Consider the following 56,136-nt stretch of genomic DNA (forward strand, 5'->3'; position numbering starts at 1 on the left):
GTCGACGACGATGCTGTGCACGATATGCAGACCGAGGCCGCTGGCGCCGTCGTGCCGGCGCGTGGTGAAGAATGGGTCGAAGGCCCGCCGTTCCACATCGGGAGCCATGCCGCAGCCGTCATCAGCAAACAGCAGCTCAACGTGGTCATCATCGACCGCACGGAGCGAGACGTTGATCGTCCCGGTCTCACCATCGGAGAACGCGTGCGTCATCGCATTGACTGCGAGATTGGTGAGCACTTGGCCGAAAGGCCCGGGATAGCTGTCCATGGCGAGATTCGTTTCGCAGTGGAGGCTGAACGCGATGTCGCGCACCCGCCACTGCCGCTCGAACTGCGACAGAACCTGCCCGGTCAGCTCGCCTGCGTCAAAGCCGCGCCGAAGTGACTCGGTCTGGTCAGCCGCCACTTGCTTGAAGGATTGCACCCGCTCGGCGGCGCGACCGAGGTTCGTGACCAGCTGCGCGGACGCATCGCTGACCAGTTCCAGAAACCCTGTCAGTGTCGAGCGCTTGAGATTACCCCGCGCGACCTCCGCCGCGAACTGCTCCGCCTTGCGCTGGAGCGTCGATGCCACCGTCAGACTGCTGCCGAGCGGCGTGTTGATCTCGTGCGCGACACCGGCAACCATGCGCCCGAGCGCCGCAAGCTTTTCTGCCTCGATCAGGGTGTCCTGGATATCGCGCAGATGGCGAAGCGCGGTCTCAGCGGCGTCCCTGGCGCTGCGAATCTCCCGCTCGGCGCGCTTGCGTTCGGTGATCTCCTCCGCCGCCACGTTGACCGCGACAATCTCGCCATCCGGCATTCGCAGCGGGTGCCAATAGGTAACCCAGGAACGCTCCTCGACCCGATCGGCCCGCTGCCCCGCCACCTCGATACCGATCACGGGCTCGCCCGTCGCGACGATCGAGCGCACAATCTGCTCGACGGAATCCGCCAGGGCCGGCACGCAGTCCCTGACCGTATGTCCAAGATGGCCTTCGATGGATATGCCGCAGATCTCGGTCAGACGCTGGTTGATCAGCAAATAGCGGCAGTCCGGCGACAGACAGGCCAACCCGATCGGGGCGGTGTCGTAGATCAGCTGCAACGCCGGCAAAGTCGAGACCAGCATCACCTCCGAAGCCGGCGATGACCTCACTGTACTCGTCACTCGGGTTCCCCGTGGTCCCTTGCGTCGACCACATGAGATTAGCACAGAATTGGCGATCGGTTGATCTAGATCAAGAAGACGCGCCGGCGCCTATCGTTCCGAGGCTCTGGAGTGAATCGCCTCGTTCAAAACAGAACAAAGGCGCCGATCAATAAACCTGCAGCAAAGGAGCCTAGCCCGAGGGTGCAGGCGGAAACGATGCGCAAGAGGATGCGAAGCCGGCCCTCAAATTCATCGTCTGTCATCTCGTGGATATGAGCCGCCACTGGTGCTGCCCTGCCCGTGCCCTGCTCGGCCCCCCCGGATCTAGCCCCCAAATCATGGTCATCGCGAGGCATCGGTTCCGGTCGCGATGCCATGATCGAAATTGACGAAAATTGTAGTCGCCTGGCGGGGCGGCGCCAGAGCCTCCCCCGCGACGTGATTTTGCGCTTACCGCCGCTGATTATACACGTCGATGCAGACCGCCCCGAGCAGCACCAGGCCCTTGATGACCTGCTGATAGTCGATGCCGATGCCGAGGATGGACATGCCGTTGTTCATGACGCCCATGATCATGGCGCCGACCACGGCGCCGCCGACGCGCCCGACGCCGCCATAGGCCGAGGCGCCGCCGATGAAGCAGGCGGCGATGACGTCGAGCTCGAAGCCGAGACCGGCCTTGGGCGTTGCGGTGTTGAGACGCGCGGCAAAGACGAGGCCGGCCAGGGCTGCGAGCACGCCCATGTTGACGAAGGTGAGGAAGGTCAGCCGCTCGGTCTTGATGCCCGACAGGCTTGCCGCCTTGGCGTTGCCGCCGACCGCATAGATCTGCCGGCCGATTACGGTGCGGCGGGTGACGAAGCCGTAGAGCGCGATCAAGGCGCTCATGATCACCAGCACGTTCGGCAAGCCGCGATAGGTCGCGATCAGGTAGGTAAAGTAGAGCACGGCGCAGGCCAGCACCACGCTCTTGCCAAGGAAGAACGCATAAGGCTCGACCTCGATGCCATGCGACTGCTCGCGCGCGCGGCTCTTGGCGCTGGCGTAAACCAGCCCCAGCGCCAGCACGGCGCCGATCAGCATCGAGGTCGGATGCAGCGTGCCGGCTTCGGGCAGGAACTCCGGAATGAAGCCCGACGACAATTTCTGGAAGGTCGGCGGAAACGGCCCGAGCGACTGCCCCTGCAACACCGCGAGCGCAAGTCCCTTGAACACGAGCATGCCGGCCAGGGTCACGATGAAAGACGGTATCTTGAAATAGGCGACCCAATAGCCCTGCGCCGCGCCGATCGCAGCGCCGACCACGAGGCAGGCGATGAAGGCGAGCGTATAGTCGACCTTGTAGGTCACCATCAGCAGGGCGGCGACCGCGCCGACGAAGCCCGCGACCGAACCGACCGAGAGGTCGATATGGCCGGTGACGATCACGAGCAGCATGCCGAGCGCCATGATGACGATGTAGCTGTTCTGCAGCACCAGGTTGGTCAGGTTGAGCGGCTGCAGCAGCGTGCCGCCGGTCATGACCTGGAAGAACAGCATGATCGCGATCAGCGACATCAGCATGCCGTAATTGCGCAAATTGTTCTTGATGAAGCTGCCGTGCCGACGCTCCTCGGGCAGCGATACCGTCTTGTCGGTCATGGCTGCGATCCTCCCATCTCCGCGGCCTCAGGCACGCCGTTTCCATTGCTTCGTTCGTTGCGCATGATGGCGCGCATGATCTTCTCCTGCGTCGCCTCTGCGCCCTTGAATTCCCCGACGAAGGCGCCGTCGTTCATGACGCAGATGCGGTCGCAGATGCCGAGCAGCTCGGGCATCTCCGAGGAGATGACCACGACGCCGCGCCCGGCCTCCGCAAGCTCGTTGATGATACAGTAAATCTCGTATTTGGCACCCACGTCGATGCCCCGGGTCGGCTCGTCCAGGATCAGGACCTTGGGATCGGTCATCAGCCATTTCGACAGCACCACTTTCTGCTGGTTGCCGCCGGAGAGCTGGCCGGTCTCCTGGTACACGTCGGAGCAGCGGATGCGCATGCGGCTCCGGTAGTCGCTGGCGACCTTCAGCTCGGCGATGTCGTCGATCACCCGGCCGGGTGCGACCTGGTCGAGGCTGGCGAGCGTGATGTTCTTGCGGACGTCATCGGCCAGGATCAAGCCGAGCTGCTTCCGGTCCTCGGTGACATAGGCAAGGCCGGCGTCGATCGCGGCCGCAACGCTCGGCAGCACGATCTCCCTGCCCTCTAGCCGGATCCGGCCGCTGATAGTGGTACCCCAGGAGCGGCCGAACAGGCTCATGGCAAACTCGGTGCGGCCGGCGCCCATCAGCCCGGCAATGCCGACGACCTCGCCGCGCTTCACGCCGAAATTGACGTTCTTGATCACCTGCCGCTCGGGATGAATGGGGTGATAGACCGACCAGTTCTCGACGGTCAGGACGGGCTCGCCGATCTTGGCGCTGCGCTCGGGAAAGCGATGGGCGAGATCGCGGTTGACCATGCTGCGGATGATGCGGTCTTCCTGGATCGGCTCGGCACGGCAGTCGATGCCGTCGACGGTGCGGCCGTCGCGCAGCACGGTGATGTGGTCGGCGACCTTGGCGACCTCGTTGAGCTTGTGCGAGATCAGGATCGAGCCGATGCCCTGCTCGCGGAAGGCCATCAGGCGTTCGAGCAGCGCGGCGCTGTCGGCCTCGTTGAGGCTCGCGGTCGGCTCGTCCAGGATCAGCATCCGCACCCGCTTGGACAACGCCTTGGCAATCTCGACCAGCTGCTGCTTGCCGACGCCGAGGTCGGTGATCAGCGTATCCGGCGATTCCTTCAGGCCGACTTGCGCCAGCAGCTCGCGGGTGCGCCGGTAGACCTGATCGCGATCGATCACACCGAATTTTGACGGCGGATGCGACAGGAAGATGTTCTCCGCGATCGACATCAGCGGGATCAGCGCCAGCTCCTGGTGGATGATGATGATGCCGAGCGCCTCGGAATCGTTGATGTCACGGAAGCGGCGCTCCTCGCCCTCGAAGACGATGGTGCCCTCGTAGCTGCCGGCCGGGTAGACGCCACTGAGCACTTTCATCAGTGTGGATTTGCCGGCACCGTTCTCGCCCACGAGCGCGTGGATCTGCCCGGCGTGAACCGAGAAGTTGACGTCACGCAGAGCCTGCACGCCTGAAAAGCTCTTGCTGACGTTGCGCATCTCCAGCATGGCGGTCATCGTCGTTATCCCTAGTCCTTTGCTTCACCTCGCCCCGCCTGCGGAGAGAGGTCGATCGCGATGGAGAGTCTCCGCAAGGGCAACTGCCCGTGTGGAGAGAGCTCCTCACCCCAACCCTCTCCCCGCAAGAACGGGGAGAGGAAGAAGAGAGAGTCTTACTGGAACTGCGACTTCTTGTAGTAGCCGCTGTCGACCAGAACCTTCTCCCAATTGTCCTTGTAGACCACGACCGGCTTCAAGAGATAAGACGGCACCGTCTTGGCGCCGTTCTCGTAGGTCTTGGTGTCGTTGACGGTGACCTGCTTGCCGGCGAGCGCCGCGTCGACCATGTCGGCGGTCACCTTGGCGAGGTCGCGGGTGTCCTTGAAGATGGTCGAGTACTGATCACCGCGCAGCATCGCCTTGATCGAGGGCACCTCGGCATCCTGGCCCGAGATAACAGGCATCGGCTGGCCGGCGCTGCCATAACCGACGCCCTTCAGCGACGAGATGATGCCGATCGAGAGGCCGTCATACGGCGACAGCACCGCGTTGACCTTCTTGTTGCCGTAGTAGGCGCTGAGCAGGTTGTCCATGCGGGCCTGGGCGGTGGCGCCGTCCCAGCGGAGCGTCGCGACCTTGTCCATGCCCATCTGGCCGGAGACGACGACGAGCTTGCCGCTGTCGATGTACGGCTTCAGCACGCTCATCGCGCCGTTGTAGAAGAAGTAGGCGTTGTTGTCGTCGGGCGAGCCGCCGAATAGCTCGATGTTGAACGGGCCCTTGCCGTCCTTGAGGCCGAGCCCCTGCACGAGCGATTCCGCCTGCAGCACGCCGACCTGGAAATTGTCGAAGGTCGCGTAATAGTCGACGTTCGGCGTGCCGCGGATCAGGCGGTCATAGGCGATCACGGTGATGCCTTTTGCTTTCGCCTGCTTGAGCACGTCGGACAGCGTGGTGCCGTCGATCGCGGCGATCACCAGCGCCTTCGCGCCCTTGGTCACCATGTTCTCGACTTGCGAGAGCTGGTTCGGGATGTCGTCCTCGGCATATTGCAGGTCGGTGTTGTAGCCGCGCTCCTTCAGCACCTTGACCATGTTGTTGCCGTCGTCGATCCAGCGCGCCGACGATTTGGTCGGCATGGCGATGCCAACCGTCGCCTTGTCCTGGGCGGAGGCGGTGATGCCTGAGGCCATCGTCGCTGCGCCGGCCAGCGCCAGCGCGAGGAATGTCGTCTTCAGTTTCAGCATGTTTTACTCCCTTGGGTGTCAGACTGTTTCTTCGTTTCGTCGAGAACGTTGGTCGTGTGCGGCTTCGAGCCTCCTATGCGAGCTTGACGTCAGGCTCCGCGCGGCCACGCGCGGATGCCTGCAACAGGAAAGTGCAGCCGGCTTGCGGATCGGCGGCGCGCGCCGCCGCGTCCATATCCTGCCAGGCCGACGTGACGAGAAGGCGCGACAGATCTGGGCCGACGAAAGCCGGGCAGCTCGACTGCTTTGCCGGCACGCGCAGCGAGCGCAGGCGCTCGCCTTGCGGAGAGTAGACATCGATCCGGCCCGCACCCCAGCAGGCGTTCCAGATCTGCCCGTCGGCGTCGCACACCGAGCCGTCGAGCCCCCCGATGCCGGTGTGGCGCAACAGGACTTCCGGCTCGCCCCGCGGCAAGCCGGTGGCCGGATCAAGCGGAACGGCGCAGAGCACGGCGCGCGCGGTGTCGGCGAAGTAGCCGGTCGCACCATCAGGTGAAAAACAGATCGAATTGGGAATGGTGATGCGCGGGAACAGCATCGAGATCTTGCCGCGATGGAACGCGTAGATCGCTCCTGCTCCCGCCTCCGCATTGCGGCCCATGGTGCCGATCCAGAACGTGCCGGACTGATGCACACGGGCATCGTTGGAGCGCGTCGCGGGATTGTCGGCTTCAAGCGGGCAGACCAGCGTCATCGCGCCGTCGGCGAGCTTGCGGACGTAGAGGCCGTCTTCGGCGACAATCAACTGGCGCTCGGCGTCGATACGCCCGAGACCGCTCGCCATCCGGCCGAGCGCGTGGACGCGAATGCCGCCGCTGCCGAGATGCGCCTCGAACAGCCGCCCCTCGCGGATATCGAACCACCAGGCCGTGTCGGTGGCCAAATCATAGGTCGGCCCCTCGCCGAGATGGCATGGTTCGTCCGAGAGAACCGAGGTAGGCACCTCTTCCATCATAGCGTCCTCACTCCAAAGCGATAGACCGTGTGATGGCGGTAGACCTCGCCGGGATTGAGGCGCGGGCTCGGAAAATCCGGCCGGTTCGGCGCATCCGGCCAGATATGCGGCTCGAGACACATCGCATCCGACTGCCGGATGAGCTTGCCGCCCTTGCCCGAGATCGTGCCGTCGAGATAGTTGCCGGAATAGACCTGAAGGCCGGGCTGATCGGTCAGGAGCTCCATGATGCGCCCTGAACGCGGCGCCTCCAGCCGGGCCGCGAAAGCAAGCTTGCCGTCACGCCCGAGACAGTAGGTATGGTCGTAGCCCCTGCCGTTCCGCAATTGCTGATCGCTCTCGCGGATGCGCGCGCCGACGGCCTCGCCGTCGCGGAAGTCGAACGGCGTTCCGGTCACCGCGCGCGGCGGCTCAGGCAACGGAATGGCGGTGGGATCGATGGCGAGGAAACGCTCGGCGGCGACCGTCAGCTTGTGGTCGAGAATGGGCGTGCCTGAGGTCGCGCCTTCCAGATTGAAGAAGCTGTGATTGGTCAGGTTGACGATGGTCGGCCGGTCGGTTCGCGCCTCCATCGTCAGCGACAGCTCCGCCGGGCCGGTGACGCGATAGGTCAGGCGCACGTCGAGCCGGCCGGGGTAATTCTCTTCGCCATGCGGACTCGAATAGGTGAGCGTGACGCCCGGCTCCGCACCGTCGTCGATGCCGGCGATCTCCCAGAGCTTGCGATCGAACCCGTCGAGGCCGCCATGCAGCGCATTCGGACCGTTGTTGACCGGAAGCTGCACCGTTTCGCCGTCCAGCGAAAACCGTCCGTTGGCAATGCGGTTGGCATAGCGGCCGACGGTGGCACCGAAGAATTTTCGTTCGGCCAGATAGCCGGCGAACGCGTCATGGCCGAGCATGACGTCGTCGTAACCGCCTTTGGCGTCCGGCGCGATAAGCGCCTGGATCACTGCGCCATGGGTGATGATGCGGGCTTCGAACCCGCCCTCCCCGCGCAGCACGATGCGCTCGACGTTGCGGCCATCCGGTAGCGTTCCGAAGATGTCTTTTGTTATTTTTGCGCCAGCCATGTTCAGTCCACAAACGGTTCGACGATGTTGCGCCTGCCGAGCAGGAAGGCATCGGCAACGAGACGCAGCGGCGCCAGGTCGACGTCGCGCGCGCCGGTCGCGGTGAGCTTGACGAAGCGCCCGTACAGCTCGCGATATTCCTGATCGGGCGCCTCGGCAACGGTCTCGCCGTCGATTGCCATGCGCCGGCCGCCGCCCGACAACGTCATTCGGCCCTCCTCCGTTTCGACGACGATATCCCAACTCTGCGGTCCGGTCTGGCGGAAATCGAACTCAGCGGTCACAGGCAGGCCGCCAATGTCGGTCAGCGTCAGGTTCGCGGCGATCGGGGCCTGGCAATTGGCTGGAAAGGCCAGCTCGGCCGCGGTGACGAACACCGGCCGGGGCAGAATACGGGTCAGGATCGAGAGGGCGTTGATGCCGGGGTCGAACACGCCGAGCCCGCCCGGCTCCCAGATCCAGCCCTGCCCGGGATGCCAGACGCGAACGTCTTCCTTCCAGTTGATGTGCACGGACTTGATCCGCCGGGTGAGAAGCCACGCGCGCGCCGGCTCGACCGCGGGCGCATGGCGCGAATGCCAGGTCGCAAACAGCGTTCGCTTGGCCTCTTCCGCCATCGCGATCAGCGGGTCGAGCTCGGCAACACCGGTGCCGGGCGGCTTCTCCAGCATCACGTGCTTGCCGGCAGCGAGCGCCGCGGCAGCCTGGGCACGCCGCACCTGCGGCGGCGTGCAGAGCGAGACGGCATCGATCGGCGGTCCCTTTTCCAGCAGTTCCTCGATGGTCGCAAAATGCGGCACGCCCGGCAGCGATGCGTTGCGGCTCGCGACGGCCGCGAGCGTCGCGCCCGCCGTTGCGGCAATCGCACCGACATGCTGGTCGCGCGCGATCTTGCCGAAGCCGACGATGGCGATGCGAAGGTCTGTCACGCTTATTCTCCAGTATCTGCCGACGGCAGCGGCTCGGCCGGGGCTGTTACGATCACCGTGCCCTCGTGGCGGCGCATGCCGTTGTGAATGACATAGACCATGGCCTCGGACGCGGCGTCCGCGTCGCCCGCGGCGATGGCATCGACGATCTTCTGGTGCCAGAGCAGCACAGTGTCACGGTCCTCCGTCTCGACCGGAGCGCTGAGCAGGAACGAGGCGCGCAAGGCTGCCTCGATGACGTGCCCGATCGAGCGCATGAACAGATTGCCGGAGGCACGCGCCACGCCAACGTGAAGCGCAAGATCGGCATCGGCAAAGCCGACCGAGTCGGAGGCTTCACGCCGCATGCGATCCATGCTGCGGCGGAGCTCGGCGACGTCCTCCTCGGACCGCTGCACTGCGGCAAGCATGGCCGCGCGCGGCTCGACCGCGAGACGAATCTCGGCGAGGTCGTTGAGGAAGCGCTTGTCGATGCCGGCGTCCAGATGCCAAGCCAGCACGTCGGCGTCGAACATGTTCCAGGCAGCGCGCTCGCGCACGACCGTGCCGACCCGCGCCTTGGTGGTGAGCAGGCCCTTGGCCACCAGGGTCTTCACGCTCTCGCGCAGCACCGGCCGCGACACGCCGAACATCGCAATCATCTCGGCATCACCAGGCAGGCGCGTTCCCTCGGCGTAGCGGCCGGCGATGATGTCGACGCCGATCGAGCGGGCCACTTCCGCATGGTTGGAGTGAGCCCGGCGCGTCGGGATGACGACGATGCGCGACGTCATGTGGCTGCTCCTGCGCGCTTTGCCGCCGGCCGCCGCGCGAGCGCGACCAGTCCTTGCTGCAAGGCGATGAAGGCGAACAGTAGCACGCCGGTCGCGATCTTGGTCCACCAGCTCGACAGCGTTCCGTCGAAATTGATGTAGGTCTGGATCAGGCCCTGGATCAGCACGCCGAGGAAGGTGCCGATCACCGAGCCCTGCCCGCCCGTGAGCAGCGTGCCGCCGATCACGACGGCCGCGATGGTGTCGAGCTCGACGCCGACTGCGGAGAGCGAATAGCCGGCGCTGGTGTAGAACGAGAAGACGATGCCGGCGATGCCCGCGAGCAGGCTCGACAGCATGTAGATCTTCACCGTCATCTTGCCGACGGCAACGCCCATCAGGCTCGCGGTCGCCCGGCTGCCGCCGAGCGCATAGACATTGGCGCCGAACCGGGTGAGATGCAGCAGCAGCGCGCCGCCGATCACGATCACGAGCATGATGATCGCGATCGCCGTCAATCGCCCTCCGCCGGGCATCCGCAGCGCGAAGTCCGACACGGTGGAATAGACCGGCGCGGTGATCGGCACCGATTCCGTCGAGAGCAAGAAGCTCGCGCCGCGGGCCAGGAACATCCCCGCCAGCGTCACGATGAACGGCGGCAGGTCGAAGACATGGATCACCGCGCCCATCGCCGCTCCAAAGGCCGCCGAGAGCGCGAGGATCGCGACGAAGGCAAGCAGCGGCGGCACGCCCCAGCGCTCGATCGCAAGCGCGACGAACACCGTGGTGAAACCGATCACCGAGCCGACCGAGAGGTCGATGCCGCCTGAGATGATGACGAAGGTCATGCCGGTCGCGACGATGCCGAGAAAGGCGTTGTCGGTGAGGAGATTGCCGACCACGCGGGTCGAGGCGATGTTGGGGAATTGCACGGCGCACAGCGCAAAGCCGGCAACGAGCACGATGGCGGTGATGAGGACGGGCGGCAGGCCTTTCATGCTTTGGACCTCCGCAGCCGCGCGGCGATCCCGGCAATCCCCGAAAATTTCGGCGATTGCAGCAGCAGTACCGTCATCACCACCACCGCTTTGACCAGCAAATTGAACTCCGGTGGATAGCCCGACAGCAGAATGCCGGTGTTCATGGTCTGGATGATCAACGCACCGAGCACGGCCAGCACGAGGCTGAAGCGGCCGCCGAACAGGGAGGTGCCGCCGATCACCACCGCGAGGATGGCGTCGAGCTCGAGCCAGAGGCCGGCATTGTTGGCGTCCGCGCCCATGATGTCGGCCGCCGCGATCACGCCGGCGAGCGCGGCGCAGATGCCGCACCAGACGTAGACCGCCAGGATCATCGCGCGCGTGCCGACGCCGGCAAGCTCGCTCGCCCGCGCGTTGCCGCCGGTCGCCTCGATCAGCAGTCCGAGCGCCGAGCCGCGCACCACCGCGCCGGTGAGAATCAGCATGCCCAAGGCGATCGCGACCGGCATCGGCACGCCGAGCACCGCGCCATTGCCAAGCCAGACCAGATCCGGCGAGGAGAAGGTCACGATACGCCCCTCGGTAATGAGCTGCGCGATGCCGCGTCCCGCCACCATCAGGATCAGCGTCGCCACGATCGGCTGCATGCCGAGCACCGCGACGAGAAATCCGTTCCACAATCCGCAGATCAGGCCAGCGCCGAGCGCGGCCGCGAGGACAACGGCCAGACTGTGCGTGTCGGCAAGGCTCGCCGCGATCGCACCCGAGATGGCCATGACCGCACCGACCGACAGATCGATGCCACGCGTCGCGATCACCAGCACCATGCCGAGCGACAGCAGCGCCACCGGTGTGCCGCGGTTGAGCACGTCGATCAGGCTGCCGAACAGACGGCCGTCCTGGAGGCGCAGATCGAAGAATTGCGGTGACACGATGCGATCGACCGCCAGGATGACGATCAGCGCGAGGATCTGGGCAAGGCCGCGGCGCGGCAACAGCGCTGTCATGTGTGGGCCTCGAGCGCAACAGCGACGCTATCGGCGGCAATGGCGGCGAGAATGTTGCCGACGTCGATCGCCTCGCCCGCGAGCTCCTCGACATGGGCGCGGTCGCGCAACACGACCACGCGGTCGGAATAGGTCACGATCTCATCCAGCTCGGAGGAGATCACGAGCAGCGCCAGCCCGTCGTCGCAGAGCTCGCGGATCAGGCGGATGATCTCGGCATGCGCGCCGACGTCGATGCCGCGGGTCGGCTCGTCCAGCACCAGGAGGCGCGGCGAGGTCGCGAGCCAGCGTGCCAGCAGAACCTTTTGCTGATTGCCGCCGGACAGCAGCCCCACGGCGCGCTCCGGATCGGGCGGGCGAATGTCGAGCATCCTGACGTAGCGGCTTGCGATCTCGTCCTGCTCGCGGCGCGACAGCGGCCGGTGCAGGCCGCGCTTGGCCTGGAGCGCGAGCACGATGTTCTCGCGCACGGTGAGCTCGGCGACGATGCCGTCGGTCTTGCGCTCCTCCGGGCAATAGCCAAAACCGTGGCGCACGCCGTCGCGCGGCGACTGCAGCCGCACGGGCGCCCCCTCCACCGTCGCCTGCCCGCCATCGGCGCGCTCGGCGCCGAACACCAGCCGCGCCGTTTCGGTCCTGCCCGAGCCGAGCAGGCCGGCGAGACCTACGACCTCGCCATGGCGCAGCTCGAGATTGAACGGCGCGACATAGCCGGCTTTGCCGTAGTTCTCGAAACTCGCGCAGACCTCGCGCGCCCGATGCTCTCCCGCCGATGCGCGGGCGCTGGTGGTCTCGGCCAGCTCGCGGCCGAGCATCATCCGGATTAGCTCGAGCCGCGGCAGCGAGGCGGTCTCACGCTCGCCGACCAGGCGGCCGTTGCGCAACACCGTGATGCGGTCGGAGATCTCGTAGACCTGATCGAGGAAGTGGCTGACGAACACGATGCCGATGCCGCGCTTGGCGAGCTGGCGCATGATGCCGAACAGGATCTCGACCTCGTGGCAGTCGAGGCTCGCCGTGGGCTCGTCCAGGATCAGCACGCGCGCGGAGAGATCGACGGCCCGCGCAATCGCGGTGACGTGCTGGATGGCGACGGAATAGCTACCGAGTGCTGCTGCGACGTCGATATCGAGGCCGAAGTCCGTGAGCAGCGCCTTGGCGCGACGCCGCATCTCGCCTTCACGCACGATGCCGAAGCGCATCGGCTGTCGGTCGAGGAACAGGTTCTGCGCGACCGAGAGATTCGGCAGCAGATTGACCTCCTGGTAGACGGTGGCGATGCCGGCCTGGAGCGCGGCCTTGGCCGAGCGCGGCGCGACCTCTTCACCGCCCAGCCTGACGATACCTGCATCGCGCGGGAATACGCCGGTGATCACCTTGATCAGCGTAGACTTGCCGGCGCCGTTCTCGCCGAGCAGCGCATGAATCTCGCCCGCACGAAGCGTGAAGTCGACCTCCTGCAACGCACGCACAGCACCGAAGCTTTTGCTGATCCCGCGCACCTCCAGCAGGGAAGGAGCAGGATCGGGGCTGTTCTCCATAACGACGTCACTCCCACCGGCGCCCGCTTGTGATGCGGGCACCCAGCCTATTCGTTCGCGCAGCGGATTCGAAGGGGGCTTGCACCGCCGGGCCACAGCGAGCGGTCCGGCGGTGCGGCACGCCTCAGTAACCGAGGCCCTTCTTGCTGTCGTAGACCTTCTGCGGATCGTCGGCCGCGGTATAGAGCTTGGAGTCGGTCTGGATCCACTTGGGCGGAACGGTGCCCTTGGCCTTGAAGGCCGCGATGGCATCGAGCGCGGGGCCGGCCATGTTCGGCGTCAGCTCGACGGTGGCATTGGCTTCGCCGGCGGCCATCGCCTTGAAGATGTCGGGGACCGCGTCGATCGAGACGGTGAGGATCTCCTTGCCGGGCTTGAGGCCGGCTTCCTTCATCGCCTGGATCGCGCCGACCATCATGTCGTCATTGTGCGCATAGACGGCGCAGATCGACTTGCCGCCGCCTTCGGCCTTGATGAAGCTCTCCATCACCTCCTTGCCCTTGGCGCGGGTGAAGTCGCCGGTCTGGCTGCGCACCACCTTGAGGTTCGCATGCTTGGCGATGGCGGTGTCAAAGCCCTTCTTGCGGTTGGCGGCGACGCTGGCGCCGACGGTGCCCTGCAATTCGACGACGTTGCAGGCCTTAGCCCCGACGGTCTTGGCCAGCCAGTCGCCGGCAACCTCGCCTTCATGCACGCTGTCGGAGGTCACGGCGGTGAGATAGAGCTCCTTGCCGGAGGGATCGATGTCGCGGTCGAGCAGCACGACCGGGATCTTGGCCTCCTTGGCTTCCTTCAGCACCGAGTCCCAACCGGTCGAGACCACGGGTGCAAGGAAGATCGCATCGACGTTCTGCGCGATGAAGGAGCGGATCGCCTTGATCTGGTTCTCCTGCTTCTGCTGGGCGTCGGCGATCTTGAGATTGACCTTGCGCTTGGCGGCCTCCTGCTTGGAGACCGATGTCTCGGCCGCGCGCCAACCGGATTCCGATCCGATCTGCGAGAAGCCGATGGTGAGCTCGGCGGCGCTGGCCGGCAGCGCGAGCAGCAACGCGGCCGTGGCGCTGGCCGCAAAGAGGGCTTTGAGGGTCATCAGGCGTGTCTCCCAAGAAGTCATCTTGTGTTATCTCGGGCGCCGATCGGTAGCATGGCACCCGCAGGCCGGCCCTTGAGGCGGCGGGAGGGACTATTTCACGGAAGATGAGTTCCGACTAGTCATATTATTTGACTATTTGCGCGAAATTTCGATTTGGCGCGATGGACGGTTCAATGACACGCCCAGCGCGATTTTGTTCCGTGGATGCAACGGGGAGATGAAGGAGCATATGCGGCTCGCGACCTCTCCTCCACGTCATTGCGAGCGCAGCGAAGCAATCCAGAATCTGTCCGGGGTGGGACTCTGGATTGCTTCGCTGCGCTCGCAATGACGCTGTGGATGGAGTTCGGCGTAGGTCGACCAAATCGACTCGCGGAGAGTCCGCCTCACCCGGACTGCATCTTCGATGCAATCCGGCTTCTCCCCGCGTGCGGGGAGAGGCGAAGGGCAGCGGAGCTAGATCAGCTTCCGTTGCGCGAGGTTCTTCATCAGCGCGCCGATTCCAAACGTCCAGGGCTCGCACTCGTCGCTGGTGCGCATGCGGTTGACGAGCTTGCCGAGCTGGGGCGCTGCGATCGTGACGATGTCGTCGCGCTTGTGGGTGAAGCCCTGCCCCGGCGCATCGCGATCCTTGACGGGGGCGAACATCGTGCCGAGAAACAGCACGAAGCCATCGGGATATTGATGCACCTTGCCGATCGTCTGCTCGACGAGATCAGTGGGATCCCGGCTGATCATGCTGATCGAGGAATGGCCGTCGAGAACAAAGCCGTCCGCCCCCTTCACGTTCAGGCTGATATCGAGCTTGCGCGCGTCGTCGAGTGTGAAGCTGTCATCAAACAGGCGCAGCAACGGACCGATCGCGCAGGAGGCATTGTTGTCCTTGGCCTTCGACAACAGCAGCGCCGAACGCCCCTCGAAGTCGCGCAGATTGACGTCGTTGCCGAGTGCGCCGCCGACGATCTTGCCGCGGCTCGAGACGAACAGCACCAGCTCGGGCTCGGGATTGTTCCAGGTCGATTTCGGATGCAGGCCGGCATCCATGCCGGTGCCGACTGACGACAGCGTCGGCGCCTTGGTGAAGACCTCGGCATCCGGACCGATGCCGACTTCGAGATATTGGCTCCAGGCGTTCTGATCGATCAGCACCTGCTTCAAATGCATCGCCTGGTCGGAGCCCGGCTTGAGCTTCGACAGATCGTCACCGATCAGCCGCGTCACTTCTTTCCGGATCGCTTCGGCCGAGGCCGGATTGCCCTTGGCCCGCTCTTCGATGACGCGCTCCAGCATCGAGATGGCGAAGGTGACGCCGGCGGCCTTCAGGGTCTGGAGATCGAGGGGCGCGAGCAGCCACGGCTTTTTCGGATCGCGCCCATCTGGCGCCGTGTTGGCCACGATCGCTTCGAGATCGCCGATGCGCTCGCCCTTGACCGCGGCGAGCGCCTTGGCCGGATTGTCCTCCTCGCAGAGCGCGCTGACAGTCGGAAAGCTGGCGGTGACGTCGAAGACGCCGTCTCCACGGACGGCGACGACGGCCGGGCCGTTCGCCTGCGGCAGCCAGACGCGGCCGACCAGCGTCCCCTTCGTTCCATCCTCGGGGAGAAGATCTTTTACAGACAGTGTCGTCATGGCCGCGTCCTCGCTCTTTCTCGGATCGGCCACGCTGAAATAGCAGCCGATCCCATTGGCGAAGACCAATAAACGTCTGGCAGGGGAAGTCCAGACCGGCAGCGAAGAGCCGCTATGTCCCTGCCCGGGCCTTTATGCGCCCGCTCGCGCTTTGCGCGCCGCGATCTGCTGGAGCGCCCAGCGCGCGTTCTTGCGAACGTCAGGGTCGGCATCGTCGGCGATGACGGCCAGGAAGGCCTCGCCGTCGGGATGGGCGATCTCGCCGAGCGCGGCGGCCGCCTCCTTCCGCAAATTGGCCTGGTCGTGGTTGATGCAATTGCCGATCGGGCGTACCGCGCGCTCGATCTTCATCTTGCCGAGGCTGCGGATCGCCTTCAGCCGCACCTGCCAGAATTCGTCGGCGAGCGAGGCGACAAGCTGATCGGCCGCGAGCGAACCGTTGACGTTGAGGCCCAGCGTCTCCGCGGCCATCTCGCGCACCATCCAGTCCGAATCCTTCAGCCCGCGTGTGATCGTCTCGGCCGCGGGTTTCATCTGCGAGAACGCCAGCGCGCTCACCGCGGCGCGGCGCACATGGGCGTCGGGATCGTTGATCAGCGCGGTCAGCGCGGGGATGGATTCCTCCAGCTTGAGGAAGCCGATCACGCCGATCGCCTGCACGCGAACGGCCGCATCTTGATCCAGCAGCGCTTCCAGCGCCGGCTTCAGCGTGTCCTTGCAGCGCAGCTCCTTCAGCGCGCGCAACGCGCCCATACGAACGAAGGCGTGGGCGTGCTTGACCAGCGGCAGGATGATCTCGGCGCAGGCCGGATCCTTGAACTCGGCCATGCTGTCGGCCGCGGCCGCCGCCACGATTCTTTCGGGATCGACCAGCAGCTTGACCAGCCCACTCGCGGCCTCCGGCCCGTCGAACTCGCCGAGCGCCATCGCGACCTGCTGGCGCACGCCGGCATCGGGATCGGCGACCATGTTGGCGAGATGCGCGACGGCTGCGGGATCACCGGAGTGACCGAGCGCAATGATGGCGACACGGCGCTCGGCGGGATCGGCGGCTTGCAACCGCTCGTCGGCGTCTTCGAGGTCGTCATAGGATTCGAACGGGCTCGACATGATCACCTCAACAGATAGGGAATGTTGACGGTGACGGCGCCGGTCGGGCAATCGGCCTCGCAGGGCATGCAATACCAGCACTCGTCGTAGGCCATGTAGGCCTTGCCGGTCATGTCGCTGATGCGGAGCACGTCGAGCGGACAGACGTCGACGCAGACGGTGCAGCCCTTGTCGGCGATGCATTTGGCGTCGTCGACGACCACCGGAACCGATGTCTGATAGGACGCGAGAGGCATTTTTGTCTCCTGTTGCGATCGTGCGGTGGATCAGGCGGAGGCGCGGATGCGCTGCTTGTCGTAGAGATCCTTCTCGTCGTCGGCGATCGGCACGACATAGGGCTCCACGGCGCGCTTCTCGCTGGTCATCTTGCCGTTCTGCTTGGAGAGCAGCGTGTGGCAGAACCAGTTCTCGTTGTCCTTCTCCGGGAAATCCGTGCGCCAGTGGTAGAGGCCCCAGCGGCTCTCCTCGCGGTACAACGAGGCGTGCACCGCCATGTCGGCGCAATCCATGATCGACTGCACCTCGAGCGCACGAAGCAATTCATGCGCGTTACGGGCAATCATGTGCTCCTGCATATCCTCGCGCGTCTCGGCGAGGCGGCGCATACCGAGCTCATATTTGCGCGAGACCTTCGGCGGCTGGAGATAGTCGTTGACGAGGCGACGGGTCTTGTACTCGACCTGGTTCGGCGGAATGCCGTCCTCGCGCTTCGTTGGCGCCAGCACGCGGTCGCGCTCCCTGGCGACATCGGCCGCATCGAACTCCGCAAAGTCGTGGTTGTCGGCGAACTCCATCGCATCGATGCCGGCAACCGAGCCGTTGGTGAAGGCGCCGAGCATGTAATTGTGCGGCACGCTCGCCATATCGCCGGCGGCGTAGAGGCCGGGAACGGTGGTGCGGGCATTGTCGTCGACGAACACGCCGGAGGCGCTGTGGCCGGAGCAGAACCCGATCTCGGAGATGTGCATCTCGATCGACTCGCTGCGATAATCGACCCCGCGCCCCTGCTGGAACAGGCCGCGCGTGGGACGCTCCACCTTGTGCAGCGTGGATTCGATCTCCGAGATGGTGTCGGGATGGAGATGCTTGAGCTGGAGGAACACCGGCCCCTTGCCTGACAGCAGTTCGTTGTAGAACTCCAGCATCATCTGGCCGGACCAGTAGTCACATTCGATGAAGCGCGATCCCTCGTTGTTGGCGGTGAAGGCACCGAAGGGACCCGCGACATAGGCGCAAGCCGGGCCATTATAGTCCTTGATCAGCGGATTGATCTGGTAGCATTCGAGGTTCGCGAGCGCGGCGCCGGCGTGATAGGCCATGGCATAGCCGTCGCCGGAATTGGCGGCGTTCTCGTAGGTGCCGAACATGTAGCCGGAGGTCGGAAGGCCGAGGCGGCCGGCGGCGCCCATGCAGAGGATCACGGCCTTGGCCTTGATCACCAGGATCTCGGCGGTGCGAGTGTTGACGGAGATCGCGCCGGCGATGCGGCCGTCGGACGATTTGAGCAGCCGCGTCGCCATGTAGCGGTTGGAAATCAGGATGCGGGCGCGGCGAAGCTGGCGATAGAGTGCTTTCTTGACCGTCTCGCCGTTCGGCATCGGAAGGACGTAGGTGCCGATATGGTGCACCTTCTTCACGGCGTAGTCGCCGTTCTCGTTCTTCAGGAAACGGATGCCGAAACTATCGAGCTCCTCGATGATCGAGTAGCAGTTTTGCGCGTATTTATAGACGGCCTTCTGGTCGACGATGCCGTCGTTCGCAATGGTGATTTCCTTGGTGTACTGCTCCGGCGTCGCATAGCCGGGGATGACGGCGTTGTTCAGCCCGTCCATGCCCATCGAGATCGCGCCGGAACGCTTGACGTTGGCCTTTTCGAGCAGGACGACGTTGGCCTTCGGGTTCTTCAGCTTCGCCTTCAGCGCCGCCATCGGGCCGGCCGTGCCGCCGCCGATCACCAGCACGTCGCAGGAAACCTCCGAAAGTCCGTCGACGATCTCATCTAGTGCCATCGCTTGCTCCTGGTTCGCCGGTTCGGCGCCTTCGCATCAGATTTATTCAGGTGGTCGTCCGGCGATAGCAATTAGTTGTCGCCGGGACGCGATTTGCGCCTCAGCGCTCGACGAAGGCCTTTTCGATGACGAAATGGCCGGGCTGGCTGTGATTGCCCTCGACAAAGCCGCGCGCGGCAAACATCGCGGGGAGTTCCTCGAGCATCGCCGGGCTGCCGCACAGCATGATGCGGTCGGTCGCGATATCGAGACCTGTTAGCCCGATGTCGTCGAACAACTGGTTCGAAGCGATCAGATCGGTGATGCGGCCGCGGTTCCGGAACGGCTCGCGGGTGACGGTCGGGTAGTAGACGAGCTTGTCGCGGATCAGCGGACCGAAGAATTCGTGATTGCGCAGGCCGTCGACGAGGTGCTCGCCATAGGCGAGTTCCGAAACCTGGCGGCAGCCATGGGCGAGCACGATGGTCTCGTAATTCTCATAGACGTCGGGGTCCTTGATCAGGCTGGCGAACGGCGCGAGGCCCGTGCCGGTCGAGAGCAGCAACAGGCGCTTGCCCGGGATGAGATTGCCGGTGATCAGCGTGCCCGTCGCCTTGCGGCCGACCAGGATGATGTCGCCTTCCCTGATCTTCTGCAGCCGCGAAGTCAGCGGGCCGTCCTGTACCTTGATCGAGAAGAACTCGAGTTCCTCTTCGTGATTGGCGCTCGCCATGCTGTAGGCGCGCATCAACGGTTTGCCTTCGACTTCGAGGCCGATCATCGCGAACTGGCCGTTCTGGAATCGGAAGCCCGGATCGCGCGTCGCCGTGAAGCTGAACAGGGAGTCGGTCCAGTGCCGGACCGACAAAACCGTTTCCTTCTGAAATGCGCTCATGGTCTCTCCTCAGCCATCGTTGGCGCACAAGGTTTCGGAGAGAGCAGAGTCCGGCAATTCGGAAGTGATATTCCCGGTCGATTAGTTTCACATTTGGTGGGCGATGATCGAAGAGGAGGCAGACGGCCACGTGTCCGCGCTGGCAATTAGTTGCTATTCGCTCGCGTCCGGCCCGACGTAGAACGAAGCTGGAGGTTCGTCATGACCATGACCTTGGTGACGCCGACGGTGGCCGACTATGAAGCCAGCGCCGATCTCGCGACGCTCGTCGTCCGGACCACGCAGGACGATGTGGTCGGGATCGCCGCCGAGCAGCTCCGTCTCTGCTGCAAATGCGCTCACTGCACCCGCGCCCGCTTCGACGATCGCTTCCCTGAACGCTTTCCCGGCATCGCCATCACCGAGATCGGCGATCTCGGCTACGGGCTGAACATCTCGTTTTCGGATGGGCATAACAGGGGGATTTATCCGAAGCCGTATTTGCTGAGCTTGGCGGGGCGCTGACCCAGTATTCGGTGTCATTCCCCGCGAAAGCGGGGAATCCAGTACGCCGCGGCCCCTCCGTATCCCATTGACGTCTCTGGAATACTGGATCGCCCGATCAAGTCGGGCGATGACGGCGCAGTGATTGGCACGGACATTGCTCCTCTTTAGAACGATTTGAACGTTCCGGAGGCAGACGATGTTGCAGGCGGCCAATGTGGTTCGCGGGACGGTTCCCGCAACGGTCCGGGCTGCCGGCGGCTCCTCGCTGCTGCTGACCGAGAACCAGCAATGGATCGGCGGACCGCCGCCGCTGATGGACAAGCTGTCACCGCGCGAGCGGGAGCTGGTGCTGAAGCAGGGCCGGCGAAAGGTGCTCAACCGCGGCCAGACGCTGTTCAGCCAGGGCGGCAAGCATGACGGCATCTGGCTGATCGAGAGCGGCCGCATCCGCGTGTTCTACACTTCCCCGCTCGGACGCGAGATCACGCTGGCCTACTGGCATGTCGGTAATTTCGTCGGCGGGCCCGAAGTGTTCGAGGGCACCGTGCATCAATGGTCCGGCGTCGCATCCAGCAATTGCAGCGTCGTGCACCTCCCCGGAAAGGAACTGCGGTCACTCGCCGTGGAGATCCCGAACCTCGCCATCGGCCTCATTGAAGGCCTCACCTTCAAAGGCAAATGCTATTCGGCGCTGGCGCAGATGCTGGGAACGCGCTCGATCACCCAGCGCCTCGCGCATCTCCTGCTGCATCTGGTCGAGCTCTACGGCGTCGAGGATGCCGACGGCCGGGTGATCGCGGCCGCCTTCACTCATGCCGACATCGCCCACATGGTCGGCGCTACCAGGCAATGGGTCACGATCAGCCTGAAGCGGATGCAGGAGAAGGGAATCGTCGTCACCAAGCGCTCGCAGATCGTGGTGTGCCGGGCCGACGCTCTCGAGGAGATGCGCGGCCAGGGCGCCGACTAACGCCGATGCACAGGCAAGCGGCTTTATAGTGCAGGACTGCCCAAGGAGTATGCAATCAGCTTTTCCCGGCAACTAATCGACTGCGGCGCGCACTCCGGATTTGCCCTGCCCACGCCCTCACCCAATCATGGCAACCACAGCACATCCAACCGAATGAGGATGAGAATGGTCCGCCATCTTCCCACGCTCTCGATCGCGATGTCGGTGACCTCGCTGGCGCTTCTGCTCGCGCAGCCGGCCCTGGCGGAAACCGTCACCCTCGGCATCGGAACGCAGGACACCACGACCAACACGGTGACCGCCGGCGTCGTCATCCGGCAGCTGCATCTCCTCGAGAAATATCTGCCGAAGGACGGCAAATACGCCAACATCAAGTTCGAGCTGGAGTGGCAGAATTTCACCTCCGGCCCGCCTGTCACCAACGCGATGATGGCGAACAAGCTCCAGATCGGCATGATGGGCGACTATCCGCTGATCGTGAACGGCTTCACCTTCGAGAGCAATCCGGAGAGCAAGAGCCGCCTGATCGGCGTGGCCGCCTACAGCCTGTCCGGCTCCGGCAACGGGCTCGTCGTCCACAAGGACTCGCCCTATTACGATCTCGCCGATCTCAAGGGCAAGCTCGTCAGCGTTCCGTTCGGCTCGGCTGCACACGGCATGGTGCTGAAGGCAATGCAGGACCGCGGTTACGCCTCCGACTTCTTCCAGCTCGTCAGCCAGAGCCCGGAGGTCGGTTCGACCAATCTCCAGGAGAAGAAGATCGACGCGCATGCCGACTTCGTTCCCTTCGCCGAGCTGCTGCCCTTCCGCGGCTTTGCGCGCAAGATTTTTGACGGCGTCGAGACCAATCTGCCGACCTTTCACGGCATCGTGGTCCGCACCGATTTCGCCGAGAAATACCCTGAGGTCGTCGTTGCCTACTTCAAGGCGCTGATTGCCGCCAACCAGTGGCTGCGCGACGATCCGAAGCTCGCGGCCGAAAAGATCCAGGATTGGACCGGCATCAACAAGGAAGTCGTCTATATCTTCCTCGGTCCCAGCGGCAACATGACCACCGATCCCACGGTGAAGCCGGCGCTGATCGATGCAGCCGCGACCGACGTCAAGGTGTTGCAGAATCTCGGCCGCATGAAGGAGTTCGATCCGAAGAAGTGGGTGGATGATTCCTACATCCGCAAGGCCTATGCCGAGATGAAGCTCGACTATGACGCGCAGCTCGACAGCACGAAGAACTACGAAATCTCCGGCGAAGACTCGTTCTGCAAGAAGCCGATCACCGACCCGCGCAAGGCCGGCGAGGTCTGGGTCGACGAAGCCGGCATCCTGCCGTTCGCGTCCGCAGCGTGCACGTTAGGGGCCTATGCCGACTACAAGGCCAAGGGCAAGAAGATCAACGTCGCCTACGTCTTCGACACCACGCGCGGCATCAAGCTGTTCGCCGACCAGGCCTTCTTCGCGATCGGCAACGGCGAGGTCGCGCCATTCCTGCTGAAGAAGGACGCCGAAGCCCATGCCGCCAAGATCAGCGGCAAGGTGCTCGGCTTCGATGACGCGGTGAAGGCGGCGGTCGGCGGAGGCAAGACGTGAGCAGTCCCGCCCTCGTCAGACATCCCGAGGACAGCATGCCGGCAGCAACAGCAATCGCCGAGGCGGGCCCCGTGCCCGCCCCTTCCCCGCCCGCGACACCGCCTTCCTTCGGCACGCTCGCGCTGCGCTGGTACCGGCTCAATCGGGCGGGGCTGCGCGCGACGGCGATCGGCGTCATATCGCTGCTGGCCTTCCTGCTGGTCTGGCACCTGCTCACGACCTATCGCGTTGTGTTCTTCGTGCGCTTCACCAACGTGCCCTCGCCGCTGGCGGTCTATGCCAGCTTCACCAAGGCGATCCACGATCCCAAATTCCTGCTGCACATCCTCTTGAGCTGCCGGCGCATCTTGTTCGGCTTCTCGCTCGCGGCGGTGGTCGGCGTGCCGCTCGGCCTGATCATGGGCCGCTTCAAGCTGGTGCACGAGATCATCTTCCCGGTCGCCGAGGTGCTGCGGCCGATCCCGGCCATCGCCTGGGTGCCTATGGCGATCATGCTTTGGCCGACCAACGAGCAGAGCATCGTCTTCATCACCTTCCTCGGCGCGTTCTTCCCGATCCTGGTCAACACGCTGCATGGCATGTCGCTGGTCGATCCCGTGCTGGTCCGCGCCGCGCAATGTCTCGGCGCGCGAGAACGGTCGATCTTCCGCCAGGTGTATTTTCCAGCTTCGCTGCCGCACATCTTCACCGGTCTCACCGTCGGCATGGGCGTGGCCTGGGTGTCGCTGATCGCCGCCGAGATGATCTCGGGCCAATACGGCATCGGCTACTTCACCTGGGAAGCCTATTCCCTGGTCCAATATGCCGACATCGCGCTCGGCATGATCGCGATCGGCGTGCTCGGCCTTGGATCGAGCCTGCTCATCAGGGGCGCCGGGCAGTTGGTGATGCCGTGGAGGCTGAAATGAACGAAATCCTGACCAAAGCACCGCAGGGCCATATCGAGGTCAGGAATTTCTCCCTCAGCTATGAGAGCATCGAGGGACCGGTGCAGGCCGTCACCGACACGCAGATTCATGTGAAGCCCGGCGAGTTCGTCTCGATCGTCGGGCCCTCCGGCTGCGGAAAGTCGACGCTGCTCAATGCGGTTGCGGGGTTCCTCAAGCCGACCACAGGCATCGTCACGGTCGACGGCGAGCGGGTCAACGGCCCCAGCGCCGAGCGCGGCATGGTGTTTCAACAATATTCGCTGTTTCCGTGGAAGACGGTGCGGGAGAACGTCGAGTTCGGCCTGAAGATGCGCGGCATGCCGCGCTCCCAGCGCGAACGCGCCGCCCGCACGCTGCTCGGGCTTGCCGGGCTCGAGGCCTTCGAAAAGCATTATCCGGACAAACTCTCCGGCGGCATGAAGCAGCGCGTGGGCATCGTCCGCGCGCTCGCCACGGGCCCTAAGGTGCTGCTGCTCGACGAGCCCTTTGGTGCGCTCGACGCGCAGACGCGCGTGATCATGCAGCAGATCCTCACCAACATGTGGCAACGGCTGAAGATCTCGGTGCTGTTCGTCACCCACGACATCGATGAAGCCATCTTCCTCTCCGACCGCGTCTATTGCATGACGGCCCGCCCCGGCTCGATCAAGGCGGAGATCCCGATCCCGCTGGAGCGACCGCGGCAGCAGGCGATGATGATGTCGTCGGAGTTCCTGGCGCTCCGCCGCGGGCTGATGTCACTGATCCGCGAGGAGAGCCTGAAGGCGATGGGCGGCGAGATCAGCGACATGGGCATGCAGGGGCTGAACATCGAGCTGCATGGGCATTCGCTAGCGGATGTGATTTAGACTCGGCAAACACTCTCGGCGTGAGCGATCCTCTTACCCTCCCCTGGAGGGGGAGGGTCGGCTCACATTGAGCGCAGCGAAAATGTGAGTCGGGGTGGGGTGACGGTCTCTCCGCCTCCGACAGTGCCCGAGTGGAGAGATCACCCCACCCCGCTCGCGCTGCGCGCGATCGACCCTCCCCCTCCAGGGGAGGGTAAGCGCGCTCTCACTTGAACCAGTGCACCAGCACGATGCTGATGCCGAGCAGCAGCATCAGCGACAGTGTCACCGCGGCCGTCACCCGGCCGCCGACATTGGCGAGCACCTTCACGTCGACGCCGAGGCCCAGCGCGGCCATCGACACGACGGTGAGGAAACCCGTGATCCGCGTTATCGGAGCCACCACCGTGCCTGGCACGATCTCCAGCGAGCGCAGGGTCGCCAGCGCAAGGAAGCCGAGGATGAACCAGGGGACCAGGCGGAAGAAGCCGACATTGGTTTTCTTGGCTTCGGCCTGCCAGCGCGAGGCCGCGAGCGACAGGCCGACCACGACCGGCCCGAGCATCAACACGCGCATCAGCTTCACCAACGTGCCGATCTGCGTCGAGACGAGCCCGGCCGGGACCGTTGCCGCAAGCACTTGCGGCACCGCGTAGACGGTGAGGCCTGCGAGAATGCCATATTGCGTGGCCGACAATTGCAGCAGCGGAATCAGCAGCGGCAGGCCGAGGACCATCATCACGCCGAGGATCGCCGTAAAGGAAATCGAGGACGCGATCTCGTCGTTGTTGGCACCGATGATCGGCGCCACGGCGGCGATCGCGGAATTGCCGCAGATGGAATTGCCGCAGGCGATCAGGATCGAGAGCCGCGTCGACAGGCCCAGCATGCGACTGAGGCCGAAGGAGACGCAGAGCGCGATCACGACGACCGCGGCGATCGATGCCAGCAGCGCCACGCCGGAAGCCGCAATGGCGGCGAAACTGATCGAGGCCCCCAGCAGCATGACCGCAACTTCGAGCAGCTGCTTGGCGCTGAAGGCGATGCCGGCCTGCCAGCGCGGCGCCGGTTTCCAGAAGCTGCGCAGCGCCATCCCGAGCAGGATCGCCATCACCAGCGCTTCGACATAGGGGTGCTCGAAGACACCCAGCTCGGCCCGCTCGAGCAAGGCCGAGATACCGGCGACGGCGATACACAGGAGGATTCCCGGAATCAGCGCCGCGATACGGCTCACGACAGTGGTTGGCTTGGCGTCGGCCGGGTTGGATGCTTGATTCTGCGACACAAATCTCTCCCAGAGGAGAAATATTTATACGCAGTGCTCGCCGATTGGGGAATAAGTTTTCGGCATATCAGGGCCGAGGGAAGTTCTATGCTCAGCCCGGAATAATCGGTTCAGAAGATCAGGCTTTTGGCGAGCGAGGCGACACGGCTGAAGCTGTCATAGACGCCCGGCTCAAAGAAGGCCGCACGCGCCAGCACGATGCCCGCGACCAGCGACCAGAACACCGTGGTGCCGGCCCGCAGCAGGAGCTTTGACGCGCGCGATCGCGGCTGGGTGTCCGTTGCGGACACCAGCTGCTCGCCGAAGGGCTCAAATCCAGTGCGTTCCATGGCTACGCCGATCCATCAAATTCTGAATGGAATGTCGTCGTTTCGGCCCCAAACGGCAATGGAAGCGATTGGCGTTTTTGGCCCTCGACGGGGAAACTCCTTCCGTCTGACGAACCCGAGACAATAGTTTTCTTCTTTGGGCCGGGTTGGCGCTCCGGAACCCGGTTACAGCGCCAAATAGCGGCGGCGGATCGCGTCGTTGGCCTTCAACTCGTCGATCCCAGCGGCGTAGACGATCTGGCCCTTGTCGATCACCGTGGCGTGGCTCGCCAGCCCCAGGCAGAAATGCATGTTCTGCTCGGCGATCAGCACGGTCGATCCGAGCTGTCGGAGCTGCCGCAACAGCTCGCCGATCCGCTGCACGATGATCGGCGCGAGGCCCTCGCTCGGCTCATCGAGCAGCAACAGCGCCGGGTTGCCCATCAGCGTGCGCGCGATCGCGAGCATCTGCTGCTCCCCGCCTGACAGGCGCCCGGCAATACGATGGCGCAGCGGCTCCAGCAGCGGGAAGACCTCATAGATGCGCCTGATTGGCCATTCGTCCTGGCCCTCCGGCCCCCGCTTGCGACCGATGACGAGATTGTCCTCGACCGTGTGCTCCGGAAAGATCTGGCGATCCTCCGGCACGAAGCCGAGACCGGCGCGCGCGATATGATGCGGCTTCTGGCCCGAGATCACCGCGCCGCGCAGGCTGATCCTGCCCCGACGCGGCGGCGCCAGTCCCATGATCGCCTTCATCGTCGTCGATTTGCCCGCCCCGTTGCGCCCGAGCAGCGCCATAGTCTCGCCCTGCCGCACCGAGAGGCCGACGCCGAACAGGATCTGGCTGGTGCCGTAATAGACGTCGAGATCGGCGACTTCGATGATGGCGGCGTTCATGCGGCGGCCCCCGCATGTTCGGTGCCGAGATAGGCCTCAATCACCGCACTGTTGTTACGGATCTCGTCGGGCGTGCCGGTCGCAAGGATGCGGCCGTAGCAGAGCACGACGATTTTTGGTGCGATCTTGAACACGATGTCCATGTCGTGCTCGATGAAGACGACGGTGATCTTCTGGGTGTCCCAGAGCTCGCGGACCTTGTCGATCATGCGCCAGCGCTCTTCGGGGCCCATGCCGGCGGTCGGCTCGTCCAGCAGCAGCACCTTTGGTTCGAGCACCAGTGCGAGAGCAATGTCGAGCAGTTTCTGGTCGCCATGCGACAGCGTTGCGGCCGTGCGATTGCGCTTTCCCGCCAAGCCCAGCAGCTCCATCACATGCTCGGCGCGGTCGCGTGTCTCGGGCAGCGGAAAGCGCTTGTGCAACACTGCGGAGGTGCGTTGGTCGGCGCTGACGGCGGCAAGCATGGTCTCCTGCACCGTCAGGGATTTGAAGATGCTCGCGACCTGGAAGGCACGGCCGATGCCGTGGCGCACGATCTCCGGAGGCGAGCGGCCGGCGAGATCGACGCCGTCGAGCAGAACCTGACCAGAATCCGGCCTCAGGGCGCCGGTAATCAGGTTGAAGAACGTGCTCTTGCCGGCGCCGTTCGGTCCGATCACCGCCGTGAGCGAACCGTCGGGGAAGTCGAGCGTGACGTCGTTGGTCGCCTTCACACCACCAAAGGATTTTGCAAGGTTGCGGATCTCGAGCATGACTAGCGCCCCTCGCCCGTCTCGCGCCGGTGCGCGAACCAGTCGGCGACGAAATCCAGCAGGCCTTTGCGCAGGCCCAGCGCGAAGAACAGGATGACCACGCCGAGCACGATGCCGTGGTACTCGGTGAAGCGCGTCACGGTGTCGTTGAGCAGAAGCAGCAGCACCGTGCCGACCATCGGTCCGAGGAAGGTCGAGACGCCGCCGAGCATGTTGATGAAGATGCCCTCGCCCGAGATGGTCCAATAGGCGAATTCCGGATAGGCGCCGGACACGAACAGCGCCATCACCATGCCGCCCATCGACGCGAACAGCGCCGCCAGCACGAAGACGGTCAGTTTTGCGCGCCAGACGTCGATGCCGAGGAAGCTCGCGCGCGCCGCGTTGTCGCGGATCATGCGCAGCGTGTAGCCGAACGGCGACTGCGCGATCTGACGCATCGCGAGCAGGCCGAGGATCAACAGCGCGCAGCTCGCGATGTAGAGATGGACGTGGTTGGCGAGATTGATGCCGAGGAACACGGGTCGCGGAATGCCGCCGCGCAGGCCCTGGTCGCCGCCGGTGAAGGACGCCCAGGACAGGATGGTCGAGTGAATCAACATCTGGAAGGCGAGCGTGACGAAGGCGAAATAGATCTCCTTCAGCCGCACGCAGATCGCGCCGATGATTGCGGCGATCACCGCCGTGATCGCCAGCGTCGCGACGAAGGCCACGGGAATGGGGACGCCCAGCTTCTGCATGATCAGGCCAAAGCTGTAGGCCCCTAAGCCGAAGAACATGCCGTGGCCGAACGAGGTCAGGCCGGTGTAGCCGACCAGCAGGTTCAGCGAGGTCGCGAACAGGCCGTAAGCCGAGCAGCGGATGAGGAAATCGAGCAGCGCCTTGCTGCCGGTGAACAGCGGCAGGCTCGCGAGCACGGCAAAGGCGACGAGCGCGATCAGCACGTCGCGATAGCGTTGCAGCGCCGCACCGCTGCGCACGGGGACCAGCGTTTCGGCACGTCCGGCCTCGAGCTCGGTCATGCCGCCTCCTTGCCGAACAGGCCGGTGGGTTTTGAGACCAGCACGATCACCATGAAAAGGTACATCAGGCCTTCCGTGAACAGGGGAAAGCCGAGCGAGCCGAAGGACCTGATAAGGCCGAGCAGCAGCGCGCCGATCAGAGCGCCCAGGATCGAGCCCATGCCGCCGATGACGGTGACGATGAAGGATTCGATCAGCACCGAAAATCCCATGCCGGGGGTCAGCGACCGCACGGGCGCCGCGAGCGCGCCGGCAAGGCCGGCCAGCATGCCGCCGAGCGCGAACACGCCCCCATAGATCAGGCCGGTGTTGATGCCGAGCGCCGAGACCATGCCGGTATTATGTGCCGCCGCCCGGATCACCTTGCCGATGCGGCTGCGCGACAATCCGATGCCGAGCACGATCGCTGCGACCAGCGCGACGCCGATCAGCAGCAGGTAGTAAGGCGGCACCACGCCGCCGGCGATGAACAGCGGCATCACCTGGAATGCCGCGGGCATGCCCATCGACTTGAATTCCGGCCCCCAGATGATGCGCACGACATCGTCGAAGATCAGCACGAAGGCGTAGCAGACGAGCAGCTGCATCAGCACGTCGGCGCCGTAGACGCGGCTCATGAAGACGCGCTCGAAGATCAGGCCGAGAACCGCGGTGCCGGCCGCCCCCGCGAACATCGCAAGCGCAAAGCTCCCGGTGAGCTGATAGGCCGTCATCGCGAAATAGGCGCCGAACATGTAGAAGGCGCCGTGGCTGAAATTGACGACCTTGAGCACGCCGAAGATCAGCGTCAGCCCGACTGCGACCAGGAACAGGAGCATGCCGATGATGAGGCCGCTGGTGGTTTGCGTCACCAGGCAGGCGGAACTGGAGAGGCAGCCGGCAAGCGCGTCGAGATCCACGGGAGCACTTTCATTGCGACGCGCCGGACTTGGCGCGGAGAGCCAAATAGAAACGGCGGAGACGGTCGCCCGTCCCCGCCGCGCATCGGATCAGGTGTAGCCCTTGCTCTTCTTCCACTCGGCCTCGAGCTCGAAGATGGTCTTCCAGTCGCCGGCCTTGACCTCGGGTACGTAGGGCTCCTGCGGGATCGTGGTGCCCCAGCCGATGGCGTAGCCGACCAGCGTGTGGTCGTCGCCGCGCATCGTCACGGTGCCGTCGGCGCCGAACGGGCACTTGATGGTGAGGCCCTTCAGCACCTCCGCGATCTTCTTGCCGTCGGTGGAGTTGGCCTTCTTCGCGGCCTCGGCGAGGAACATCACGGCCGTCGCGTTCTGCCATGACCAGTTGGTCGGATATTCGTTGTACTTCGCCTTGTAGGCATCGCCCCAGGCCGCGTTCTCCGGCGTGGTCGGGAAGGTCTTGATGTAGCGGTTGCCGGAGTGGATGCCCTTGGGCAGGTTCTTCACCACGGTGAGCGCGGTGTAGTCGGCCATGTTGACCGCGAATACCTCCATCTGGCCGAACATCGCGTAGATGTTGGCCTGGTCGATATAGGAGGTGAGATCGCCGCCCCACAGGCAGGAATACAGCGCCTGCGGCTTGGCCTGGAGGATCTTGGTCACGACTTCGGTGTAGTCGGGCTGAAACAGTTTTGGCCAGGACTCGCTGATGATCTCGACGTCGGGCGCGAAGCGCTTCAGGTACAGCGTGAACTCACCGGTGGTGTCGCGGCCATAGGCATAGTCCGGCGAGCAGGTCGCCCATTTCTTCAGGCCCTTGGCTTTCGCGATTCCAGCGGCATAGCTGCCGCCGACGATGGAATCGTGGATGCCCTGACGCACGCAACGGAACGCGTTCGGGATGTGCTGCTTCGGATCGGCCGTCAGCGAGGACGCCTCCGAGCAGGTGTGGACGCAGAGCACACCGAGATCGCGCGCGACTTCGTGCACCGCAAACGATCCGGACGACGCCTCGCCGTCGATCAACCACTCGCAACCATCGGTGTTGACGAGCTCGCGCGCGACGCGAGCGGCTTCCTGCGGCTGGCCCTTGGAGTCGCGGATCACCATCTCGATCTGACGGCCGGCAAGTCCGCCGGCAGCGTTGACCTTGTCGACCTCGAGCATCACCGCATTGCGTGACGACGTGCCGAGCTGCGCGACGCGGCCCGACAGAATCGTCGGCATGCCGATCTTGATGGTCTTGGCTTGCGCACGCGCCACCCACGGCGCGGCAACACTCATCGCACCGGCGCCCATCAGCGCCAGCGTTGAACGGCGGCTGATGCCCGGCATGCGGGTTCTCGTCATTTTCCCCTCCCTCTTTCGGGTCGGCGTTCCAGTCCCTTGCCGGAGATCGTCTCGTCTCCGTGTTTCCAACAATTTCAGAGGCTGGGGGGTGACGTCAAGCCAAAGATGAATTACGAGTCATAATTCATCAAAGGAGAAAACGAGGCCGACAATCGGCCCAAAGCCCGCAAAATGATCAATCTTTCGAGCTTCATCACCTTTCACGCCCGGCGCACGCCGGACTGGCCCGCGCTGAAATATCGCGGCGAGGAGATCTCCTACGCCGTTTTCGATGCGCGCATCCGGCAGGCCGCCGGCTGGCTCGCCGCGCAGGGCATCGGCGTGGGCGACGTCGTGGCCGTGCTGATGAAGAACAGCGCGGCATTCCTGGAGCTCGTCTTCGCCACCAGCCATCTGGGCGCGGTGTTCTTGCCGATCAATTTTCGACTTTCGCGCGACGAGGTCAGCTACATCGCGGGCAATGCCGGCGCGCGGTTGTTGATCGTCGATGAAGAACTTGCCGCGAATGCAACGGGCGCGAAAATTGTCGTGCTGAACGAAGCCGCGCAGCAAAGCATCTCGCACCTCGCGGGCGAGGCCGCGCCCGCGCCGATGCTCGTCCGCGCGCCATCCGACCTGATGCGGTTGATGTACACCTCGGGTACGACCGACCGCCCCAAAGGCGTGATGCTCGCTTACGATAATTTCTACTGGAAGTCCGCCGACCAGACGATTGCGCTCGGCATCAACGCCGAGACCCGACTGCTCGTCGTCGGCCCGCTCTACCACGTCGGCGCGCTCGACCTGCCAGGCATCGCCGTGCTCTGGCATGGCGGGTTCATCCGCATCGAACGCAATTTCGACCCAGAGACCGCGCTTGCGGCGATCGCGGAGGACAAGCTGAACGCGACATGGTTCGCGCCTGTGATGACCACCGCGATGCTCACCTGCCCCACCCGCGATCGCTACGACGTCTCCAGCCTGAGATGGGCGATCGGCGGCGGCGAGAAGACGCCCGAGGTGCGCATCCGCGCGTTCTCGGAGTTCTTCCGCAATGCGCGCTACATCGATGCCTATGGCCTCACCGAGACCGTCGGCGGCGACACTTTCATGGAAGCCGGCCGCGAGCTCGAGAAGATCGGTTCAACCGGGCGCGCCATCGCCCACGTCGAGATCGAGATCCGCGACGAGGACGGCAAGACGCTGCCACCGAACGTCAATGGCGAGATCTGCCTGCGCGGACCGAAGATCACGCGCGGCTATTGGAAGGATCCGTCGAAGACGGCGGCGGCCTTCTTCGGCGACTGGTTCCGCAGCGGCGACGTCGGCTATCTCGACGAGGAAGGCTTCCTGTACCTGACCGACCGCAAGAAGGACATGATCATCTCCGGCGGCGAGAACATCGCCTCCTCAGAGGTCGAGCGCGTCATCTACGATTTGCCCGAGGTGCGCGAAGTCGCGGTGATCGGGCTGCGCGATGCGCGCTGGGGCGAGCGGCCGGTCGCGATCGTCGTGCTGGCCGAAGGCGCAAGCCTTGAACTCCCTGCCCTCACCGAGCACTGCCGTACGCGCCTGGCGAGCTTCAAGGTGCCGAAGCAGCTCGTCATCCGCGACAGCCTGCCGCGGAATCCGAGCGGAAAGATCCTCAAGCGCGTGCTGCGCGCCGAGCTGGAGACCTCTGAATGACGCAAGCGAATGCCAAGGTCACAAAGCTCAACCGCGTCGAGCGCAACGCCTGGACCAAGCAGAAGATCTTTGACGCCGCGACCAAGGTCGTCGGCAAGCATGGCTATGCCGAAGCCTCCGTCGCCCGCATCACGGAAGAAGCCGGCGTCGCGCAAGGCACCTTCTACAATCATTTCGAGAACCGGCAGGAGCTGCTCGATCAGCTGCTGCCGAAGATCGGCCTCGACATGGTGGAATTCATCCGCGCCCGCACCGGCACCGCCGATGCCGCGCGGCAGGAGATCGCGCGCTTTTCCGCCTTCTTCGACTTTATCCGCGAGGTGCCGGAGTTCCTGCGCATCCTCAACGAGGCTGAATTCTTCGCGCCCATCGGCTACCAGAAACATCTCGACAACATCTCGGTCGCCTATGTCCGCATCTTGCGCCGCGCACGAGCGGCAGGAGCGATCGAGGATTACAGCGACGAGGAATTCGAGGCGATCGTCCACATGCTGATGGGCTCGCGCGGCTATCTCAGCCGCCGCTACTCCTATTCGGCCGGCGGCGTCACCGCCGTGCCGGACCACGTCATCTCAGCCTATCGCAAGCTGATGACGCGCGGCCTTTTCAGCGCATCCGGAGATCAGGACACGCCATGAACATCGCATCTCCACAAAAGCCGCTCGATCTCGTCTCCGCGATCGCCGAAGGCGATATCCGCTGCCTGCTGATGGTGCTGGTGCACATGACCGGCGATGAGCGCTGGCTCGAGCCGCCCTACTTGCCCAAGCGCGACATCCGTCTCATTCCCGATCCCGAGGCTGGCGTGCCCCGGGAGGTCCAGGACGAAATCCGTGCCGCAGTGGTCAAGCTGTTTGCCGACGGCACGCCAAAACCCGTCATCACCGATCCCGGCGAAGAGCTGCTGCTCAAGATGATGCGCGCGTGCCTCGGCGAGAACGTCGCGCCGGAATATGCGCCCCTGATGCGCGAGGAGATGGGCTTTGTGGCGCGCGAGCCGCAGTGGACGAAGCGCCCTTCCGACGAGAAGCTTGCCGGCCAGCATGTCCTGATCGTCGGCGCCGGCGTTTGCGCCATCGCGCTCGGCGTGGCACTCGGCCATCTCGGCATCCCCTACACCATCGTCGAGAAGAACGCCGAGCTCGGCGGCACCTGGTGGATCAACCGCTATCCCGGTTGCGGCGTCGATACGCCGAACCATTCCTATTCCTACTCGTTCGGCTCGGGCAATGCATGGACGCGCTATTTCTGCCAGCGCGAGGAGCTGCTCGGCTATCTGCTGAAGGTCGCCGAGGAATACGGCATCCGCAAGCATCTGCGCGTCAATACCGAGCTGACGGCGTCGCGCTGGGACGAGGGCAAGCGGCGCTGGATCTCGACGCTGAAGACGAAGAGCGGCGAAGAGACCTTTGAGTCCACCGCACTGGTCTCGGCCATCGGCCAGCTTAACGATCCCTCGCGCGCCCGCTTTAAAGGCGAGGAAGACTTCAAGGGCACGATCCTGCATTCGGCCCTGTGGTCGGACGACATCAATCTCGAAGGCAAGCATGTTGCCGTGATCGGCACCGGCGCGACATCGATGCAGCTGGTGCCGTCGATCGCCGGCCGCGTCGCGTCCGTCACGGTCTATCAGCGCAGCGCGCAATGGGCGCGGCCCGTGAAGGGCTATTCCGATCCGATCAGCGAGGGCGCGCGCTGGCTGCTCGCGCATCTGCCGTTCTATGTGCAGTGGTATCGCTTCAACATGTTCTGGCGCTATGGCGACGGCTTGCTGCCGTTCCTGCGCAAGGACCCGGCCTGGCCGCATCCCGAGCGCGCCGTCAACAAGGGCAATGACCGGCATCGCCAGGAGCTGACCGATTTCATCCTTAACGAGCTGAAGGACCGGCCCGACCTGATCGCCAAATGCGTGCCGACCTATCCGCCCTATGGCAAGCGCATCCTGCTCGACAACAACTGGTTCAGGACGCTCACGCGGGACAATGTCGAGCTCGTCACCGGCGCGATCGATCATTTCGATCGCGACGGCATCGTCACCGCTGACGGTGAGCACCGCCCCGCGGACATCATCGTGGTCGCGACCGGCTTCAAGGTGACGGAGATGGCGGCCCGCCTCAACATCAGCGGCCGCGGCGGCAAGGATCTGCGCAAGGCCTGGGCCAACGACAATCCGACCGCGTTCCTCGGCCTCACCGTCCCGGGCTTTCCGAACTTCTTCTGCATGCTCGGCCCGAACTCCGGCCCCGCCCACGGCGGCAGCGTCATCTTCCAGTCGGAATGTCAGAGCCGCTATATTTCCACCTGCCTCGCCGACATGATCGAGCAGGACGTCGCCGCCATCGACGTCCGTCAGGACGTGCTCGACGACTACGTCCGCAAGGTCGATGCCGAGCACGAGGCGATGATCTGGACCCATCCCGGCATGAGCACCTATTATCGCAATTCGAGCGGCCGTGTGTTTTCCGCGATGCCCTGGCGGTTCGTGGACTACTGGCGCATGACGCATGATCCGGATCTGGGACAGTATCGGTTGACGAAGGGGTGAGCGCAGGGACCTGGGGACATTGATCGTGCGGCGACGACGGTGCACCCTCTCCCCTTGCGGGAGAGGGTGGCTTCGCAAAGCGAAGCCGGGTGAGGGGTTCTATCCTCACGAACGGTAGCGCGAGTGGACAGATACCCCTCATCCGGCGCTTCGCGCCACCTTCTCCCACAAGGGGAGAAGGAAGAAAAAGGGAAACGCCAATGCCCAAGCCGCTTGTCCGCATCTACACCGACTACAAAAGCCCCTACGCGTTCGTCGCCAACAAGCGCCTGTTCGAACTCGAGGAGACGCATGGCTTCGAGCTCGAATGGCTGCCGTATACGCTGCGCGTCGCCGAATTCATGGGGACAGTCGAGGAGCGCACGCCGCATTTCTGGCGCAAGGTGCGCTACCGCGGCGCTATGCCAATGCGCAAGGGCTCGTCATGAAAGGGCCACGCCGGATCTACGACGCCTTCTATTCCAGCGTTGGAATGCTGTTCGCACAGCGGCACGGGTTCTTCCGCTCCTATCACGACGCGGTGTTCCGCAAATTCTGGAGCCATGAGCTGGAGATCGACGATCTCGCCGCAATCGCGGACGTCATCAAATCGTGCGGCGGCTCGGCAAGCGAGTTCGAAGCCTACGTTAACGGCCCTGCCCGCGCCGAGCACGACCGCATCATCGACGAGGCCGAAGCACTCGGCGTGTTCGGCGTGCCGACCATGGTGTTCAACGGCGAGCTGTTCTGGGGCGGTGATCGCATCGACATGCTGATCGAGCGGATCGAGCGTCCGGAAACGATCGAAGCCGCGCTCGGCAGCCGCCACCGCAAATCAGTGTAGCCGTTACGCGGCGAGGCCGCTCTCAACCGGGGCAAATTCCAGCCCGAGACTCTCGGCAACCGCCTTGTTGGTTATGCGGCCACGATGCACGTTCAGTCCGTTGCGCAAATGCGGATTTTCCAGGACCGCGGCAAAGCCCTTGTTCGCGAGCATCAGGCCGAACGGCAGCGTCGCGTTGTTCAGTCCCTGGCTCGACGTCACCGGCACCGCGCCCGGCATGTTGGCGACGCAATAATGCACGACGCCGTCGACCTGATAGGTCGGATCGGCGTGCGTGGTCGGATGCGAGGTCTCGAAGCAGCCGCCCTGGTCGATCGCGACGTCGACCAGCACGGCGCCCGGCCGCATCGACTTGAGCATCGCGCGCGTGACGAGCTTTGGTGCGCTGGCGCCCGGCACCAGCACCGCCCCGATCACGACGTCGGCGGCGAACACCTCGTCCTCGACCGCTTCGATGGTCGAGAAGCGGGTGCGCACCCGCCCGAGAAACACATCGTCCAGCTCGCGCAGACGAGGAATCGAGCGGTCGATCACAGTGACTTCCGCACCGAGGCCCGCCGCCATGCGCGCGGCCTGCGTTCCCACCACGCCGCCGCCGAGCACGACGACGCGCGCCGGCTGCACGCCGGGCACGCCGCCGAGCAACACCCCGCGGCCGCCGGCCGATCGCTTGAGCGCGGCGCCGGCGGCCTCGATGGCGAGGCGGCCAGCGACTTCGCTCATCGGCGCAAGCAGGGGGAGGTGACCGGCCGCGTCGGTGACGGTTTCATAGGCGATCGCAGTGCAACCGGAAGCGAGCAGGCCCTTGGCCTGTTCGGGATCCGGCGCAAGATGGAGGTAGGTAAAGAGGATCTGGCCTTCGCGGAGTTGGGCCCATTCGCTCTTCTGCGGCTCCTTCACCTTCACGATCATGTCGGAGCTGGCGAAGATGTCGCGGGCGTTCTCCGCGATCGCGGCGCCTGCCCGCTGGTACACCTCGTCGGAAGCGCCGATGCCGCTGCCGGCGCCGGTCTCGACAGTCACCTGGTGCCCGGCCGCGACATATTCGCGGACGGCGCCTGGGGTCAGCCCGACGCGATATTCCTGCACCTTGATCTCCTTGGGCACACCGACGCGCATTTTGGGCTCCTTTTGATTCACCTCACGATCGTAACGGCGTGGCCGGTTTGGTTTCGTGCAAATATCCGCTAGCTTCGACCTCCCCGCGCCGGTTTCCGGCGTGCAAACGCCCTTTCACGCTGGAAACGAAACCTTGGCCCTCGACCGGAAAGATCTCGCCATCCTCGCGGAACTCACCACCAATGCGCGGGCCAGCCACACCGAGCTCGCCAACAAGGTCGGGCTATCAAGCACGGCGCTGGCGCGGCGGCAGAAGGCGTTGGAGGACGACGGCTATATCCAGGCCTACCAGGCCGCGCTCGATCTCGCCCAGTTCGGCCTCACCACGACAGTGCTGGTCCGCATTGCGCTGGAGAGCCAGAGCGACGAGGCGCTGAAGGCGTTCGAGGCGGAGGTGGTGAAATGCCCCTCCGTCGTGCGCTGCTTCCTGATGTCGGGCACCGACGACTACATCCTGATCGTGCTCGCCCGCGACATCCAGGATTTCGAGCGCATCCACCGTACCGAACTGTCGCGCCTGCCGCGCGTGGCGCGAGTGCAATCGAGCTTTGCGCTGCGCGAGATCGTCAACCGCGCGGTTCCGACGGTGGTCTTCGGCGAAGCCAAACGCTGACCGCCCACGTCGAAGAGACAATTCGTCGCAAGGAACCAAGCGACCGGTTGCCCGTTGGCGCTACTGGCCACCAGAGACGATGCGCCCTCGCATCAACACGGCTAGATGTCTCGGCTCGGCCTCCGTCGCAGGGGAGACGACATGGCCGACGCCGCAAATCAAATTCCCGACCGCATTCCGATCAATCTCGTGGTCAATGGCGTCAGACACACGCTCGACCTGGTGCCTTGGACCACGCTCCTGGACGCCTTGCGCGACCATCTCGAGCTGACCGGCACCAAGAAGGGCTGCGATCACGGCCAATGCGGCGCCTGCACCGTGCTGATCGACGGACGGCGCGTCAATTCCTGCCTGACGCTCGCCGTCATGAAGGACGGCGCCGAGATCACGACGATCGAAGGGCTTGCCAAGGACCTAACGCTTCATCCCCTGCAACAGGCGTTCATCGACCACGACGCCTTTCAGTGCGGCTATTGCACGCCGGGACAGATTTGCTCGGCGGCGGGCCTTTTGGCCGAAGGCCGCGCCCGGGATGCCGACGAGATCAGAGAGCTGATGAGCGGAAATCTCTGCCGCTGCGGCGCCTATCCGAACATCGTCGCCGCGATCCAGCAGGCAATGGGCCGGCCATGAACAACTTCCAATATTCCCGCGCCACCGACGTCGCCGATGCGATCCGCCTGCTGGCCGCCGATCCCGGCGCCAAGCTGATTGCCGGCGGCACCAATCTGATCGACTTGATGAAGGAAAATGTCGAGCGGCCCTCCCGGCTGATTGACATCTCCCGCCTGCCGCTCCGCGACATCGAGGAGACCGCCGATGGCGGGCTGCGCATCGGCGCCTTGGTGCCGAATTCGGACCTCGCTTACCATCCGCTCGTCGAGCAGCGCTATCCCCTGCTCGCCGCCGCCATCCTCGCCGGCGCTTCCGCGCAATTGCGCAATATGGCCTCCGTTGGCGGCAACCTGATGCAGCGCACGCGCTGCGCATACTTTTATGACACGGCGACGCCTTGCAACAAGCGAGAGCCCGGCAGCGGCTGCTCGGCAATCGACGGCCTCAACCGCAATCACGCAATCCTCGGCACGAGCGCGTCCTGCATCGCGACCAACCCGTCCGACATGAGCGTCGCACTTGTCGCGCTCGGTGCGCTCGTGCACATCGCAGGTCCCTCCGGCCAGCGCACGATCGCATTGACTGATTTCCATCGGCTCCCGGAGGACAAACCTCACGTCGACACAAATCTCGGCACCGGCGAGATCATCGCGGCCGTCGAACTTCCAAAGCACGGCTTTGCCCGCAACTACAGCTATCTGAAAATCCGTGACCGGCTGTCCTATGCTTTTGCTTTGGTCTCGGTCGCGGCCGCGCTCGAACTGGATGGCAACGCGATCAGCGAAGCCCGCCTGGCGCTCGGCGGCGTGGCTCACAAGCCCTGGCGCAGCCTCGAGGCCGAAGCGGCGTTGCGCGGCCGGGCGGCGACGTCGGATCACTTCTCGCGCGCTGCCGATCTGCTGCTGCACGGGGCAACGGCCCGCGCACATAACCGCTTCAAGATTGAGCTCGCACGCCGCGCCATCGCGCGGACGCTGATACAGGCCGCCAGCGCCACGCCACAATCACAGGCTCACAAAAAAATCGCGTGAGGGACCGATGAAAGCCTATGTCGGAACGCCAACGTCCCGCGTCGATGGCCGCGCCAAGGTCACCGGAGCCGCCAAATATGCCGGCGAATTTCCGGCGGACGGCCTCCTCCACGGCTTCGTCGTCGAGTCCACGATTCCGCGCGGACGCATCGCTCGCCTCGACGCCAGCGACGCGCTGCAAGTGAAGGGCGTGGTCGACGTGCTCACGCATGCGCATCGTCCGCCCCTCGCCGACAATGACGATGCCTGGAAGGACGAGGTGGCGCCGGAGAAGGGCTCGCCTTTCCGCCCGCTCTATGACGACAGGATCAGGTTCAACGGCCAGCCGATCGCGCTCGTCGTGGCGGATGATTGGGAAACCGCCAAGTTCGCTGCGACCCGCGTGCGTGTTGAATACGACCGGGAGGCATTTGCGACGGATCTCGAATCCGAACATGGCAAGGCCGGCAAAGTGGATCGGCCACACAAGCCGCGCGGCGACGCCGCCGCGGCGCTGGCTGGGGCCGCCGTGCGGCACCAGGCGGATTACGTCCTGCCGACCGAACACCACAACCCGATGGAGCTTTATGCGACCACGGTGGTCCGCGATGGCAGCGGCAGGCTTACCGTCCATGACAAGACGCAAGGTGTCCAGAACGTCCACAAATATCTATGCGGTGTGTTCAACAAGAGGCCCGATGACCTCCGCGTGGTCTCGCCCTATGTCGGCGGCGCCTTCGGCTCCGGATTGCGGCCGCAATACCAGGTGGTGCTGGCGGTGCTTGCCGCGCTCGAACTCAAGCGATCCGTTCGTGTCGTCCTGACACGGCAGCAGATGTACGGGCTCGGCTACCGGCCGATGACCATCGAGCGCGTCGCGCTCGGCGCAAAGCCTGACGGCACGCTCGATGCCGTCACGCACGAAGCCACTGCCGTGACTTCGCGCTACGAGGATTTTTCGCGCAATGACACCGGCTGGGCGGAACAGCTGTACAAGAGCCCGAACAGCCTCTTCTCCCACAAGCTCGTCGATCTCGACGTGTCCACGCCCTGCGACATGCGCGCGCCCGGTGCCGCCTCCGGCGTCTGCGCGCTCGAATGCGCCATGGACGAGCTGGCCGTCGCGCTCAAGCTCGACCCGATCGAGCTGCGGCTGAAGTGCTATTCGGACCGCGACCAGAGTGAAGACCTGCCCTACACCAGCAAGCAGCTGCGCGAATGCTACGCCCGCGGCGCGGAAGCCTTCGGCTGGAGCCGACGCAATCCTGCGCCGCGCTCCATGCGCAACGGCAAGGAGCTGGTCGGCTGGGGCATGGCGACGGGGGTGTGGGAGGCGCTTCAGATGCCGGTCGCTGTCCGCATCGTGCTGACGTCGAACGGCCATGCCGAAGTATCCTGCGCCGCCTCCGATATCGGCACCGGCACCTACACCATCGTGGCACAAGTGGCCGCCGACGCACTTGGACTGCCGATCGAGAATATCGACGTGAAGCTTGCCGATTCGACCTTGCCGCAGGCCCCTGTCGAAGGCGGTTCCTGGATGGCGGCGTCGGCCGCGCACGCCGTGCTGGGCGCGGCCGAAGACATTCGCCAGGAGCTCGCACGGCTTGCCAAGGCGATACCCGCCTCGCCCCTCGGCGGCGTCGATGCGCCCGACGTGATCCTGGTCGACGGCGCGATCGCCAAGGCCGGCGACAAGGCCCGTGCCGTCTCGATCGCCGACGCGATGCGTCACGGCAAGCTCGAGCGGATCGAGAAGCAGAAGCTCAATCATTTCGCGGAGGACAGGTCGCACGCGCGCAACACCCATTCGGCGGTCTTCGCCGAGGTCAAGGTCGACGAAGAACTGGGCGTCATCCGCGTCACGCGCGTCGTGAGCGCCGTCGCCGCCGGCCGGATCCTCAATACCAAGACCGGCCGCAGCCAGATCATGGGCGGCGTGGTCTGGGGCATCGGAATGGCGCTGCACGAGGAGACGGTGATGGATCACCGCTTCGGCAGGATCATGAACGCGAACATCGCCGAGTACCACATTCCCGTGAATGCCGACGTTCACGACATCGACGTCATCTTCGTCGACGAACCCGACGACCGGATCAACCAGCTGGGCGTCAAGGGCATTGGCGAGATCGGCATCGTCGGCGTGCCTGCGGCGATCGCGAACGCAGTCTATCACGCCACCGGCAAGCGCATCCGGCGCTTCCCGATCACGCTGGACAAGTTGCTGGACTGATCGCCGTCACACGATCCCCGCTGGATCGGGCGACTGTCATAAAACTGTCATCGAAAGTGCAGAGACCTGCCAGTCTCTGTAGATTCGGGACACACCATGGATTATTTCAAGCGCTTCAACTTCCTGTTCGCCGCACCTGTGTTCGACGCCGACGATCTGGAAGGCATCCGCTTCAACCAGATTATCGAGGAGATCCAGCGCTCCGGCTTCGAGGTCGTGAGGGCCCGCAGGTTGGAGGACGCCGAGATCGCGGTGCAGACCGACGCCGCGATCGGCTGCATGGTGGTGGACTGGGGCAAGAAGGGCCTCGAGGGGAAGACCTCGGCGCTGATCAACCTGATGCGGCGCCGCGGCCTCGACTTCCCGATCATCCTCCTGATCCGACGCAAGCGCTTCGAGGATTTGCCGGTCGAGGTGCTCGACTTCATCGACGGCTATGTCTTCCTCTCCGAGGAGACGCCGACCTTCATCGCCAAGAATTTGATCAGCCGGCTCAAGCAATACGCCGAGACGCTGAAGACGCCGTTCTTCGGGGCGCTGGTCGATTATGCCGAGGAAGGCAACCAGCTCTGGACCTGTCCGGGTCACAATGGCGGCGTGTTCTACAACCGCAGTCCGATCGGCCGGGTCTTCGTCGAGCATCTCGGCGAATCCGTGTTCCGCGACGACCTCGACAATTCCGTGCTCGACCTCGGCGACCTCCTCACCCATGAGGGTCCCGCGCTGAGGGCGCAGAAGGAAGCCGCGCAGATTTTTGGCGCGGAGAAGACCTATTTCGTGCTCAACGGCACCTCGACCTCGAACAAGGTCGCGCTCGGCGCCCTCGTCACCGACGGCGACCTCGTGCTGTTCGACCGCAACAACCACAAGGCCGCCCATCACGGCGCGCTGATGATCAATGGCGGCGTCCCGGTCTACGTACCGACCATCCGCAACGCCTGGGGCCTGATCGGCCCGATGCGCTGGGACATGCTCGACGAAAAGGCCGTGCGCGAGGCGATCCGCAACCATCCGCTGGTGACCGACAAAGACGCCTGGCGCAAGGAGCGGCCATTCCGCGTCGCCGTGGTCGAGCAATGCACCTATGACGGCACGATCCACAGCGCCGAAATGATCCTGAAGCGCATCGGCCATCTCTGCGAATACATCCTGTTCGACGAGGCCTGGGCAGGCTTCATGAAGTTCCACCCGCTCTATGCCGGCCGCTTCGCCATGGGGCTGGCGAATCTTCCTCCCGAAGCGCCCGGCATCATCGCGACGCAATCCACCCACAAGCAGCTCGCGAGCTTCTCGCAGGCCTCCCAGATCCACATCAAGGACCGCCACATCCGCGGCCAGAAGCGGCGGGTCGAACACCGCCGCTTCAACGAGAGCTTCATGCAGCACGCCTCGACCTCGCCGTTCTACCCGCTGTTCGCCTCCCTCGACGTCGGCGCGCAGATGATGAAGGGCCGCTCGGGCGAGGTCCTGTGGGACGACACGATCCGCCTCGGCATCGAGCTGCGCAAGAAGATCCGCGCGATGCGCCGGGAGTTCGAGGAGAAGGAGCAAAATCCGGATCGCCGCTGGTTCTTCGAGCCCTTCGTTCCCGATCGCGTCGCCATTCCCGACGTCAGCCGCCCCGGCGCCGCCCACAATGTCGCCTGGGAGACCCTCTCCACCGATGAGCTCGCCACCAATCCGGCGCTGTGGCAGCTTTCGCCAGATACCAACTGGCACGGCTTTCCCGATCTTGCGGAAGGCTTTGCCATGACTGATCCGAACAAGCTGACGCTGCTGACGCCCGGCTTCGATCGCACCACCGGCGCCTATGCCGAGCACGGCATCCCCGCGCCTGTGGTCGCGCAGTACTTGCGCGAAAACCGCATCGTCCCTGAAAAGAACGACCTCAACTCCCTGCTCTTCCTGCTCACCCCCGGCGTCGAGGCGAGCAAAGCCGGTACGCTGATCTCCGGCCTCGTCGCATTCAAGAGGTTGCATGACGACAACGCGTTGCTGGCCGACGTCATCCCTGAATTCTACCAGCGGCGTCAGGCGCGCTATGCCGGCGTACGGCTGCGCGATCTCTGCGGCGACATGCACCGCTTCTTCCGCGCCGCCGATGTCAGCGCCCTCCAGGCCCGGCAGTTCATGCCCGAGCACATGCCCGAGATCGCGATGTCGCCCCGCGATGCCGCACGCTATCTGTTCAAGAACGACGTCGACTATCTCCCGATCGAGGCGATCGCGGGCCGTATCGCCACCACGCCCTTCGTGGTCTACCCGCCCGGCATCGCCACCATCGTGCCCGGCGAGCGGCTGACGGAGCGGGCCAAGCCCATGGTGGATTATCTCAAGATGTTCGAGACCTGCTTCAACACGTTCCCGGGGTTCGATGTGGAAATCCAGGGAGTCTACAAGGAGATCGATGCACAGGGCCGCATCGGCCTCTATACTTACGTCGTTGCCGAGTAGGTGCCGATGAACGAAACAGCGATTGCGCGTACAGATGACGAACCGGTTCTGGTCCGCCCCTCACGGGAGAGCGACGTCGAGGCGATGCTGGCGATCTACCGCCATCACGTCCGCAATGGGGTGCCGCGCGACGTCGAGGGAACCGGCGCGCCCGAACCGGACGATCTGCGCGACCGCCGCAAGAACCTGAAGCAGACCCGCCTGCCGCATCTGGTCGCGACCTATCGCGGCGAGGTGGTCGGCTATGCCTATGCCGTGCTGTTCCGCAAGCGCCCGGCCTACCGCTACACCGCCAAGCATTCGATCTACGTCCATCACGAGCATCTCGGTCGCGGCGTCGGACGGCTGCTGCTCCAGGGAATGATCGATGCGTGTGCGGCGGCCGGCTTCCGCCAGATGATCGGCTATATCGATGCCGACAACGCGCCCTCGCTGGCGCTGCACGAAAAGTTCGGCTTCGCGCGCGCCGGCCTGCTCTGCGGTGTCGCCTATCGCCACGGCCGCTGGTCCGACACGGTCATGGTGCAGCGATCGCTCGGCGCGGGCGTCACCGCACCGCCGACGCTAACGGCACCGGGCCGTTAGACCTTACGAGGGAAAGTCAGCCGGTCTGACCTGGATCCGGTCGGCATGCAGCGACCAATGATGCAACGCCTGGTCCTTGCAAAACCTCGCCTTCGCCCGCTCCCTGGCTTCGTCCTCGTCGGTGGCGTCGATTTCGAGCGTGCCCTGGCAAACCTCGATCTGCCGGCCGTACTGGCCGAGCACGTCCTTCATGAACCTGACGACATAAGTTGACATGGGACCTCCTGCCTGCGCCAGCCTGCCCCGGCGGCACTCTAATCCCATTTAGCTTGAACCGGGAAAGGAGATTTTGACACGGATCAAGTTCGGCGACGGTTCCCGCCGCCAATGCGTCGATACAATCCGTCAGCGATCACGTCTTGATATCGAGGAGGGTCTCTTCTGTCTCGGCGTAGGCTTGAATGACCTTCGCATTGGCAATGAAGCTGTACTTTGCGGTCGCCAGCTCAGCGAATTCGCTGGCTAGATCGACATTGGGCGCGGCGACCAGGCCGTCCTGGTTTGCGAAGGGCGCGCTAGGGTCGGATTGCGCGATATAGCTCGGCGAAACCGCCGACACGGTCGCAACCGTACCGCCCGGCGTCGAACCGCTCGATTGGGAGACCTGATCGACTCGCAGCGGCACATAGGCTGCGGGAAAGGTCGGAGCAATGCCCGAACTGCCCGCGCCGGCCGATGTGCTCGATCCGCCTGAAGCAGGTAGCGGCCCGGTCGTGCTGATGTTGGCGATATTGCTCGCGGCCACGTTCACGCGCAGGCTCGCGGCGGAAAGTCCTGATGTCGCAATCGAAAATATGCTCATGGACTTTCAACTACAGGACAAGTGATACGCCTTCATTCACGCCATCGGTAAAATCCGCCGCTTTCTATTCGCACCCTCGTAACCAACGATCGGAGCGCGATCGGACTTCGCGCGCCCTACCCCGGCATCACGCCGAACGCCTGCTTGAAGCGCTCGGCATAGCGCGGCCAGACTTCGGGGTTGATGATGCGCGGCGGGCGTCGGCCGTCGAGCGTGTCCAGCACCTGCTCGGCGGCGATGCGGCCCATGTTCTGGCGCGCCTCGATCGTGACGCCCGCGGTGTGCGGGCTCGCCAGCACGTTGTCGAACTGGAGCAGCGGATGCTCGGGCGGCGGCGGCTCCTTCGACCAGACGTCGAGGCCGGCACCGGCAATGCGCTTGTCGCGGAGCGCCTGGAGCAGCGCATCCTCGTCGTGGATGAAGCCGCGCGCCGTGGTGATGAAATAGGCGTGCGGCTGCATCAGCGCGAATTCGCGCGTGCTGATCATGTTGCGGCTTTTCTTGTCGAGCGGACAGGAGATCGAGACGAAATCGGCGCGGCGCAGCAGCTCGTCGAGCTCGACCTTCTGCCCGCCCCGCTCGGCCATCACCTCGGCCGACAAATACGGGTCATAGGCCAGCACCGTCATGCCGAGCAGGCCCTTGCACAGCGCGGCAATGCGGCGGCCGACATTGCCGAGGCCGATGATGCCGACGGTCTTGTGCTCGACCTCGTTGCCGACGAGCTCGTTGCGGTTGACGTCGCGCTCGCGGCGCAGGCGGCGGTCGGACTGGATGATGCGCTTGGACAGCGTCAGCATCATCGCCAGCGCATGCTCGGCGACCGAATGGGCATTGCCACCGGACTGGTTGACGACCAGCACGCCCGCATCCGTGCACGCCTCGACGTCGACAGGGTCGAAGCCCGCGCCATTGCTGGAGACCAGCAACAGGTTCGGCGTGCGCTTCAGGAAGGCGGCATCGACATGGAAATGCTGGGCAAGTTCGTCGCGGGCGGCGCCGATCTGGTAGACGTGGGCCGCCTTCAGGATCGGGGCGTAGAAATCTTCCGGGCTCTCATTCTCTATGCGATCGAGCCGGACGTCGGACCGCGCCTTCAGGATGTCGATATAGATCGGATTGGCCAGGTATTTGACGTAGAAGACGCGCTTGCTATTGACGGACATCAGGACCCTTCCGGCTCTCTCAAGGAGATCCGCAAGGCCAGCGCACCCCGCGCTCCGTCCATGCGTCCCTCCCGTTTTTGCATTATCGCCGCTTATGACATGGCGGTGCCGGCCACGGCAGGCCGTCTGGCGCAGATCACGGTGCTGGCCCGGACATGTTGACAATCCCGCTGCCTGCGTCAAGTTCGGCAGACCGCCGCGACGGCCAGAACCAAGAAGCATGCGCGGCCTAGGGGAGAACGCGATGGCGATTGCGGAGCAGCAGACCTCGTCCGAGGCGGCACGAGCCTCCAGTGACGAGAGCTGGCACGGCATCGTCCTGCAGACCTTGAAGCGGAACGAGATCAGCCTGATCCCTTACGTGCCCGACCGCGTGCTGACGCCGCTGATCAAGAACCTGCACGCCGATCCCTTCTTCACCACCTTTGCCACCGCCCGCGAGGAGGAGGCCGTCGGCATCGTCTCCGGCGCCTGGATGGGCGGACGTCGCGGCGCGGTGCTGATGCAGACCTCCGGCTTCGCCACGCTCGCCAACGTGCTGGCCTCGCTCGCGGTGCCCTATCAGATCCCGCTGATCATGTTCGTCTCCGAGCGCGGCACGCTTGGCGAGTTCAATTACGGGCAATCGCTGGTCTGCCGGACCATGCGCCCGGTGCTGGATTCACTCGCGCTGGAGCACCACACCATCACCCGGCTCGACGAGCTCGAATTCATCGCCGACCGCTCGATCAAGCAGGCCGTCACCACGCAGGCGCCGGTGGCGCTGATCCTCAACCCGCTGCTCACCGGCGGCAAGGTTTTCGACAAGTGAGGCCGGCCAAAATGAGCACAGATTTGGACAACCGCAACACCAAGGTCATGAACCGCTTCGATGTCACCTCGCGCCTGATCGCCAAGCTCAAGCACGAGGAAGCGGTGATCGGCGGCATCGGCAACACCAATTTCGATCTCTGGGCCGCCGGCCATCGCCCGCAGAACTTCTACATGCTCGGCAGCATGGGGCTGGCTTTCCCGATTGCATTGGGCGTCGCGCTGGCCCAGCCCGATCGCCGCGTCTTCGCGCTCGAAGGCGACGGCTCGCTGCTGATGCAACTCGGCGCGCTCGCGACGATTGCGGCGTTGAAGCCGAAGAACCTCATCATGATCGTGATGGACAACGGCATCTACCAGATCACCGGTGCGCAGCCGACGCCGGCCGCTGGCGTCGCCGACATCGTCGCCATAGCCACAGGCTCGGGACTTGCCAACAGCGCCTGGGCCGCGGACGAGGAGGATTTCGAGCGGCTGGTCGACGAGGCCATGTCCGCTGACGAGCCCAGCCTGATCGCGGTCCGCATCGACGACAAGCCGGGCGTCGGCGCCACCCGCAGGGATCCCGTCCAGATCCGGGAACGCTTCATGCACGGCCTCGGCGTGCGCGAGCCACTTTAACGTTTCGTCATTAACTACACGGCGATCTGATCCCCGCCCCGTAACAGGCCGTTGCAAATCCGTGCTATCGGCACCGGATGCCTATTTTTGTTCGCTTTTTTGCCTGGCTGCTCGCGGCCGCCGTCACTTTCGCAACCCTCGGCCCGCCCGGCCTGCGGCCCCATTCCGATCTCGGCCAGGACGGCGAGCACGCCCTCGCCTTCATCCTGGTGGGATTGGCCTTCGGCCTCGGCTACCGGAATCGCCGCTGGGCTGTCGCCGCCGTCGCGGTGGTCCTGATCGGCGCGCTCGAGCTGATGCAGTTCTGGGCACCGGGACGGCATGCGCGGCTGGAAGATTTTTTGGTCGATGCCGGCACCGCTTGCATCGGCTTTGCGCTCGCCGCCGTCACCGATTGGATCATGGCGCGCTTCCGCGCTAGTACGGCCCTGACTAACTAAGGCCTCGCGGAGTGACGCTCCGCGAGGCCCGGCTCTTCAAAGCCTTCACGCTCTGACCGATCAGTCGATGATCTTGACGACGCGGCGCGTGCGCGGTTCGACGATGACGCGGCGATCGTTCACGACCGCGTAGCGATACTCGGTGTAGTTCGGCACGGGGCGCAGCACCACGGTCGGGGGCAGCGGCTCGCCGACGACGACGCGCTCGTGGATCACGACGGAGTCGTCGCGCGGGATTCCGCCGAGCACGGCATTCGGGATTTCGAGGCCGGCGCCGACGGCCGCGCCGACGGTGCCGCCGACCATCGCGCCGATCGGTCCGCCGATGTCGCCACCCGCACGTGCGCCGTCCCTGGCGCCCTGTTCGGTCGTCGACTGGGCAAAGGCTGCACTCGACGCCAGCAGCGACACGGCAGCCAGCGAAATCGCAAGACGGGTCTTCATGTCCACACTCTCCAGTGTTTGTTGATGCGCCTTCAACCGCGGGGCCGGAGCATTGTTCCGGTTCCCCCATGATGAAAGGCACGTCAAATCTGGAGACTGTTACCGGGTAACAGTTCAGGTCGCGGCGATCTCGTGTCCCGCCATCAGTTCCAGTGCCCGCACCATCGCGGAATGATCCCAGGCCTTGCCGCCATGCGCGGCGCAGGACGAGAACAATTGCTGCGCCAATGCCGTGCTCGGCAGCGACAGGCCGAGCGCGCGCGCACCTTCCAGCGCGAGGTTGAGGTCTTTCTGGTGCAGCTCGATGCGGAAACCCGGCTCGAAATTGCGCTTCACCATGCGCTCGCCATGCACTTCGAGAATCCGTGACGAGGCAAAGCCGCCCATCAGCGCCTTGCGCACGAGAGCGGGATTGGCTCCCGCCTTGGATGCGAACAGCAGCGCTTCGCTCACCGCCTCGATCGTCAGCGCGACGATGATCTGGTTGGCCACCTTCGTCGTCTGGCCATCGCCATTGGCGCCGACATGCGTGACGTTCTTGCCCATCTTGTCGAAGATCGGCTTCATGGTGCCAAAGGCCCGCTCCGGCCCGCCGACCATGATGGTGAGGCTCGCGGCCTTTGCCCCGACCTCGCCGCCCGACACCGGCGCGTCGAGATAGTCCGCCCCCAGCGCCTCGATCTTCTTCGCAAACTCCTTGGTCGCCAGCGGCGAGATCGAGCTCATGTCGACGACGATCTTGCCCTTGGAGATGCCGCTCGCGACACCGTCCTTACCGAACAGCACCGCCTCCACGTGCGGGGTGTCAGGCACCATGATGATGACCGCATCCGCCTCCTCCGCGACCTCCTTGGCTGACTTGCAGGCGATGCCGCCCGCCGCGATCAGCTCGGGCGGCACGGGCGTAACGTCGTGCAGCAGCACGCGATGGCCCGCGGCCAGAAGATGGCCGGCCATCGGCCGTCCCATGGTGCCAAGTCCGATGAAGCCGATGTCGATCATGTCTAGGTTTCCTCAGGTCTCGAATGTCTGCGCGGCGTGCCAGGACAGGCCTTCCAGCGTCGTGGTGCGCGGCTTGTATTCGCAGCCGATCCAGCCGCGATAGCCGATCGCGTCGAGGTGGCGGAACAGGAAGGGGTAGTTGATCTCGCCGGTGCCGGGCTCGTGGCGACCGGGATTGTCGGCGAGCTGGATGTGCGCGATCTGCGGCAGATATTCCTGCATGGTGCGGGCGAGATCGCCCTCCACGATCTGCATATGATAGATGTCGTATTGGACGAACAAATTGTTCGATCGCACCTCGGAGATCAGCTGCACCGCCTGCTCGGTGCCGTTGAGAAAGAAACCGGGAATGTCGAGCGTGTTGATCGGCTCGACCAGCAGCTTGATATTCTCGCGCGCCAGCGTCGAGGCGGCAAAGCGAAGGTTGCCGACCAGCGTTTCGTTGAGCTCGCGCGGGTCGGCATCGGCAGGCGCGATGCCGACGAGGCAATTGAGCTGCTCGCAATCGAGCGCCTTGGCGTAGTCGATGGCACGGAACACACCGTCGCGAAATTCACTGACGCGATCGGGCAGGATCGCGATGCCGCGCTCGCCCGCTGCCCAGTTGCCGGCCGGCAGATTGTGCAGCACCTGCGTCAGCCCGTGAGCCTCGAGCTGCTCGCGCAGCAACGCCTTGTCGAAATCGTAGGGGAAGAGATACTCGACCCCGGAGAAGCCCGCCGCTTTCGCCGCGGCGAAGCGGTCGATGAACGGCATCTCGTTGAAGAGCATGGTGAGGTTGGCGGCAAATTTCGGCATGATGCTCTCCCCTATTCCGCCGGCTGCAGCACGCCGGGACGCTTGATCCCGACCTCGTCCAGCGGCAGGTCCAGCACCTCCTCGAACTCGACGATGTTGTCGATCTCCGTGCCCATCGCGATGTTGGTGACGCGTTCGAGAATGAACTCGACCACGACGGGCACGCGGTGCTTCGCCATCAATTCACGTGCGGTCGTAAACGCCGCCTGCGTATCCTTGGGATCAGTGACGCGGATCGCCTTGCAGCCCAGGCCTTCGGCGACCGCGACATGGTCGACGCCGTAGCCACCGAGCTCCGGTGCGTTGACGTTCTCGAAGGAGAGCTGGACGTGGTAATCCATGTCGAAGCCGCGCTGGGCCTGGCGGATCAGGCCGAGATAGGAATTGTTCACGACGACGTGGATGTAGGGCAGATTGAACTGCGCCCCGACCGCGAGCTCCTCGATCAGGAACTGGAAGTCGTAATCGCCGGACAGCGCGACGATCTCGCGATCCGGACATGCCGCACGAACACCGAGCGCGGCGGGCAGCGTCCAGCCGAGCGGGCCGGCTTGCCCGGCATTGATCCAGTTGCGCGGCTTGTAGACGCCCAAGAACTGCGCGCCGGCGATCTGCGACAAGCCGATCACGGTGACATAGGTGGTGTCGCGGCCGAAGGCCTTGTTCATCTCCTCGTAGACGCGCTGCGGCTTGATCGGCACGTTGTCGAAATGGCTCTTGCGCAGCATCGTCTTCTTGCGATCGCGGCAAGCCGCGGGCCACGCCTGGCGCTCGCGGAGCCTGCCAGACCGGCGCCACTCCCTGGCGACGGTGACGAAGAGTTCGAGCGCGGCCTTGGCGTCCGAGACGATGCCGAGATCGGGATTGAACACGCGCCCGATCTGGGTCGGCTCGATGTCGACATGCACGAAGGTGCGGCCCTTGGTGTAGGTCTCGACCGAGCCGGTGTGACGATTGGCCCAACGGTTGCCGATGCCGAGCACGAAGTCGGATTCCAGCATCGTCGCATTGCCATAGCGGTGGCTGGTCTGAAGGCCGACCATGCCGGCCATCAGCACGTGGTCGTCGGGGATCGCACCCCAGGCCATCAGCGTCGGCACGACCGGCACGTTGGCGATCTCGGCGAATTCCACCAGCAGGTCCGAGGCGTCGGCGTTGATGATACCGCCGCCCGCGACGATCAGCGGCCGCTCGGCGGCGTTGAGCATCTCCAGCGCCTTCTCGACCTGCTTGCGCGTCGCGGTGGGCTTGTAGACCGACAGCGGCTCATAGGTCTCGTCGTCGAACTCGATCTCGGCGAGCTGCACGTCGAGCGGCATGTCGATCAGCACCGGGCCCGGCCGGCCCGAGCGCATGACGTGAAAGGCCTGGCTGAACACACGCGGCACCAGCGCCGGCTCGCGCACGGTCACAGCCCATTTGGTTACGGGCTTTGCGATCGACTCGATGTCGACGGCCTGGAAGTCTTCCTTGTAGAGCCGTGCGCGCGGCGCCTGGCCGGTGATGCAGAGGATCGGAATGGAATCGGCGATCGCCGAATAGAGCCCGGTGATCATGTCGGTGCCGGCCGGCCCCGACGTGCCGATGCAGACGCCGATATTGCCGGCCTTCGCCCGCGTATAGCCCTCGGCCATATGCGAGGCGCCCTCGACATGGCGCGCGAGGATGTGGCGGATCGACCCGCGCTTCTTCAGCGCCGAGTACAGCGGATTGATCGCGGCCCCGGGAACGCCGAAGGCAGTCGAGATGCCTTCCTTCTCCAGAATTCGCACGGCAGCATCAACGGCTCGCATCTTCGCCATATCGGACCTCGCTTGAGTTGCGTCAGCGAGCGTGATCATCAGGCGTGCAAGATGCGATCTCAACGAGATCGATTTTATTTTCCACGATGCGGCAGCCGCGGAAAAACCGCGGCGCTCTCAAGCGGTTAGATCGACATCGACGTGAAAGCCGCTCACTCGAACAGCGGCGCGAGCTCCATCTGCGGCACCAGCACGAGGCCCTTGTCGGTGATGCGAATTTCCGGAATGACCGATAGCGGAATCAAATTGAAGCCCATGTAGGGGATGGTGCAGCCGGCTTCGGCCCATTCCTTCTTCAGCACCTTGACCGCTTCGGCGACCTCGGTGACCCGTTTGTCGGAGAGCAGGCCGGCAATCGGCAGCGGGACCAGCGCCCTCACCTTGCCGTCGGCAACGACGCAAACGCCGCCCTGCTCCGCCTTGATGGCTGATATCGCCGCCTGCATGTCGTCCTCGTTGGTGCCGGCGACGATGATGTTATGGCTGTCGTGCCCGACGCTGGAGGCGACCGCGCCGCGCTTCAGGCCGAAATCCTTCAGCAGGCCGTAAGCGACATTGCCGGCCGACTTGCCGTGGCGCTCTACCACCGTGACGAAGCACAGGCCATAGCGCTCAAACAGCGACGGCCAATCCTTGGCCGGCTCGATCGCGACCTTCTCATGGATCAGCGTAATACCCGGCAGCGCGGTCTTGATGGCATTGACGGTACACGCCGTCGCCGGCAGCTCCGGCGTCAGCTTGACCTTCTCCGGAAGCTTCACCGTCGCATAGGCCGCCTTCGGATATTGATAGCGTTGCGACAGCGCCTGATCGAGCCGCGGCGTAATCTTGCCATGCTCAACCACCAGCTCGCCGCCATACCAGGTGCATTGCGGTCTGAGCTGATCGTCCATCAGCACGAGATCGGCGCGGCGGCCGCCGCCGAGCCCGCCGATGTCGCCCTCCATGCCGAACCGTGTGGCGCCATGCAGCGAGCCCATCGACCAGGCCTGCTCCGGCGACATCCCCGCCTTCACGGCTTCACGCACCACCCAGTCGAGCCCGAATAGCAGCAAATCATCGGCGTCGCGGTCGTCGGTGCACACGGCGGTCCGCTTGTGCGAGGCCCCGAGCTCGGTGATCGTCCGGATCGCCTGCGGCAGCGAATGCCATGGCGTGGTCGGCGGACCGCCACGCAAAAAGACCCAGACGCCGGCATCGAGCAGATCGTCGGCGATGTCGCGATCGATCGCCTCATGGGTGTCGGTGACGCCGGACGCCGCATAGGCCGCGACGAATTCACGGCCGTAAACGTGTCCGGACACCGGCCGTCCCCGCTTCAAGGCAGCGGCAAGGATGGCATGGCTGCGCTCGTCGCCCATCGTGACAGGCACAAAATCCATCTTCTCGCCGAGCGCGACCGCTTCGGGCCAGCGGTCGAACAGGCCGGCGATCTTGTCCGGCGTGAGGTCGCCGCCCGCGGTCTCCAGTTCCGCCGACGTGGCCGGCACCGTGCTCGGCACCGTCAAAAAGATCGAGAGCGGCGCCTCGCGCGCGTCCTCCAGCATCGCCTCGACACCGGCGACATCCATGACGTTGCCGATCTCGTGGCTGTCGCAGAAGATCGTGGTGGTGCCGTTGAGGAGCGCGGCTTCGGCATAGGCGCAGGCCGTCACCATGGAGGATTCGATGTGGATGTGCGGATCGACCAGCCCCGGCGCGATGATGCCGCCGGCGGCGTCGTAAAGCGGCACCCCGCCCCAGACCTTCTTCGCCGCCCCGGCCGGCTTCACCGCTGCGACGCGGCCACCAGTGATCCAGACCTCCCGACCGGGATGGAGGCGCTCCGAATAGGTCGAAAGCACCCGGGCCCCCGTGACCACCAGATCCGGTGCGACGCGCGCGGAGGCAACATCGGCCAGACGCCGGGTCATCGAATGCAGCGGTGCGACGGCGAAGCGGGTAAGTCTGGTCATCGGGCCCTCGCGTGGCGTTACGGCCCAGCGATGGTTACGCCCTGCGCCAAACCGGGCAAGCGCAAATATAACGGCAGGCCCTGCTTACGCTTTAGGCGCCGAACTGCCGGTCGCCCCCGCCCTTGCAGGCCTGCGCGGGTTCCGCCTTCGCGGCGGTGCGGCGGCAGCGGGCTTGACCCGAATTCGCATCGACCGGCCCTTTGATTCATCGATCTCGAACGAGTTCGTCTTGCGCACGAGGTCGCTCAGCTTGCGGAACCCGAACGTTCTCGGATCGAAATCGGACGCCAGATTGGCGAGCTGCCGGCCGACTTCGCCGAGCGCGACCCAGCCATCCTCGCTCTCCATCTGGGTGATGACCTTCTTGATGATGGGCGTGGCGGCATCGGGCGGCTGAAGCGAATTCGATCTCGAGGCGGCGTCCTGGGTGGTCGCCGGGACGGCAAGCAGGTTCTCGGTGTAGACGAACCTTCGGCAGGCCTGCCTGAAGCTTTCCGGCGTCTTCTGCTCGCCGAACCCGAACACATCGACGCCCTGCTCACGGATGCGGGCAGCCAGACGGGTAAAGTCGCTGTCGGACGAGACCAGGCAGAAGCCGTCGAACCGGCCGCTGTGAAGCAGGTCCATGGCGTCGATGACCAGGGTAATGTCGGAGGCATTCTTTCCCGTCGTATAGGCGAACTGCTGCTGCGGGATGATGGCGTGTTTGGACAGGATGTCGGCCCAGCCCCTGGACCGCGCATTGGAGAAGTCGCCATAGATGCGGCGAACGCTGGCCTCGCCGATCTTGGCAATCTCCTCGAACAGGCCATCCGCGATCTTCGCAGAGGCGTTGTCGGCATCGATCAGGACGGCGAGACGGGGCGAGCGAAGTTCCGACGGCATGGCGTTCCTCAACGAGCTGGACGCAGCATTAGAGGACGCGCGCGCCGGGACGGCTAGTCCTCATTCGCCTTGAAGCGCCCCATCCCCTTCAGCACGAACGGGGCCAGCAGCGCAACCAGCGCGATGCCGAGCAGCGTCGCCGAGATCGGGCTCTGGAGCAGCGCCATGGGATCGCCGAGGCTGATCGCGAGCGCGCGGCGCAGCTGGCTCTCGGCGATCGGTCCGAGGATCAGGCCGACGACGACGGGCGCGATCGGAAAATCGAACCGGCGCATCAGGAAACCGAGCACGCCGAAGCCGGCCAGCATCGACAATTCGACCACCGACGGCTTTGCGGCGATGGTGCCCATGGTCGCGAACACGAGAATGCCGGCATAGAGCCACGGTTGCGGGATCGCGAGCAACCGCACCCACAGGCCGACCAGCGGCAGGTTGAGCACCAGCAGCATGCAATTGGCGATGAACAGGCTCGCGATCAGGCCCCAGACCAGGTCAGGCCGCTCGGCAAACAGCAGCGGCCCCGGGTTGAGGCCGTATTGCTGGAACCCCGCCAGCATCATCGCAGCGGTCGCCGAGGTCGGCAGCCCGAGCGTGAGCAACGGCACCAGCGTGCCGGCGGCGGAGGCGTTGTTGGCGGCCTCCGGTCCCGCGACGCCTTCGATCGCGCCCTTGCCGAATTCTTCCGGGTGTTTTGTAAGCCGCTTCTCGGTGGAATAGGACAGGAAGGTCGGAATCTCCGCACCGCCCGCGGGCAGCGCACCGATCGGGAAGCCGAACATGGTGCCGCGCAGCCACGGCTTCCACGAGCGCTTCCAGTCTTCCTTGGTCATCCACAGCGAGCCGCGCACCGGCTCGAGCTTTTCCTCGGTGTGGTGGCGGCGCGATGCGACGTAGAGCGCCTCGC

54 protein-coding genes (2 of these 54 cut by a window edge) are annotated in these 56,136 nt (G+C 64.6%); 19 read left to right on the plus strand and 35 right to left on the minus strand.

Annotation, left to right across the window (positions count from 1 at the left end):
* The 17 genes from AC5ZFO_RS01430 to AC5ZFO_RS01510 all read right to left on the minus strand — a co-directional run.
* A protein-coding gene (locus AC5ZFO_RS01430; protein WP_282518656.1) for a sensor histidine kinase crosses the window boundary here: on the minus strand, window positions 1–1,113 show its 5' portion. 93 nt of this gene lie to the left of the window's left edge; 1,113 of the gene's 1,206 nt are visible here — the first part of the coding sequence; its start codon is at window positions 1,111–1,113; its stop codon lies off the left edge, out of view.
* A 471-nt stretch (window positions 1,114–1,584) separates the two neighbouring features.
* The gene (mmsB, locus tag AC5ZFO_RS01435; RefSeq protein WP_085399414.1) at window positions 1,585–2,775 is read right to left on the minus strand and encodes a multiple monosaccharide ABC transporter permease; all 1,191 of its coding nucleotides are present in this window, start codon (window positions 2,773–2,775) and stop codon (window positions 1,585–1,587) included.
* Window positions 2,772–4,349: a multiple monosaccharide ABC transporter ATP-binding protein gene (gene mmsA / locus AC5ZFO_RS01440; protein ID WP_282518657.1), complete on the minus strand. Its 1,578-nt coding sequence runs from the start codon at window positions 4,347–4,349 to the stop codon at window positions 2,772–2,774. The genes mmsB and mmsA overlap by 4 nt, the downstream gene beginning before the upstream one ends.
* Window positions 4,350–4,504: 155 nt before the next feature.
* Complete coding sequence (chvE, locus tag AC5ZFO_RS01445; protein WP_282518658.1) at window positions 4,505–5,578, minus strand: multiple monosaccharide ABC transporter substrate-binding protein; 1,074 nt, start codon at window positions 5,576–5,578, stop codon at window positions 4,505–4,507.
* Window positions 5,579–5,651: 73 nt separating this feature from the next.
* Window positions 5,652–6,530, minus strand: a complete 879-nt coding sequence (locus AC5ZFO_RS01450) for an SMP-30/gluconolactonase/LRE family protein (protein WP_282518659.1) — start codon at window positions 6,528–6,530, stop codon at window positions 5,652–5,654.
* Window positions 6,530–7,606 (minus strand): aldose epimerase family protein, encoded by a 1,077-nt coding sequence (locus AC5ZFO_RS01455; protein ID WP_282518661.1) that lies wholly within the window; start codon window positions 7,604–7,606, stop codon window positions 6,530–6,532. Before AC5ZFO_RS01455 ends, AC5ZFO_RS01450 begins: the two co-directional genes overlap by 1 nt.
* Window positions 7,607–7,608: 2 nt before the next feature.
* Window positions 7,609–8,535, minus strand: a complete 927-nt coding sequence (locus tag AC5ZFO_RS01460) for a Gfo/Idh/MocA family protein (RefSeq protein WP_282518663.1) — start codon at window positions 8,533–8,535, stop codon at window positions 7,609–7,611.
* Between the two features lie 2 nt (window positions 8,536–8,537).
* A complete protein-coding gene (locus AC5ZFO_RS01465) occupies window positions 8,538–9,308 on the minus strand; it encodes a FadR/GntR family transcriptional regulator (RefSeq protein WP_282518664.1) in 771 nt (256 codons plus the stop codon).
* Window positions 9,305–10,285 (minus strand): galactofuranose ABC transporter, permease protein YjfF, encoded by a 981-nt coding sequence (yjfF, locus tag AC5ZFO_RS01470; RefSeq protein WP_282518665.1) that lies wholly within the window; start codon window positions 10,283–10,285, stop codon window positions 9,305–9,307. Before yjfF ends, AC5ZFO_RS01465 begins: the two co-directional genes overlap by 4 nt.
* Window positions 10,282–11,274, minus strand: a complete 993-nt coding sequence (locus tag AC5ZFO_RS01475; protein ID WP_038956311.1) for an ABC transporter permease — start codon at window positions 11,272–11,274, stop codon at window positions 10,282–10,284. The genes yjfF and AC5ZFO_RS01475 overlap by 4 nt, the downstream gene beginning before the upstream one ends.
* Window positions 11,271–12,815 carry a sugar ABC transporter ATP-binding protein gene (locus AC5ZFO_RS01480; protein ID WP_496121135.1) on the minus strand — a complete coding sequence of 515 codons (1,545 nt, stop codon included), beginning with the start codon at window positions 12,813–12,815 and terminating at the stop codon, window positions 11,271–11,273. Before AC5ZFO_RS01480 ends, AC5ZFO_RS01475 begins: the two co-directional genes overlap by 4 nt.
* 124 nt (window positions 12,816–12,939) lie before the next feature.
* Complete coding sequence (gene ytfQ, locus AC5ZFO_RS01485; RefSeq protein ID WP_282518667.1) at window positions 12,940–13,905, minus strand: galactofuranose ABC transporter, galactofuranose-binding protein YtfQ; 966 nt, start codon at window positions 13,903–13,905, stop codon at window positions 12,940–12,942.
* A gap of 459 nt (window positions 13,906–14,364) precedes the next feature.
* Complete coding sequence (locus tag AC5ZFO_RS01490) at window positions 14,365–15,537, minus strand: fumarylacetoacetate hydrolase family protein (protein ID WP_282518668.1); 1,173 nt, start codon at window positions 15,535–15,537, stop codon at window positions 14,365–14,367.
* Window positions 15,538–15,669: 132 nt separating this feature from the next.
* Entirely contained in the window at window positions 15,670–16,647 is a 978-nt protein-coding gene (locus AC5ZFO_RS01495) for a HEAT repeat domain-containing protein (RefSeq protein WP_282518669.1), read from the minus strand.
* Window positions 16,648–16,649: 2 nt separating this feature from the next.
* Window positions 16,650–16,883 carry a 4Fe-4S dicluster domain-containing protein gene (locus tag AC5ZFO_RS01500; protein WP_008141081.1) on the minus strand — a complete coding sequence of 78 codons (234 nt, stop codon included), beginning with the start codon at window positions 16,881–16,883 and terminating at the stop codon, window positions 16,650–16,652.
* Between the two features lie 30 nt (window positions 16,884–16,913).
* Window positions 16,914–18,656: a fumarate reductase/succinate dehydrogenase flavoprotein subunit gene (locus tag AC5ZFO_RS01505; protein WP_282518670.1), complete on the minus strand. Its 1,743-nt coding sequence runs from the start codon at window positions 18,654–18,656 to the stop codon at window positions 16,914–16,916.
* 100 nt (window positions 18,657–18,756) lie between these two features.
* A complete protein-coding gene (locus AC5ZFO_RS01510) occupies window positions 18,757–19,530 on the minus strand; it encodes a ferredoxin--NADP reductase (protein WP_282518671.1) in 774 nt (257 codons plus the stop codon).
* Window positions 19,531–19,737: 207 nt separating this feature from the next.
* On the opposite strand from AC5ZFO_RS01510, the gene AC5ZFO_RS01515 reads away from it, so the two are divergent.
* The 5 genes from AC5ZFO_RS01515 (at window position 19,738) to AC5ZFO_RS01535 (ending at window position 24,350) form a co-directional block, all read left to right on the plus strand.
* Window positions 19,738–20,034, plus strand: a complete 297-nt coding sequence (locus tag AC5ZFO_RS01515) for a gamma-butyrobetaine hydroxylase-like domain-containing protein (RefSeq protein WP_282518963.1) — start codon at window positions 19,738–19,740, stop codon at window positions 20,032–20,034.
* A gap of 178 nt (window positions 20,035–20,212) precedes the next feature.
* On the plus strand, window positions 20,213–20,986 hold the full coding sequence (locus tag AC5ZFO_RS01520; protein ID WP_282518672.1) for a Crp/Fnr family transcriptional regulator: 774 nt from the start codon (window positions 20,213–20,215) through the stop codon (window positions 20,984–20,986).
* Window positions 20,987–21,151: 165 nt separating this feature from the next.
* A complete protein-coding gene (locus AC5ZFO_RS01525; RefSeq protein WP_282518674.1) occupies window positions 21,152–22,573 on the plus strand; it encodes an ABC transporter substrate-binding protein in 1,422 nt (473 codons plus the stop codon).
* Window positions 22,570–23,481, plus strand: coding sequence for an ABC transporter permease (locus tag AC5ZFO_RS01530; RefSeq protein ID WP_282518675.1), 912 nt, complete (start codon window positions 22,570–22,572; stop codon window positions 23,479–23,481). The genes AC5ZFO_RS01525 and AC5ZFO_RS01530 overlap by 4 nt, the downstream gene beginning before the upstream one ends.
* The gene (locus AC5ZFO_RS01535; protein ID WP_282518676.1) at window positions 23,478–24,350 is read left to right on the plus strand and encodes an ABC transporter ATP-binding protein; all 873 of its coding nucleotides are present in this window, start codon (window positions 23,478–23,480) and stop codon (window positions 24,348–24,350) included. The genes AC5ZFO_RS01530 and AC5ZFO_RS01535 overlap by 4 nt, the downstream gene beginning before the upstream one ends.
* 205 nt (window positions 24,351–24,555) lie before the next feature.
* Here the strand turns inward: AC5ZFO_RS01535 and AC5ZFO_RS01540 are convergent, their stop codons facing one another.
* The 7 genes from AC5ZFO_RS01540 to AC5ZFO_RS01570 all read right to left on the minus strand — a co-directional run bounded on the left by AC5ZFO_RS01540 (window position 24,556) and on the right by AC5ZFO_RS01570 (window position 30,845).
* Window positions 24,556–25,614 carry a YeiH family protein gene (locus AC5ZFO_RS01540; RefSeq protein WP_282518677.1) on the minus strand — a complete coding sequence of 353 codons (1,059 nt, stop codon included), beginning with the start codon at window positions 25,612–25,614 and terminating at the stop codon, window positions 24,556–24,558.
* Between the two features lie 110 nt (window positions 25,615–25,724).
* The gene (locus AC5ZFO_RS01545) at window positions 25,725–25,943 is read right to left on the minus strand and encodes a hypothetical protein (RefSeq protein ID WP_063984492.1); all 219 of its coding nucleotides are present in this window, start codon (window positions 25,941–25,943) and stop codon (window positions 25,725–25,727) included.
* Between the two features lie 165 nt (window positions 25,944–26,108).
* Window positions 26,109–26,822: an ABC transporter ATP-binding protein gene (locus tag AC5ZFO_RS01550; RefSeq protein WP_282518678.1), complete on the minus strand. Its 714-nt coding sequence runs from the start codon at window positions 26,820–26,822 to the stop codon at window positions 26,109–26,111.
* The gene (locus AC5ZFO_RS01555; protein ID WP_282518679.1) at window positions 26,819–27,574 is read right to left on the minus strand and encodes an ABC transporter ATP-binding protein; all 756 of its coding nucleotides are present in this window, start codon (window positions 27,572–27,574) and stop codon (window positions 26,819–26,821) included. Before AC5ZFO_RS01555 ends, AC5ZFO_RS01550 begins: the two co-directional genes overlap by 4 nt.
* Window positions 27,575–27,576: 2 nt before the next feature.
* On the minus strand, window positions 27,577–28,596 hold the full coding sequence (locus AC5ZFO_RS01560) for a branched-chain amino acid ABC transporter permease (RefSeq protein WP_282518680.1): 1,020 nt from the start codon (window positions 28,594–28,596) through the stop codon (window positions 27,577–27,579).
* Window positions 28,593–29,495 carry a branched-chain amino acid ABC transporter permease gene (locus AC5ZFO_RS01565; protein WP_496121144.1) on the minus strand — a complete coding sequence of 301 codons (903 nt, stop codon included), beginning with the start codon at window positions 29,493–29,495 and terminating at the stop codon, window positions 28,593–28,595. The genes AC5ZFO_RS01560 and AC5ZFO_RS01565 overlap by 4 nt, the downstream gene beginning before the upstream one ends.
* A 90-nt stretch (window positions 29,496–29,585) precedes the next feature.
* On the minus strand, window positions 29,586–30,845 hold the full coding sequence (locus tag AC5ZFO_RS01570) for an ABC transporter substrate-binding protein (RefSeq protein ID WP_282518682.1): 1,260 nt from the start codon (window positions 30,843–30,845) through the stop codon (window positions 29,586–29,588).
* A gap of 171 nt (window positions 30,846–31,016) precedes the next feature.
* Here AC5ZFO_RS01570 and AC5ZFO_RS01575 point away from each other — a divergent pair, with 171 nt between their 5' ends.
* From AC5ZFO_RS01575 to AC5ZFO_RS01595, 5 genes are all read left to right on the plus strand, one after another.
* The gene (locus AC5ZFO_RS01575) at window positions 31,017–32,510 is read left to right on the plus strand and encodes an AMP-binding protein (protein WP_282518686.1); all 1,494 of its coding nucleotides are present in this window, start codon (window positions 31,017–31,019) and stop codon (window positions 32,508–32,510) included.
* Window positions 32,507–33,148 (plus strand): TetR/AcrR family transcriptional regulator, encoded by a 642-nt coding sequence (locus AC5ZFO_RS01580; protein ID WP_282518687.1) that lies wholly within the window; start codon window positions 32,507–32,509, stop codon window positions 33,146–33,148. Before AC5ZFO_RS01575 ends, AC5ZFO_RS01580 begins: the two co-directional genes overlap by 4 nt.
* Window positions 33,145–35,055: a flavin-containing monooxygenase gene (locus AC5ZFO_RS01585; RefSeq protein WP_282518688.1), complete on the plus strand. Its 1,911-nt coding sequence runs from the start codon at window positions 33,145–33,147 to the stop codon at window positions 35,053–35,055. Before AC5ZFO_RS01580 ends, AC5ZFO_RS01585 begins: the two co-directional genes overlap by 4 nt.
* Window positions 35,056–35,255: 200 nt before the next feature.
* Window positions 35,256–35,483: a hypothetical protein gene (locus AC5ZFO_RS01590; RefSeq protein WP_496121148.1), complete on the plus strand. Its 228-nt coding sequence runs from the start codon at window positions 35,256–35,258 to the stop codon at window positions 35,481–35,483.
* On the plus strand, window positions 35,480–35,878 hold the full coding sequence (locus AC5ZFO_RS01595) for a DsbA family protein (RefSeq protein ID WP_496121150.1): 399 nt from the start codon (window positions 35,480–35,482) through the stop codon (window positions 35,876–35,878). Before AC5ZFO_RS01590 ends, AC5ZFO_RS01595 begins: the two co-directional genes overlap by 4 nt.
* Window positions 35,879–35,881: 3 nt before the next feature.
* On the opposite strand, the gene ald is transcribed toward AC5ZFO_RS01595, so the two are convergent.
* A complete protein-coding gene (gene ald / locus AC5ZFO_RS01600; RefSeq protein WP_282518690.1) occupies window positions 35,882–36,997 on the minus strand; it encodes an alanine dehydrogenase in 1,116 nt (371 codons plus the stop codon).
* 133 nt (window positions 36,998–37,130) lie between these two features.
* Here ald and AC5ZFO_RS01605 point away from each other — a divergent pair, with 133 nt between their 5' ends.
* From AC5ZFO_RS01605 to AC5ZFO_RS01630, 6 genes are all read left to right on the plus strand, one after another.
* Window positions 37,131–37,610, plus strand: a complete 480-nt coding sequence (locus AC5ZFO_RS01605) for an Lrp/AsnC family transcriptional regulator (protein ID WP_282518691.1) — start codon at window positions 37,131–37,133, stop codon at window positions 37,608–37,610.
* 141 nt (window positions 37,611–37,751) lie between these two features.
* Window positions 37,752–38,243: a (2Fe-2S)-binding protein gene (locus tag AC5ZFO_RS01610; protein WP_282518693.1), complete on the plus strand. Its 492-nt coding sequence runs from the start codon at window positions 37,752–37,754 to the stop codon at window positions 38,241–38,243.
* Window positions 38,240–39,256 (plus strand): FAD binding domain-containing protein, encoded by a 1,017-nt coding sequence (locus AC5ZFO_RS01615; RefSeq protein ID WP_282518695.1) that lies wholly within the window; start codon window positions 38,240–38,242, stop codon window positions 39,254–39,256. The genes AC5ZFO_RS01610 and AC5ZFO_RS01615 overlap by 4 nt, the downstream gene beginning before the upstream one ends.
* 7 nt (window positions 39,257–39,263) lie before the next feature.
* On the plus strand, window positions 39,264–41,468 hold the full coding sequence (locus AC5ZFO_RS01620) for a xanthine dehydrogenase family protein molybdopterin-binding subunit (protein ID WP_282518696.1): 2,205 nt from the start codon (window positions 39,264–39,266) through the stop codon (window positions 41,466–41,468).
* Window positions 41,469–41,564: 96 nt separating this feature from the next.
* Window positions 41,565–43,922, plus strand: a complete 2,358-nt coding sequence (locus AC5ZFO_RS01625; RefSeq protein WP_282518697.1) for an Orn/Lys/Arg family decarboxylase — start codon at window positions 41,565–41,567, stop codon at window positions 43,920–43,922.
* Between the two features lie 6 nt (window positions 43,923–43,928).
* Window positions 43,929–44,507, plus strand: coding sequence for a GNAT family N-acetyltransferase (locus AC5ZFO_RS01630; protein ID WP_247308604.1), 579 nt, complete (start codon window positions 43,929–43,931; stop codon window positions 44,505–44,507).
* Window positions 44,508–44,510: 3 nt separating this feature from the next.
* Here AC5ZFO_RS01630 and AC5ZFO_RS01635 read toward each other — a convergent pair whose 3' ends face one another.
* From AC5ZFO_RS01635 to AC5ZFO_RS01645, 3 genes are all read right to left on the minus strand, one after another.
* Window positions 44,511–44,723 carry a hypothetical protein gene (locus tag AC5ZFO_RS01635; RefSeq protein WP_282518698.1) on the minus strand — a complete coding sequence of 71 codons (213 nt, stop codon included), beginning with the start codon at window positions 44,721–44,723 and terminating at the stop codon, window positions 44,511–44,513.
* Window positions 44,724–44,859: 136 nt separating this feature from the next.
* On the minus strand, window positions 44,860–45,309 hold the full coding sequence (locus AC5ZFO_RS01640; protein WP_282518699.1) for a flagellar basal body rod protein FlgC: 450 nt from the start codon (window positions 45,307–45,309) through the stop codon (window positions 44,860–44,862).
* Window positions 45,310–45,425: 116 nt separating this feature from the next.
* Window positions 45,426–46,475, minus strand: coding sequence for a hydroxyacid dehydrogenase (locus AC5ZFO_RS01645; RefSeq protein WP_282518700.1), 1,050 nt, complete (start codon window positions 46,473–46,475; stop codon window positions 45,426–45,428).
* Window positions 46,476–46,719: 244 nt separating this feature from the next.
* Between AC5ZFO_RS01645 and AC5ZFO_RS01650 the strand changes: the two genes are divergently transcribed.
* The 3 genes from AC5ZFO_RS01650 to AC5ZFO_RS01660 all read left to right on the plus strand — a co-directional run bounded on the left by AC5ZFO_RS01650 (window position 46,720) and on the right by AC5ZFO_RS01660 (window position 48,346).
* A complete protein-coding gene (locus tag AC5ZFO_RS01650) occupies window positions 46,720–47,286 on the plus strand; it encodes a thiamine pyrophosphate-binding protein (RefSeq protein WP_282518701.1) in 567 nt (188 codons plus the stop codon).
* A gap of 11 nt (window positions 47,287–47,297) precedes the next feature.
* Window positions 47,298–47,906: a thiamine pyrophosphate-dependent enzyme gene (locus AC5ZFO_RS01655; RefSeq protein WP_282518702.1), complete on the plus strand. Its 609-nt coding sequence runs from the start codon at window positions 47,298–47,300 to the stop codon at window positions 47,904–47,906.
* 77 nt (window positions 47,907–47,983) lie between these two features.
* Window positions 47,984–48,346 carry a VanZ family protein gene (locus AC5ZFO_RS01660; protein ID WP_282518703.1) on the plus strand — a complete coding sequence of 121 codons (363 nt, stop codon included), beginning with the start codon at window positions 47,984–47,986 and terminating at the stop codon, window positions 48,344–48,346.
* Between the two features lie 60 nt (window positions 48,347–48,406).
* Here AC5ZFO_RS01660 and AC5ZFO_RS01665 read toward each other — a convergent pair whose 3' ends face one another.
* The 7 genes from AC5ZFO_RS01665 to AC5ZFO_RS01695 all read right to left on the minus strand — a co-directional run.
* Window positions 48,407–48,790, minus strand: a complete 384-nt coding sequence (locus AC5ZFO_RS01665) for a DUF1236 domain-containing protein (RefSeq protein ID WP_014496647.1) — start codon at window positions 48,788–48,790, stop codon at window positions 48,407–48,409.
* Window positions 48,791–48,904: 114 nt separating this feature from the next.
* Complete coding sequence (locus AC5ZFO_RS01670) at window positions 48,905–49,792, minus strand: 2-hydroxy-3-oxopropionate reductase (protein ID WP_282518704.1); 888 nt, start codon at window positions 49,790–49,792, stop codon at window positions 48,905–48,907.
* A 12-nt stretch (window positions 49,793–49,804) separates the two neighbouring features.
* Window positions 49,805–50,590 (minus strand): hydroxypyruvate isomerase, encoded by a 786-nt coding sequence (gene hyi, locus AC5ZFO_RS01675; RefSeq protein WP_496121157.1) that lies wholly within the window; start codon window positions 50,588–50,590, stop codon window positions 49,805–49,807.
* Window positions 50,591–50,601: 11 nt separating this feature from the next.
* On the minus strand, window positions 50,602–52,392 hold the full coding sequence (gene gcl / locus AC5ZFO_RS01680) for a glyoxylate carboligase (RefSeq protein ID WP_282518706.1): 1,791 nt from the start codon (window positions 52,390–52,392) through the stop codon (window positions 50,602–50,604).
* 152 nt (window positions 52,393–52,544) lie between these two features.
* Window positions 52,545–54,347 (minus strand): adenine deaminase C-terminal domain-containing protein, encoded by a 1,803-nt coding sequence (locus AC5ZFO_RS01685; RefSeq protein WP_282518707.1) that lies wholly within the window; start codon window positions 54,345–54,347, stop codon window positions 52,545–52,547.
* An 84-nt stretch (window positions 54,348–54,431) separates the two neighbouring features.
* Complete coding sequence (locus tag AC5ZFO_RS01690) at window positions 54,432–55,232, minus strand: NYN domain-containing protein (protein ID WP_282518708.1); 801 nt, start codon at window positions 55,230–55,232, stop codon at window positions 54,432–54,434.
* Between the two features lie 53 nt (window positions 55,233–55,285).
* Window positions 55,286–56,136: the 3' portion of a tripartite tricarboxylate transporter permease gene (locus tag AC5ZFO_RS01695; protein WP_282518709.1), read on the minus strand. Its footprint extends 649 nt past the window's final position; only the last 851 of its 1,500 coding nucleotides appear in the window; the start codon falls outside the window, past its right edge; the stop codon is at window positions 55,286–55,288.

This window comes from Bradyrhizobium sp. Unk1 (assembly GCF_059512345.1).

Excerpts from the sequence above, each read along its gene's own strand:
- mmsB (WP_085399414.1), bottom strand. The coding sequence starts at position 2,775 with ATGACCGACAAGACGGTATCGCTGCCCGAGGAGCGTCGGCACGGCAGC.
- mmsA (WP_282518657.1), bottom strand. The coding sequence starts at position 4,349 with ATGACCGCCATGCTGGAGATGCGCAACGTCAGCAAGAGCTTTTCAGGC.
- chvE (WP_282518658.1), bottom strand. The coding sequence starts at position 5,578 with ATGCTGAAACTGAAGACGACATTCCTCGCGCTGGCGCTGGCCGGCGCA.
- AC5ZFO_RS01450 (WP_282518659.1), bottom strand. The coding sequence starts at position 6,530 with ATGGAAGAGGTGCCTACCTCGGTTCTCTCGGACGAACCATGCCATCTC.
- AC5ZFO_RS01455 (WP_282518661.1), bottom strand. The coding sequence starts at position 7,606 with ATGGCTGGCGCAAAAATAACAAAAGACATCTTCGGAACGCTACCGGAT.
- AC5ZFO_RS01465 (WP_282518664.1), bottom strand. The coding sequence starts at position 9,308 with ATGACGTCGCGCATCGTCGTCATCCCGACGCGCCGGGCTCACTCCAAC.
- yjfF (WP_282518665.1), bottom strand. The coding sequence starts at position 10,285 with ATGAAAGGCCTGCCGCCCGTCCTCATCACCGCCATCGTGCTCGTTGCC.
- AC5ZFO_RS01475 (WP_038956311.1), bottom strand. The coding sequence starts at position 11,274 with ATGACAGCGCTGTTGCCGCGCCGCGGCCTTGCCCAGATCCTCGCGCTG.
- AC5ZFO_RS01480 (WP_496121135.1), bottom strand. The coding sequence starts at position 12,815 with ATGGAGAACAGCCCCGATCCTGCTCCTTCCCTGCTGGAGGTGCGCGGG.
- ytfQ (WP_282518667.1), bottom strand. The coding sequence starts at position 13,905 with ATGACCCTCAAAGCCCTCTTTGCGGCCAGCGCCACGGCCGCGTTGCTG.
- AC5ZFO_RS01490 (WP_282518668.1), bottom strand. The coding sequence starts at position 15,537 with ATGACGACACTGTCTGTAAAAGATCTTCTCCCCGAGGATGGAACGAAG.
- AC5ZFO_RS01495 (WP_282518669.1), bottom strand. The coding sequence starts at position 16,647 with ATGTCGAGCCCGTTCGAATCCTATGACGACCTCGAAGACGCCGACGAG.
- AC5ZFO_RS01500 (WP_008141081.1), bottom strand. The coding sequence starts at position 16,883 with ATGCCTCTCGCGTCCTATCAGACATCGGTTCCGGTGGTCGTCGACGAC.
- AC5ZFO_RS01505 (WP_282518670.1), bottom strand. The coding sequence starts at position 18,656 with ATGGCACTAGATGAGATCGTCGACGGACTTTCGGAGGTTTCCTGCGAC.
- AC5ZFO_RS01510 (WP_282518671.1), bottom strand. The coding sequence starts at position 19,530 with ATGAGCGCATTTCAGAAGGAAACGGTTTTGTCGGTCCGGCACTGGACC.
- AC5ZFO_RS01515 (WP_282518963.1), top strand. The coding sequence starts at position 19,738 with ATGACCTTGGTGACGCCGACGGTGGCCGACTATGAAGCCAGCGCCGAT.
- AC5ZFO_RS01520 (WP_282518672.1), top strand. The coding sequence starts at position 20,213 with ATGTTGCAGGCGGCCAATGTGGTTCGCGGGACGGTTCCCGCAACGGTC.
- AC5ZFO_RS01525 (WP_282518674.1), top strand. The coding sequence starts at position 21,152 with ATGGTCCGCCATCTTCCCACGCTCTCGATCGCGATGTCGGTGACCTCG.
- AC5ZFO_RS01535 (WP_282518676.1), top strand. The coding sequence starts at position 23,478 with ATGAACGAAATCCTGACCAAAGCACCGCAGGGCCATATCGAGGTCAGG.
- AC5ZFO_RS01545 (WP_063984492.1), bottom strand. The coding sequence starts at position 25,943 with ATGGAACGCACTGGATTTGAGCCCTTCGGCGAGCAGCTGGTGTCCGCA.
- AC5ZFO_RS01550 (WP_282518678.1), bottom strand. The coding sequence starts at position 26,822 with ATGAACGCCGCCATCATCGAAGTCGCCGATCTCGACGTCTATTACGGC.
- AC5ZFO_RS01555 (WP_282518679.1), bottom strand. The coding sequence starts at position 27,574 with ATGCTCGAGATCCGCAACCTTGCAAAATCCTTTGGTGGTGTGAAGGCG.
- AC5ZFO_RS01560 (WP_282518680.1), bottom strand. The coding sequence starts at position 28,596 with ATGACCGAGCTCGAGGCCGGACGTGCCGAAACGCTGGTCCCCGTGCGC.
- AC5ZFO_RS01570 (WP_282518682.1), bottom strand. The coding sequence starts at position 30,845 with ATGACGAGAACCCGCATGCCGGGCATCAGCCGCCGTTCAACGCTGGCG.
- AC5ZFO_RS01575 (WP_282518686.1), top strand. The coding sequence starts at position 31,017 with ATGATCAATCTTTCGAGCTTCATCACCTTTCACGCCCGGCGCACGCCG.
- AC5ZFO_RS01580 (WP_282518687.1), top strand. The coding sequence starts at position 32,507 with ATGACGCAAGCGAATGCCAAGGTCACAAAGCTCAACCGCGTCGAGCGC.
- AC5ZFO_RS01585 (WP_282518688.1), top strand. The coding sequence starts at position 33,145 with ATGAACATCGCATCTCCACAAAAGCCGCTCGATCTCGTCTCCGCGATC.
- AC5ZFO_RS01590 (WP_496121148.1), top strand. The coding sequence starts at position 35,256 with ATGCCCAAGCCGCTTGTCCGCATCTACACCGACTACAAAAGCCCCTAC.
- AC5ZFO_RS01595 (WP_496121150.1), top strand. The coding sequence starts at position 35,480 with ATGAAAGGGCCACGCCGGATCTACGACGCCTTCTATTCCAGCGTTGGA.
- ald (WP_282518690.1), bottom strand. The coding sequence starts at position 36,997 with ATGCGCGTCGGTGTGCCCAAGGAGATCAAGGTGCAGGAATATCGCGTC.
- AC5ZFO_RS01610 (WP_282518693.1), top strand. The coding sequence starts at position 37,752 with ATGGCCGACGCCGCAAATCAAATTCCCGACCGCATTCCGATCAATCTC.
- AC5ZFO_RS01615 (WP_282518695.1), top strand. The coding sequence starts at position 38,240 with ATGAACAACTTCCAATATTCCCGCGCCACCGACGTCGCCGATGCGATC.
- AC5ZFO_RS01620 (WP_282518696.1), top strand. The coding sequence starts at position 39,264 with ATGAAAGCCTATGTCGGAACGCCAACGTCCCGCGTCGATGGCCGCGCC.
- AC5ZFO_RS01625 (WP_282518697.1), top strand. The coding sequence starts at position 41,565 with ATGGATTATTTCAAGCGCTTCAACTTCCTGTTCGCCGCACCTGTGTTC.
- AC5ZFO_RS01630 (WP_247308604.1), top strand. The coding sequence starts at position 43,929 with ATGAACGAAACAGCGATTGCGCGTACAGATGACGAACCGGTTCTGGTC.
- AC5ZFO_RS01635 (WP_282518698.1), bottom strand. The coding sequence starts at position 44,723 with ATGTCAACTTATGTCGTCAGGTTCATGAAGGACGTGCTCGGCCAGTAC.
- AC5ZFO_RS01640 (WP_282518699.1), bottom strand. The coding sequence starts at position 45,309 with ATGAGCATATTTTCGATTGCGACATCAGGACTTTCCGCCGCGAGCCTG.
- AC5ZFO_RS01645 (WP_282518700.1), bottom strand. The coding sequence starts at position 46,475 with ATGTCCGTCAATAGCAAGCGCGTCTTCTACGTCAAATACCTGGCCAAT.
- AC5ZFO_RS01650 (WP_282518701.1), top strand. The coding sequence starts at position 46,720 with ATGGCGATTGCGGAGCAGCAGACCTCGTCCGAGGCGGCACGAGCCTCC.
- AC5ZFO_RS01655 (WP_282518702.1), top strand. The coding sequence starts at position 47,298 with ATGAGCACAGATTTGGACAACCGCAACACCAAGGTCATGAACCGCTTC.
- AC5ZFO_RS01660 (WP_282518703.1), top strand. The coding sequence starts at position 47,984 with ATGCCTATTTTTGTTCGCTTTTTTGCCTGGCTGCTCGCGGCCGCCGTC.
- AC5ZFO_RS01665 (WP_014496647.1), bottom strand. The coding sequence starts at position 48,790 with ATGAAGACCCGTCTTGCGATTTCGCTGGCTGCCGTGTCGCTGCTGGCG.
- AC5ZFO_RS01670 (WP_282518704.1), bottom strand. The coding sequence starts at position 49,792 with ATGATCGACATCGGCTTCATCGGACTTGGCACCATGGGACGGCCGATG.
- hyi (WP_496121157.1), bottom strand. The coding sequence starts at position 50,590 with ATGCCGAAATTTGCCGCCAACCTCACCATGCTCTTCAACGAGATGCCG.
- gcl (WP_282518706.1), bottom strand. The coding sequence starts at position 52,392 with ATGGCGAAGATGCGAGCCGTTGATGCTGCCGTGCGAATTCTGGAGAAG.
- AC5ZFO_RS01685 (WP_282518707.1), bottom strand. The coding sequence starts at position 54,347 with ATGACCAGACTTACCCGCTTCGCCGTCGCACCGCTGCATTCGATGACC.
- AC5ZFO_RS01690 (WP_282518708.1), bottom strand. The coding sequence starts at position 55,232 with ATGCCGTCGGAACTTCGCTCGCCCCGTCTCGCCGTCCTGATCGATGCC.